General features: G+C 29.9%; 48 protein-coding genes and 3 pseudogenes. 22 read left to right on the top strand and 29 right to left on the bottom strand.

Annotation, left to right across the window (positions count from 1 at the left end):
- Positions 1 to 954: pseudogene (locus tag Q0997_RS18090) on the bottom strand (hypothetical protein); the annotation flags it as partial.
- A gap of 390 nt (positions 955 to 1,344) precedes the next feature.
- Between Q0997_RS18090 and Q0997_RS18095 the strand changes: the two are divergent.
- The 8 genes from Q0997_RS18095 to Q0997_RS18130 all read left to right on the top strand — a co-directional run bounded on the left by Q0997_RS18095 (position 1,345) and on the right by Q0997_RS18130 (position 11,509).
- On the top strand, positions 1,345 to 3,189 hold the full coding sequence (locus Q0997_RS18095) for an OstA-like protein (protein WP_299891535.1): 1,845 nt from the start codon (positions 1,345 to 1,347) through the stop codon (positions 3,187 to 3,189).
- Positions 3,189 to 4,388 (top strand): aspartate aminotransferase family protein, encoded by a 1,200-nt coding sequence (locus Q0997_RS18100; protein ID WP_299891537.1) that lies wholly within the window; start codon positions 3,189 to 3,191, stop codon positions 4,386 to 4,388. The genes Q0997_RS18095 and Q0997_RS18100 overlap by 1 nt, the downstream gene beginning before the upstream one ends.
- Before the next feature lie 143 nt (positions 4,389 to 4,531).
- Positions 4,532 to 5,917, top strand: a complete 1,386-nt coding sequence (locus Q0997_RS18105; protein ID WP_299891540.1) for a tetratricopeptide repeat protein — start codon at positions 4,532 to 4,534, stop codon at positions 5,915 to 5,917.
- Between the two features lie 83 nt (positions 5,918 to 6,000).
- Positions 6,001 to 6,963, top strand: a complete 963-nt coding sequence (locus Q0997_RS18110; RefSeq protein ID WP_299891543.1) for a DUF368 domain-containing protein — start codon at positions 6,001 to 6,003, stop codon at positions 6,961 to 6,963.
- Entirely contained in the window at positions 6,963 to 7,982 is a 1,020-nt protein-coding gene (locus tag Q0997_RS18115) for a DUF368 domain-containing protein (RefSeq protein WP_299891546.1), read from the top strand. Before Q0997_RS18110 ends, Q0997_RS18115 begins: the two co-directional genes overlap by 1 nt.
- Positions 7,975 to 8,709, top strand: a complete 735-nt coding sequence (locus Q0997_RS18120; RefSeq protein ID WP_299891548.1) for a shikimate dehydrogenase — start codon at positions 7,975 to 7,977, stop codon at positions 8,707 to 8,709. The genes Q0997_RS18115 and Q0997_RS18120 overlap by 8 nt, the downstream gene beginning before the upstream one ends.
- 104 nt (positions 8,710 to 8,813) lie before the next feature.
- Positions 8,814 to 10,829 carry a DUF349 domain-containing protein gene (locus Q0997_RS18125; RefSeq protein WP_299891550.1) on the top strand — a complete coding sequence of 672 codons (2,016 nt, stop codon included), beginning with the start codon at positions 8,814 to 8,816 and terminating at the stop codon, positions 10,827 to 10,829.
- Between the two features lie 125 nt (positions 10,830 to 10,954).
- On the top strand, positions 10,955 to 11,509 hold the full coding sequence (locus Q0997_RS18130; protein ID WP_299891553.1) for a hypothetical protein: 555 nt from the start codon (positions 10,955 to 10,957) through the stop codon (positions 11,507 to 11,509).
- A gap of 234 nt (positions 11,510 to 11,743) precedes the next feature.
- Here Q0997_RS18130 and mazG read toward each other — a convergent pair whose 3' ends face one another.
- Entirely contained in the window at positions 11,744 to 12,517 is a 774-nt protein-coding gene (mazG, locus tag Q0997_RS18135) for a nucleoside triphosphate pyrophosphohydrolase (protein ID WP_299891555.1), read from the bottom strand.
- An 82-nt stretch (positions 12,518 to 12,599) separates the two neighbouring features.
- Here mazG and Q0997_RS18140 point away from each other — a divergent pair, with 82 nt between their 5' ends.
- Positions 12,600 to 13,493, top strand: coding sequence for a biopolymer transporter ExbD (locus Q0997_RS18140; RefSeq protein WP_299891557.1), 894 nt, complete (start codon positions 12,600 to 12,602; stop codon positions 13,491 to 13,493).
- 79 nt (positions 13,494 to 13,572) lie between these two features.
- Here Q0997_RS18140 and Q0997_RS18145 read toward each other — a convergent pair whose 3' ends face one another.
- The 20 genes and pseudogenes from Q0997_RS18145 to ruvX all read right to left on the bottom strand — a co-directional run bounded on the left by Q0997_RS18145 (position 13,573) and on the right by ruvX (position 27,407).
- Positions 13,573 to 15,021 (bottom strand): nicotinate phosphoribosyltransferase, encoded by a 1,449-nt coding sequence (locus tag Q0997_RS18145; RefSeq protein ID WP_299891559.1) that lies wholly within the window; start codon positions 15,019 to 15,021, stop codon positions 13,573 to 13,575.
- A gap of 104 nt (positions 15,022 to 15,125) precedes the next feature.
- A complete protein-coding gene (locus Q0997_RS18150; protein ID WP_299891562.1) occupies positions 15,126 to 16,208 on the bottom strand; it encodes a hypothetical protein in 1,083 nt (360 codons plus the stop codon).
- Complete coding sequence (locus tag Q0997_RS18155; RefSeq protein WP_299891564.1) at positions 16,198 to 16,860, bottom strand: hypothetical protein; 663 nt, start codon at positions 16,858 to 16,860, stop codon at positions 16,198 to 16,200. The genes Q0997_RS18150 and Q0997_RS18155 overlap by 11 nt, the downstream gene beginning before the upstream one ends.
- A 116-nt stretch (positions 16,861 to 16,976) precedes the next feature.
- Positions 16,977 to 17,438, bottom strand: coding sequence for a nucleoside 2-deoxyribosyltransferase domain-containing protein (locus Q0997_RS18160; RefSeq protein ID WP_299891568.1), 462 nt, complete (start codon positions 17,436 to 17,438; stop codon positions 16,977 to 16,979).
- A gap of 12 nt (positions 17,439 to 17,450) precedes the next feature.
- On the bottom strand, positions 17,451 to 17,924 hold the full coding sequence (locus tag Q0997_RS18165; RefSeq protein ID WP_299891571.1) for a macro domain-containing protein: 474 nt from the start codon (positions 17,922 to 17,924) through the stop codon (positions 17,451 to 17,453).
- Complete coding sequence (locus Q0997_RS18170) at positions 17,921 to 18,694, bottom strand: metallophosphoesterase family protein (protein WP_299891573.1); 774 nt, start codon at positions 18,692 to 18,694, stop codon at positions 17,921 to 17,923. Before Q0997_RS18170 ends, Q0997_RS18165 begins: the two co-directional genes overlap by 4 nt.
- A 4-nt stretch (positions 18,695 to 18,698) precedes the next feature.
- Entirely contained in the window at positions 18,699 to 19,298 is a 600-nt protein-coding gene (locus Q0997_RS18175; protein WP_299891575.1) for a macro domain-containing protein, read from the bottom strand.
- Positions 19,288 to 19,848 carry a 2OG-Fe(II) oxygenase gene (locus tag Q0997_RS18180; protein WP_299891576.1) on the bottom strand — a complete coding sequence of 187 codons (561 nt, stop codon included), beginning with the start codon at positions 19,846 to 19,848 and terminating at the stop codon, positions 19,288 to 19,290. The genes Q0997_RS18175 and Q0997_RS18180 overlap by 11 nt, the downstream gene beginning before the upstream one ends.
- Before the next feature lie 4 nt (positions 19,849 to 19,852).
- Positions 19,853 to 20,404 carry an RNA 2'-phosphotransferase gene (locus tag Q0997_RS18185; protein WP_299891578.1) on the bottom strand — a complete coding sequence of 184 codons (552 nt, stop codon included), beginning with the start codon at positions 20,402 to 20,404 and terminating at the stop codon, positions 19,853 to 19,855.
- Between the two features lies 1 nt (position 20,405).
- Positions 20,406 to 21,272, bottom strand: a complete 867-nt coding sequence (locus Q0997_RS18190; protein ID WP_299891581.1) for an MBL fold metallo-hydrolase — start codon at positions 21,270 to 21,272, stop codon at positions 20,406 to 20,408.
- A complete protein-coding gene (locus Q0997_RS18195) occupies positions 21,269 to 21,787 on the bottom strand; it encodes an O-acetyl-ADP-ribose deacetylase (protein ID WP_299891584.1) in 519 nt (172 codons plus the stop codon). Before Q0997_RS18195 ends, Q0997_RS18190 begins: the two co-directional genes overlap by 4 nt.
- A 4-nt stretch (positions 21,788 to 21,791) precedes the next feature.
- Positions 21,792 to 22,322 (bottom strand): hypothetical protein, encoded by a 531-nt coding sequence (locus Q0997_RS18200; protein WP_299891586.1) that lies wholly within the window; start codon positions 22,320 to 22,322, stop codon positions 21,792 to 21,794.
- Positions 22,319 to 22,975: pseudogene (locus Q0997_RS18205) on the bottom strand (DUF4291 domain-containing protein). Before Q0997_RS18205 ends, Q0997_RS18200 begins: the two are co-directional and overlap by 4 nt.
- A 3-nt stretch (positions 22,976 to 22,978) precedes the next feature.
- Positions 22,979 to 23,392 carry an ADP-ribosylation/crystallin J1 gene (locus Q0997_RS18210; RefSeq protein WP_299891588.1) on the bottom strand — a complete coding sequence of 138 codons (414 nt, stop codon included), beginning with the start codon at positions 23,390 to 23,392 and terminating at the stop codon, positions 22,979 to 22,981.
- Between the two features lie 4 nt (positions 23,393 to 23,396).
- A complete protein-coding gene (gene prs, locus Q0997_RS18215) occupies positions 23,397 to 24,239 on the bottom strand; it encodes a ribose-phosphate diphosphokinase (RefSeq protein ID WP_299891590.1) in 843 nt (280 codons plus the stop codon).
- Between the two features lie 63 nt (positions 24,240 to 24,302).
- Complete coding sequence (locus Q0997_RS18220) at positions 24,303 to 24,989, bottom strand: NUDIX domain-containing protein (protein ID WP_299891592.1); 687 nt, start codon at positions 24,987 to 24,989, stop codon at positions 24,303 to 24,305.
- Positions 24,990 to 25,103: 114 nt separating this feature from the next.
- Positions 25,104 to 25,520, bottom strand: coding sequence for a DUF5606 domain-containing protein (locus Q0997_RS18225; RefSeq protein WP_299891594.1), 417 nt, complete (start codon positions 25,518 to 25,520; stop codon positions 25,104 to 25,106).
- 59 nt (positions 25,521 to 25,579) lie between these two features.
- Positions 25,580 to 26,170: a peptide deformylase gene (def, locus tag Q0997_RS18230; protein WP_299891596.1), complete on the bottom strand. Its 591-nt coding sequence runs from the start codon at positions 26,168 to 26,170 to the stop codon at positions 25,580 to 25,582.
- Positions 26,171 to 26,261: 91 nt separating this feature from the next.
- Positions 26,262 to 26,861 carry a T9SS type A sorting domain-containing protein gene (locus Q0997_RS18235; protein WP_299891598.1) on the bottom strand — a complete coding sequence of 200 codons (600 nt, stop codon included), beginning with the start codon at positions 26,859 to 26,861 and terminating at the stop codon, positions 26,262 to 26,264.
- A gap of 135 nt (positions 26,862 to 26,996) precedes the next feature.
- A complete protein-coding gene (gene ruvX / locus Q0997_RS18240; protein WP_299891601.1) occupies positions 26,997 to 27,407 on the bottom strand; it encodes a Holliday junction resolvase RuvX in 411 nt (136 codons plus the stop codon).
- 103 nt (positions 27,408 to 27,510) lie between these two features.
- Between ruvX and Q0997_RS18245 the strand changes: the two genes are divergently transcribed.
- Together Q0997_RS18245 and Q0997_RS18250 are read left to right on the top strand one after the other, a co-directional pair.
- Positions 27,511 to 28,326 carry a 2,3,4,5-tetrahydropyridine-2,6-dicarboxylate N-succinyltransferase gene (locus tag Q0997_RS18245; protein WP_299891604.1) on the top strand — a complete coding sequence of 272 codons (816 nt, stop codon included), beginning with the start codon at positions 27,511 to 27,513 and terminating at the stop codon, positions 28,324 to 28,326.
- Between the two features lie 6 nt (positions 28,327 to 28,332).
- On the top strand, positions 28,333 to 29,394 hold the full coding sequence (locus tag Q0997_RS18250; protein ID WP_299891605.1) for a glycosyltransferase family 9 protein: 1,062 nt from the start codon (positions 28,333 to 28,335) through the stop codon (positions 29,392 to 29,394).
- On the opposite strand, the gene Q0997_RS18255 is transcribed toward Q0997_RS18250, so the two are convergent.
- Positions 29,389 to 30,213 (bottom strand): glycosyltransferase family 2 protein, encoded by an 825-nt coding sequence (locus Q0997_RS18255; RefSeq protein WP_299891606.1) that lies wholly within the window; start codon positions 30,211 to 30,213, stop codon positions 29,389 to 29,391. The two genes, Q0997_RS18250 and Q0997_RS18255, sit on opposite strands and share 6 nt — an antisense overlap.
- A gap of 24 nt (positions 30,214 to 30,237) precedes the next feature.
- Between Q0997_RS18255 and Q0997_RS18260 the strand changes: the two genes are divergently transcribed.
- The gene (locus Q0997_RS18260; protein ID WP_299891608.1) at positions 30,238 to 31,029 is read left to right on the top strand and encodes a glycosyltransferase family 2 protein; all 792 of its coding nucleotides are present in this window, start codon (positions 30,238 to 30,240) and stop codon (positions 31,027 to 31,029) included.
- 494 nt (positions 31,030 to 31,523) lie between these two features.
- Here the strand turns inward: Q0997_RS18260 and Q0997_RS18265 are convergent, their stop codons facing one another.
- Genes Q0997_RS18265 through Q0997_RS18275 form a run of 3 tightly spaced genes read right to left on the bottom strand, consistent with a single transcriptional unit; the run spans position 31,524 to position 33,953 of the window.
- The gene (locus Q0997_RS18265) at positions 31,524 to 32,288 is read right to left on the bottom strand and encodes a lipopolysaccharide kinase InaA family protein (protein ID WP_299891611.1); all 765 of its coding nucleotides are present in this window, start codon (positions 32,286 to 32,288) and stop codon (positions 31,524 to 31,526) included.
- Entirely contained in the window at positions 32,281 to 33,075 is a 795-nt protein-coding gene (locus Q0997_RS18270) for a glycosyltransferase family 2 protein (protein ID WP_299891614.1), read from the bottom strand. The genes Q0997_RS18265 and Q0997_RS18270 overlap by 8 nt, the downstream gene beginning before the upstream one ends.
- A 5-nt stretch (positions 33,076 to 33,080) precedes the next feature.
- Entirely contained in the window at positions 33,081 to 33,953 is an 873-nt protein-coding gene (locus tag Q0997_RS18275; RefSeq protein WP_299891616.1) for a hypothetical protein, read from the bottom strand.
- Positions 33,954 to 34,232: 279 nt separating this feature from the next.
- Between Q0997_RS18275 and Q0997_RS18280 the strand changes: the two genes are divergently transcribed.
- Positions 34,233 to 35,183, top strand: a complete 951-nt coding sequence (locus Q0997_RS18280) for a hypothetical protein (RefSeq protein ID WP_299891619.1) — start codon at positions 34,233 to 34,235, stop codon at positions 35,181 to 35,183.
- 1 nt (position 35,184) lies between these two features.
- On the opposite strand, the gene Q0997_RS18285 is transcribed toward Q0997_RS18280, so the two are convergent.
- Both Q0997_RS18285 and Q0997_RS18290 read right to left on the bottom strand, forming a co-directional pair.
- Entirely contained in the window at positions 35,185 to 36,405 is a 1,221-nt protein-coding gene (locus Q0997_RS18285) for a glycosyltransferase (protein ID WP_299891621.1), read from the bottom strand.
- Positions 36,406 to 36,407: 2 nt separating this feature from the next.
- Entirely contained in the window at positions 36,408 to 37,289 is an 882-nt protein-coding gene (locus Q0997_RS18290; RefSeq protein ID WP_299891624.1) for a polysaccharide pyruvyl transferase family protein, read from the bottom strand.
- Between the two features lie 38 nt (positions 37,290 to 37,327).
- Here Q0997_RS18290 and Q0997_RS18295 point away from each other — a divergent pair, with 38 nt between their 5' ends.
- From Q0997_RS18295 to Q0997_RS18315, 5 genes are read left to right on the top strand one after another with little or no spacing between them, the layout of a single operon-like run.
- Positions 37,328 to 37,894: an L-threonylcarbamoyladenylate synthase gene (locus Q0997_RS18295; RefSeq protein ID WP_299891625.1), complete on the top strand. Its 567-nt coding sequence runs from the start codon at positions 37,328 to 37,330 to the stop codon at positions 37,892 to 37,894.
- A 17-nt stretch (positions 37,895 to 37,911) separates the two neighbouring features.
- The gene (locus Q0997_RS18300) at positions 37,912 to 39,327 is read left to right on the top strand and encodes an HD domain-containing protein (protein ID WP_299891628.1); all 1,416 of its coding nucleotides are present in this window, start codon (positions 37,912 to 37,914) and stop codon (positions 39,325 to 39,327) included.
- Position 39,328: 1 nt separating this feature from the next.
- Positions 39,329 to 39,781 carry a GNAT family N-acetyltransferase gene (locus Q0997_RS18305; protein WP_299891630.1) on the top strand — a complete coding sequence of 151 codons (453 nt, stop codon included), beginning with the start codon at positions 39,329 to 39,331 and terminating at the stop codon, positions 39,779 to 39,781.
- Positions 39,782 to 40,816 (top strand): heme A synthase, encoded by a 1,035-nt coding sequence (locus tag Q0997_RS18310; RefSeq protein ID WP_299891633.1) that lies wholly within the window; start codon positions 39,782 to 39,784, stop codon positions 40,814 to 40,816. It abuts the gene before it with no gap.
- Between the two features lie 38 nt (positions 40,817 to 40,854).
- The gene (locus Q0997_RS18315) at positions 40,855 to 41,370 is read left to right on the top strand and encodes a hypothetical protein (protein ID WP_299891636.1); all 516 of its coding nucleotides are present in this window, start codon (positions 40,855 to 40,857) and stop codon (positions 41,368 to 41,370) included.
- 6 nt (positions 41,371 to 41,376) lie between these two features.
- Here the strand turns inward: Q0997_RS18315 and Q0997_RS18320 are convergent, their stop codons facing one another.
- Entirely contained in the window at positions 41,377 to 42,435 is a 1,059-nt protein-coding gene (locus Q0997_RS18320) for a hypothetical protein (RefSeq protein ID WP_299891638.1), read from the bottom strand.
- A 104-nt stretch (positions 42,436 to 42,539) separates the two neighbouring features.
- On the opposite strand from Q0997_RS18320, the gene Q0997_RS18325 reads away from it, so the two are divergent.
- From Q0997_RS18325 to Q0997_RS18340, 4 genes and pseudogenes are all read left to right on the top strand, one after another.
- Positions 42,540 to 43,439, top strand: coding sequence for an ABC transporter ATP-binding protein (locus Q0997_RS18325; RefSeq protein WP_299891641.1), 900 nt, complete (start codon positions 42,540 to 42,542; stop codon positions 43,437 to 43,439).
- A gap of 54 nt (positions 43,440 to 43,493) precedes the next feature.
- Positions 43,494 to 44,330 (top strand): ABC transporter permease, encoded by an 837-nt coding sequence (locus Q0997_RS18330; protein WP_299891643.1) that lies wholly within the window; start codon positions 43,494 to 43,496, stop codon positions 44,328 to 44,330.
- Between the two features lie 81 nt (positions 44,331 to 44,411).
- Positions 44,412 to 47,741, top strand: a complete 3,330-nt coding sequence (locus Q0997_RS18335) for a T9SS type B sorting domain-containing protein (RefSeq protein WP_299891646.1) — start codon at positions 44,412 to 44,414, stop codon at positions 47,739 to 47,741.
- Between the two features lie 55 nt (positions 47,742 to 47,796).
- Positions 47,797 to 49,610: pseudogene (locus Q0997_RS18340) on the top strand (hypothetical protein); the annotation flags it as partial.

Genomic DNA, 49,610 nt, shown 5'->3' on the forward strand with positions numbered 1-49,610 from the left:
TACTGCATCAATGTTTGTTTGTAATGTTGTATCTGCTGCATCACTATCTAATTCATTTTGATCTACATCTGCTTGTAATGCTGCTGTTGCTGCTGTTGCTGCTGCTTCATTAGCATCTACATCTGTTTGTACTGCATCAATGTTTGTTTGTAATGTTGTATCTGCTGCATCACTATCTAATTCATTTTGATCTACATCTGCTTGCACTGCTGCTGTTGCTGCTGTTGCTGCTGCTTCATTAGCATCTACATCTGTTTGTACTGCATCAATGTTTGTTTGTAATGTTGTATCTGCTGCATCACTATCTAATTCATTTTGATCTACATCTGCTTGTACTGCTGCTATTGCCGCTGTTGCTGCTGATTGTGCTGATGCTATATCTGCCGAATTTTGAGCAATTGCTGCTTCAGCAATAGTTAAACGGCCATCTAAATTTTGATTCTCTAAGGTAAGAAGTCTTGCTCCTTGGTTAGCATCACTTAAATTTAATGCTGTAATGTTTCCTGTATTATTAATAACAGTTGTTGCTAATTGAATCACATTAGTATCTCCTACTTGTTCTTCAAACTGTAAAGAAGTCATTGCTACAGGAGTTACTCTTAATTGAGAAGTACCAACAACTGCATAAGTTGTTCCTCCGGTTTCATCAAGTGCAATTTCAAGGAAATAGTTTACATTTCCCCAATTTAGTGTTAATATGTCTCCAGACACATTAGCGCCTTCTCCAATGGCAAGGTCAAAAACCCCATTAAGATTGGTAGTTACATTCCATGTTTCAGCGAAAACTTCAGGACCTGTATCAGACCCAGAAAGTATTCTAACTTGAACGCCTAGATTCCCTCCAATAATTAAATCTCCAGCTGCATCTCTAGCTGCTGCCTGATAGTTAAACGATTGAGCTGTAGCAAAACTTGCGGTAAGTAATAGTGCTACAACAAGTAAAATTTTTTTCATGTTGTATTAGTTAAGGTTAATTAAAAAACGCACTAAAAAACTGAGTAGGTTCTAAAAATCGGGTAGAAGGTATATCTTATAGACACACCTATTTTTATGTTAATTTTTTTTGATTTGAAGATAAATTCAATTAATAGCGGCGCAAATAAGGCCATTTTTTTTGAGAAAAAAAAATTTTTGTAGGACAAATATTATAACTAACCATCCACATACAACTCCCTATTCCTATGTTTATTAGACACAACAAGCGAATACAATTATATTATTGTGTTGCTTATTAATATTATAAAAAAACAAACTTTTGGCAGATTTTTTGGTATTAAATAAATCATAATACATAATGTCAACTCATTATAATCATTATTTTTGCTCAAATTCGATTTTTACAAGATGTTAAAAAACCTATACATATTAATTTTTATAGCTTTTGCTTCTACTCAAAGTTTTGCTCAACAAAAGAAGAATATCGAGATAAAAGACTCTGGTGCTTTTGGATCTATTGATGAGGAAAAATTTCCTGGCGCTAGAATTTTAACTCGTAGCGATGCTGGCCAAGTACATGTATATCATGACGGCATAGATATGTGGTGTGACCAAGCGGTATTATATGGTAAAGAAAACTTTGTTGAAGCTTACGGCAACGTACTTATGAAACAAGGAGATACCATTCAAATGGTTGCTAAGTATGCCGAGTATAGTGGAAAAACACAATTAGCTTTCGCTAAAGGTGAAGTTGTATTAACTGAACCCAGTTCTGTTTTAACTACAGAGAAGTTGTTTTTTGATCGCGCTAAACAACAAGCCTTTTATAATGATAATGGAAAAGTTGTTAGAGACTCTTCTGGAACTATTACAAGTACTATTGGTCGTTATTATATGAACGAACAGAAATACCGCTTTTTAAACACAGTCAAATTAGTAAATCCTGAGTATGTTTTAACAACAAACCAACTTGATTTTTATTCTGAAAGCGGTCATGCTTACATGTATGGACCATCAAAAATTGTAGGAGAAACAAGTACTATTTATTGTGAACGTGGTTTTTACGATACAAATGCAGATACTGGATATTTTATTAAAAATTCAAAAATAGATTATGATAATCGAGAGGTTATTGGTGATAGCATGTATTTTGATCGTAAACGTGATTTTGCCTCAGCAACTAATAACATTAAAATTACAGATACTATTAACAATAGTATTATTAAAGGTCATTACGCCGAAGTATATAAATCTAAAGATTCTGCATTTGTAACCAAACGAGCATTAGCTGTATCATTACAAGAAAAAGATTCTATCTACATTCATGCAGATACTTTAATGATTACAGGCAAAGAAAAAAACCGAATTACTCGTGCTTTTAGAAATGCAAAATTATATAAATCTGATGTTAGCGGAAAAGCAGATTCTATTCATGTAAATCACCAAACTGGTTTAACACAACTTATTAATTTATCTAGATTATCTTCAAAAGATGCTTTTGCTGTTAAAAGACGGCCTATACTTTGGAATATAAAAAACCAAATCACTGGTGACACTATTCATATAAAATCTAATCCCGATACTGAAAAAATAGATTCATTAATCGTTTTTGATAATGCGTTTATGATTAGTAAAGACACATTAAGTGATGATGGTTATAGTCAAATAAAAGGGAAGCGATTAATTGGTTTATTTGATAAAGAAAACCAATTAAAAAATGTGAATATTTATAAAAATGCAGAATCTATTTTCTATTTAAGAGATGAAAAAAATGAACTTATAGGTATAGATAAAGCACGATCTGCTAATATAGAAATGGTATTTAGTAATGGTGATATAGATATGTATAAACGTATTTTAAATCCTGAAGCTAAGACTTATCCTGAAGATGACTATCCTAAAAATTCAAAAAAATTAAAAGATTTTGACTGGAGAGAAGAGGAAAGACCTTTAAGTGTTGAAGATTTATTTAAAGATGATCCGCCATTAGAATTAGTAAAAATAAAAGGTTTAGATCCTTTTGTCCCTGAAGAGGAATTTTTTGATGAAGACTTATTAAAACGTGTAGAACAAGCAGATGAAGATGCAAAACCCAAAGTAAGGTTTAGCGATGTAAAAGACACGGAATCTGTAAAAGCACCTAAAGCTTCTAGGCAAATTCCAAAAAAATCAATAAAAAAACAACAAGGTCTAAAACCTAAATTAACAAAGAAATTGGATGTAAAAAAGCCTGTTATTTATGATAAAGAATAATGCAAGACGATTTTTTTAAATACCAAGCGCAGACTACACCACATCCTTTAGCAATGGAAATTTCTCATGCTAATGGGTCTTATATATACGATACAAAAGGGAATGCATATTTAGATTTTGTTGCAGGTGTTTCTGCTTGTAGTTTGGGGCATAAACACCCACGAGTAGTGTCTGCATTAAAAAATCAGTTAGACCAGTATTTACATGTCATGGTTTATGGTGAGTATATACAGAAACCTGCAGTAGAACTAGCTAAACTATTGGCAAAACACTTACCAAATTCTTTAGAGAAAACATACTTAGTTAATTCTGGAACAGAAGCTATTGAAGGTGCAATAAAATTAGCTAGACGAGCAACAGGGCGTAGTCAAATTATTGCGGCACATAATGCCTATCATGGCAACACAATAGGCGCTTTAAGTTTAATGGATTATGAAGAGCGAAAAGCTCCTTTTAGGCCTTTATTACCTGAAATAAATCATATTACTTTTAACTACGAACCACATTTAAAACAGATTACAACTAAAACAGCTTGCGTTATTTTAGAAACTATTCAAGGTGGCGCTGGATTTATAGTACCAAAAAACAATTATCTAGAAAAAGTTAGAGAACGCTGTAATGAGGTTGGCGCTTTATTAATTCTAGATGAAATCCAACCTGGTATAGGACGTACAGGAAAACTTTTTGGTTTTGAAAATTACAATTGTATTCCAGATATTTTAGTTACAGGTAAAGGACTTGGTGGCGGTATGCCTATAGGTGCATTTACCGCTTCAGGAGAACTAATGGATACATTACATAAGAATCCTAAACTAGGACATATTACTACTTTTGGTGGCAATCCTGTAATCGCCGCCGCCGCCTTAGCAACACTACAAGAAGTAACAGAAAGTGACTTAATGTCACAAACTATAGAAAAAGAACACCTTATAAGGCAGCATTTACAACATCCATTAATTACAGAAATTAGAGGAAAAGGTTTAATGCTTGCTGCAATTACAACATCTTCAGAAATCGCTAATCAACTGGTTTTAAAAGCCCAAGACGCTGGTCTTATCTTATTTTGGTTATTGTTCGAACCAAAAGCCATTCGTATTACGCCACCATTAACGATTTCAAATGAGGAGATTATAAAAGGCTGTGGCATTATTATTGAAGTACTTAATACTATTGAAAGTAATGAACAATCTCGTAACTAATTAATATACAGAGATTAAACTCATCCTTAACCTAATAAAGGGCTACATTGTTGATTACTTTGTTAAAAACATTTGTGTGTAAAGCCTCAAAAAAAAGGAATAGAGCGTTACATTTATTACAGTTGAATGCTAAAAATGTGCCTATGGAATTTAGCCAAGAAGAAGAACATAATAATATATCACTTACAAAGTTTGAGTCGATGTTAAAAACAAATAATGTTTTGTTTTTTGATTCAAATGAATTTGAAAATATTATACATCACTACCTTAATAATGGAAAGGTAGCTCTAGCAAAAAAGGCTATAAAATTAGGTTTAGAGCAACACCCAACTTCTACAAATTTAAAACTCTTTAAAATTGAAGTTTTCGTATTTGAAAATGAATTAGATAAAGCCAATGCGCTTTTAGATCAACTTCATGTTTTAGAACCTTCTAATGAAGAAATATATATCCAGAAAGCAAACATTTTATCTAAAGAAGACAAACACCAAGAAGCAATTCATGTACTACAAAAAGCATTAAGTTTGGCTGAAGAAACCTCTGACTTATATTCTTTAATTGGCATGGAATATTTATTCCTTGATCGTTTTGATTTGGCTAAAGACAGCTTTATAAAATGTCTTAAAGCAGATCCTCAAGACTATGCTTCTTTATATAATATTATTTATTGTTTTGATTTTTTAAATGAAACACAAGAAGCCATAGAGTTCCTAACGATTTACTTAGATAAGAATCCTTATTGTGAAGTCGCATGGCATCAATTAGGACGACAATATTATGAACAAAAAGACTATGACAAAGCATTAAATGCTTTTGATTTTGCTATTATTTCTGATGATACTTTTGTAGGTGCGTATTTAGAAAAAGGAAAAGTTTTAGAAAAGCAAAAACAATATAACGAAGCAATTGAAAACTATACTATTACACTTAGTTTAGATGACCCAACATCGTTTGCATTATTACGAATAGGTAGCTGTCATGAAAAATTAGGCAATACCGATTTAGCTGTACAGTATTATTACCAAACTGTTCATGAAGATCCGTTATTAGATAAAGGTTGGATTGCAATTACAAAATTCTACAGTAAACTTAAAAACTATCCTAAAGCTTTATATTACATAAACAAAGCAATTAATATTGATAGTGAAAATGTATTATACTGGAAATTGTATGCGAAAATCAATCACCGTCTAAATTTTCTTGAAGAGGCAGAACGCGGACATAAAAAAGCTATAGAGTTAGGAAATTACGAATTGGAAACGTGGTTAATTAGAGCAGATTTACTTAAAGAATTAGGAGAACCAGAAGCTGCGACATATAATTTAATTCAAGCTGCAGAATTTTATCCAGAAAATGCTGAAATTGAATTTCGTTTAGCCGGTTTATACTTTTTACTATTTGAAACCGAAAAGGCGACATACCATTTAAAAAATGCTATGTGTTTTGATGCGGATCATATTATAATTCTTGAAGAGCTTTTTCCTGAATTTTATGAGTCTTTATTAGTACGAAGTATGATTAAAAGATAATAAATAAGTGACTTTTATTAGCTTTTAAAAAGCTATAAATTGTTTCAAAAATGCATACCTTTGATTTAGACAATTTATTCTAAATGCAAAGAAAACTTTCTAACTATTTAATTATAGCACTTAAAGGTGTTGCAATGGGAGCGGCAGATGTAGTTCCTGGAGTTTCTGGAGGAACAATCGCTTTTATTTCTGGTATATACGAAGAACTCTTACAAAGTATAGACAATTTAAATCTTAGTTTTTTTAAAACTTGGAAAACCGATGGGTTTAAACATGCTTGGCATAAAATAAATGGTAATTTTTTACTCGCTTTATTTTTAGGAATAGCCATTAGTATTTTTTCTTTAGCTAAAGCAATAAAATGGTTATTGTTTAATGAGCCTATTCTATTATGGTCATTCTTTTTTGGATTAGTGCTCTCTAGTATTTTATTTATAGGAAAACAAATTAAGGCATGGAATATTCCTGTTATAACATTATTAATATTAGCAACTATTGGTTCTTATTTTATAACTATTGCTGAGCCATTTGCCTCTCCAGAAAGTAATATATATTTACTCTTTTGTGGCGCTTTAGCTATTATTGCTATGATATTACCAGGCATATCTGGTGCCTTTATATTATTAATACTAGGCGCGTATCAAACAGCAATAAACACTGTAGACGATTTACTTCAAAGTATACTTACCATGAATTTTGCTTTATTTAAAGCGGCTTTTATAAAATTTTTAATGTTAGCTATTGGAGCCATTATAGGAATTAAATCCTTTTCTAAAATTTTAAATTGGATGTTTAAAAATCATAAAAACTTAACCCTTGCTATTTTAACTGGGTTTATGATTGGTTCATTAAATAAAATATGGCCTTGGAAAAGAGTTTTAGAATTTAGAACAAATTCTCATGGAGAAAAAGTGCCTTTCATTGAAAAAAGTATCTCTCCTTTTAATTTTGATGGAGACAACCAATTAATGATTTCGATTATATTAATTGTAGTCGGTTTTTTAACCATATTTATTCTAGAACGTATAGGGTCTAAAGCTAAATAATGGAAAGTACACGCACCTTTAAAGATAAATTATTTTTAGCCTTAAAAGGACTAGGAATGGGTGCAGCTAATAAAGTCCCTGGAGTTTCTGGAGGTGTTGTAGCTTTTGTTGCAGGATTCTATGAAGAGTTTATTTATTCGCTTCAAAAAGTAAATGGGACAGCCTTTAAGCTCTTCATTAATGGACGGTTTAAATCTTTTTTTAGATATATAAATGGTACATTTTTGAGTCTACTATTTTTTGGAATGCTAATAAGTTATTTTAGTGTATCTAAAATTCTAGATTATTTTATAAAGCATTACGAACTCTATGTATGGAGTATTTTCTTTGGAATGATAATTGGCTCTATTTATTATATTAGTAAAGATTTTAAAGACTGGAAACTCACTACTTTTACTGCATTATTTATTGGAGCTGCTATTGGTATTAGTATTAGTTTTTTAGATCCAGCCATGGAAAATGATAATCTATGGTTTGTTTTTATTTGCGGTATTATTAGTGTCTCTGGAATGACACTACCAGGTTTTTCAGGTTCCTTTATATTAATCTTATTAGGTAATTATGTTCTGCTTTTGGTAGACTCTGTCAATGCATTATATGATACTTTTTACGAAATTTCAGGTGGTAATTTTAGTTTTATAAACAATGTAGAACGTATTAGAATGCTTAAAGTTTTAGGTGTATTTACACTAGGCTCTGTAGTTGGCTTAGTCACTTTTTCTCACGTTCTAAATTACATATTAAAGCATTACAAAAGTGTTACAACTGCTTCTATAATAGGATTTATTGTTGGTTCATTAGGCGTTGTATGGCCTTGGAAAAAAACAATATATAAAACGAATAGCAGTGGAGACTTTTTATTAGATTCTGCAGGAAAAAATATTATTGAAAATTATAAGCGCTTTATACCAGAATTAAATACAGAAACCATTATAGCCGTTATTTATGTGATTTTTGGCATCTTAATAGTCTTAGGTCTTGAGTGGTATGGGAGAAAAACAAAAAAAGCGCATGCGTAAATTTGGTTTAATAGGAAAAAATATTTCGTATTCTTTTTCAAGAAATTATTTTAAAAACAAGTTTGAAATTGAAAATATTTCAAACGCATTCTATGAAAATTTTGATATAGAAGACATTAATGCATTTGAATCTGAATTAAAACATCAAGATATAAAAGGTTTTAATGTTACCATTCCATATAAAGAGAGTATCATTCCTTATTTAGATAAATTAAATAAAAAAGCTAAAGCTATAGGTGCAGTAAACACCATTAGAATTTCTAAAAAAGGAAAATATATTGGCTACAATACAGATTTTTATGGTTTTAAAAAGGCTTTAAAACCCTATTTAGAAACTCATCATAAAAAAGCACTTATTTTAGGTACTGGTGGAGCAAGTAAAGCTGTTGCCTATGCTTTAAAATCTTTGAATATTAAATTCTTATTTGTGTCCAGACATCCAAAAAAGGATAATGAAATTTCATATTTAGAACTTTCTGAAAAACTTGTAAAAAAACATCGTCTTATAATAAATTGTACGCCTTTAGGGACACATCCAAATATTAATAATTGCCCAGATATTCCTTATGATTCTATAACTAAAAAACATATCCTTTTCGATTTAATATATAACCCAGAAGAAACTAAGTTCCTAACTATCGGCAAGTTAAAAGGCGCAACAATTGTTAATGGGCAAGGTATGTTAGAGTTGCAAGCCGAGAAGTCTTGGAAGATTTGGAATCGTTAATAATTATAAAACCTGTCATTAAATTACTACAGCCTTTGTAAATAGTGAACTTTTAGTATCTTTAAAGTCTAAATTTTTTACCAGAACCAAAAACATTTAATAAAATGTCAGAGCAAGATAACCTGCAAAATGCAGATGGAATTGAGGATATTAATCCTACCGAAAATACTTCAAAAGAAGAAAACAAGACTGAATTAACTCCTGAAGACAATACAGCTCAAGCTGTTGAAAATGAATCTAATGAAGATGAATTGATTAAAGAAATTGATGACTCTAATGCTGAAGATGCTGAAGGAGAAGGCAATAGTGAAAGACATACCATAGAAGAAAAAGATTATCATTCTATGTCATTAGACGCCTTAGTTATTGAGCTTGAAAAGCTGGTGAAAAATGAAAAAGTACAAGCTATAAAAAAGCATGTAGATGATATTAAGAATGAATTTTCTACAAAATTCAATGCTTTATTAGATGACAAAAAAGCAGATTTTATAAGTAAAGGTGGCAATGAAATAGATTTTCACTATTCTAGTCCGTTACAACGTAGCTTTAAAGATAGTTATAAAGAATACCGTTCTAAAATAAGTGCACATTATAAAAGTTTAGAAAAGAACTTAAAAGAAAACTTATCAAATAGGTTAAACATTATTGAGCAAATTAAAGCGTTAACCGATAATGAAGGCTCGATGAACAGTAAGTATAAAGAATTTAAAGACTTACAAGAACAATGGAAAAATGCAGGTGCTATACCAAGGGATAAATACAATAATGCTTGGAACAGTTACCACTTTAATGTAGAGCGTTTTTATGATTTATTACATTTAGATCGTGATTTAAGAGACAAAGATTTTGAACACAATCTTGGTAAGAAAATTAAAATTATAGAACGTGCTGAAGAATTAGCAAAAGATGATAATACAAATCGTGCGTTTAGAGAATTACAAGCTTTACATAAACTATGGAAAGAAGATTTAGGTCCAGTTGCTAAAGAGCATAGAGAACTAATATGGGATCGCTTTAAACAAGCTACTAAAGCTATTAATGATAAGCGTCAAGAGTATTTTTCTCATTTAGATGAACTATATGAGAAAAATTTAGAATTAAAGCACGGTATTATTGCTCAAATAGAAGCTAAAACTCAAGATAATGTTGACTCGCATAAAGGTTGGCAAAACAAAATAAAAGAAATTGAAGCTTTACGAGAAGAATTTTTTAAAGCTGGAAAAGTTCCTATTAAAGTAAATGAAGCGACTTGGGCAAAATTTAAAGAAGCTGTTAGAAACTTCAATCACAAGAAGAATGCTTATTATAAAAATTTAAAGAAAGATCAGTACGATAATCTTGAAAAGAAATTAGAACTCGTTAAAATTGCTGAAGCTAATAAAGACAATGAGGATTTTGAAGCCACTACACCTTTAATGAAAAAGATTCAAAGCGACTGGAAACGTATTGGACATGTACCTAGAAAAGATAGTGACAAAATCTGGAAACAATTTAAAGGTGCCTGTAATTATTATTTTGACCGCATTCATACAAAGAGAAATGAAGCTAGCGCTGAAGAAGAGAAAGCTTATAGTGATAAAGAAGCCTTTTTAAAAACAGTTAAAGACACAAAGTTATCTGGTGAACAAAAAACAGATTTAGCAACTATAAAAGAACATATTGCTAAATGGAAAACAATTGGACGTGTACCTGGAAACAAACGTAAAATTGAAAGTGAATTTAATGCTACTTTAGACGGTTTATTCAAAACATTGGATATGAATAAAACTGAAGTAGAAATGATTAAATTTGAAAACAAACTTCAGGATTTATCAAGTGCAAGTGACCCAAGAGTGTTGCAAAATGAACGCTCTTTTATTAAAAAGAAAATTGATGAAAGTAAATCTGAAATCAACCAATTACAAAACAATTTATTGTTCTTTAAACATGCCGATGAAAAGAATCCTTTAGTAAAATCTGTACATGATAACATTAAAAAACATGAAGATTCATTAGCTGTATGGCAAACAAAACTTAATAAAATTAAAGCCATTTATAATGCCGAAGCAAAAGCTGCTGCTGAAGCTAAAGCTGCTACTGAAGCAGAACAAAATTCAGAGCCTAATGAAACAGAAGCTTAACGGTTTTAAATAAGAATATATTACAAAAAAATGCTTGTTTTTATGACAAGCATTTTTTTTTTGCAATACAATTAACAGGCATGGTTCTTGTGCATTGCTGTTTTCTAATTTAAACAAAACAACAAATGAAAAAATTATTTCTAGTTCTAATTGTATTAAACTATACTATTACCTCTAAAGCACAAGATGCTAGTGTAGAAAAATCTATCTATGGGATACAAACTGGCCTTTTAGGCGTTTGGGTTCATAATGAGTATAAACTATCTAACGCCTTTGCTTTACGTTCTGAATTAGGAATAGATGCTGGTGTTTCTATTACTAGAGATAATACAGATTTTTTAGCAGCCCCAGTTATTACTTTAGAGCCACGTTGGTATTATAATTTGAATAAAAGAGTAAAAAAGTCAAGACGAATAGATGGTAATAGTGGAAACTTTATATCTATAAAAACCAGTTATCATCCAGATGCATTACTAACCTCGGTAAGAGACAATGTTAATTTCCTTAGCGATATTACAATAGTACCAACTTGGGGAATACGAAGAAATATTGGGAAACATTTTAATTATGAAACAGGAATAGGTGTTGGCTATATTAAAATTTTTAAAGAGGCAAACACAACTGTTTCTAGTCAAGATGTTGCAGTAAACCTACACTTACGTATTGGTTATAGGTTTTAAGTTTAACAAATAAAACCTTTATAAAAACCAAATCCTGTTCGATTTGCATCAAACAGGATTTTGGCTCCTAACTAAACTAACCAATTATTTCTATTTCGCTTACTAGAAATAATTTTTATATAAAATGACATTTAAAAAGTTTACGCTATTAACCAATTTTTCCTATGAAGAAAGAATGTCATTTGCTATATATACGCAGACATTTTAGATTTGGATTACGAAAGCTAAAAAAAATTATATTTTTTTGGCTTCCTCCCAAAATATGTCCATCTCAGATAGCGTCATATCCTTTAAATCTTTATTTAAATCCTTTGCTTTGCTTTCTAAATACTGGAAACGCTTAGAAAATTTCTTATTCGTTCGTTCTAAAGCATTTTCTGGGTTAATATTTAGAAACCGCGCGTAATTAACCATAGAAAATAATACATCACCAAACTCACTTTCCATTTTATCTATATCATTTTTAGCGACTTCTGTTTTAAACTCCTCTAACTCCTCTTCTACTTTTTCCCATACTTGTTCTGGTTTTTCCCAATCGAAACCTACACCAGCAACCTTATCTTGTATACGATTAGCCTTTACTAAAGCTGGTAAACTTATAGGAACACCTTCTAAAACACTTATTTTCCCTTCTTTAAGTTTTAATTTTTCCCAATTACGTTTTACCTCTTCTTCATCTTCTACTTTAACATCGCCATAAATATGTGGATGTCTATGAATAAGTTTTTCGCAAATACTATTACAAACATCGGCAATATCAAAACTGTTGGTTTCGCTTCCTATTTTAGCATAAAACACCAAGTGTAACATTAAATCACCAACTTCTTTTTTAATTTCTTCCAAATCATTATCTAAAATCGCATCGCCTAACTCGTATGTCTCTTCTATTGTTAAATGACGTAAACTTTCCATTGTTTGTTTTTTATCCCATGGACATTGTTCTCGTAACTCATCCATAATAGTTAATAAACGGTCAAAAGCTTGTAGCTGGTTTGCTCTAGAATTCATATAAAAATGTGTTTTTGTAAAAGTACGATTCTTGTCTTTTTTTTCGTTAGTTTTATCTAAAATTTGAAACTAAAATTCTGAAATGAAAATCATAAAATTTTTATTTATTCTAATAATATTTAATGCTTGTAGTACATCTAAAAATTATACTAGAAATAATATAAATCTACCGAAAGGCATAGAAAAAATCAAAGTAAATTCGGCGACTCCTTTTTATAGTATTTATGTTGATAAAAATGAAAAAGTTTATCTTGAGAAAGAAGAGATAAACATTTATAATATAGCAAAAATATTATCTTATAATAAATCTAAATTACCAGAAGAACTCAGGTTTAGGGTAAGAATACATTTATACATTGATCAACAAGTTAATTATAATATAGTAGATGAAATAAAGACTCAATTAGCTTCAATTTATCTTTATAATATATACTACAAAACTAATTCTATTGATGACAAAGATATTTTATTTGGCATCGGATATAGAAATCACAATTCTTTTTTTCATTTTGCCAATTTAAAACCAATAACAACAAAGAAACAAGAAAAAATAAATAAACGTTATTTAGATAGTTTAAAAGTTAGTAGAAAAGGAAAAGATAATGAATTCTTCATGTCTCCGCCACCGCCACCGCCAAATCATTGGTCTATTGAGTTTATTTATAGAATTTACAGTAATCAACAAGAAGTTATAGACGAAGTTTTAAGTGATAAAAAAAGTACGAATATTGAAATAACAAATGATGGCTTAAGAGTAAATAAAGAATTTATTAAATTTAAAGAATATGATAAACTGAGTAGCTTATTCTATAATAACGATGTTCTTTTTGTTAAGTTTAATAAAAAATTAAAATATTCTAATTATTTTAAAATGGTGAGGTTTTATAATAATCTAAAAAGAACTGAACGTGCTTTATTAATTGAATTGTCTAAAGAAATAATTGAAATACATAAAAAAGCAAAAATAAAAATATAGAGAATAATAAATCCAGCCAAAAGGCTGGATTTATTATTTGTATTTCATTATGGGTTTCTGCTTTTACAGTAATAACAAACTATCTTATACGTTTTCGAATTTCACTTAACGTTTGGTCTACAAGTATTTTTCCATCTCTAAATACTTCTTTTAACTCGCCTTGCTTTTCTTCTTCCCAATTCACTTGGTCATATAATTTGTATTCTCCATTTTCAAATTCAATTTTAAGCAAACCTTTTGCAGATTTCTTGGTGCCATCATCTGTAATTGGGTCTTTGTATATTGCTCGACCTTCTCCATCGACTTCACCATAGGTTGCCTTCATGGCAAAACCAAACGTATCTCTTGTATTGTATTGGTATGTAAAAGAACCAATACCTAAAACTACATTGGTAGACGCAAAACCTTTCTGTTTTAAACGTTCACAAATTTGAGTCGCTCTATCTAATGTAATACTATCTCCATAGATTGCTCCAATATGGCTATCTAACTCTTTATAGCCTTTGGTATTGGTTTGTCCTCCAAAAGTATCCCAAAGTAATTCAATAACACCTTTTTGCTCTTCAATAGTTTTTCCATTAGGATTTCCACAAATAATATCTACTGGATCACCACTATCTGGTCTAATAACCACTTTACCATCACGAGCTAAAACTTCCTCTTTTAAATTAGGCAAATATTCTGTTAGTACTTTCCATAAATCCCAAGTATCTGAAACAATAGATACTATACCTTTTGGGTACACCTCTGTTATTAATCGCTTAAAGGTTTCTTGCTCTCCAGTATTAGTTCCCATACACATGACTGAATGTTCTGTTGCTGCTACAGAACCACCAATTAATTCTTTATCTGAATCTGCATTATAGTAGGTTTCTAAAAAATCTATGGTAGGTATTGTGTCTGTTCCTGTAAAACTTAATAAATGGCCTGCAGAACTTATTATTGCTGCTTCTAATCCTGCCATACCACGCATAGAGAAATCATGACCTTGCCAATCGACAAACTCAAGCATTGATGCTGTCTCATTAGCATATTTATCTAATATAATTCTGTATTGTTTTGCAATTGTTGCAGAATTACATGGTAACCAAACTGTAGTAGATATTAAGGTTTCAAAATAGTTAGTTAACCAAAAGAATTCTGGTAATGTATTATACATTGTAAACATTGGCACTCTAATTGGGACAGAAACACCTTCTGGTAATGCTTTTATTACCATAGGAATATATCCTAAATCATGCAAATCTTCAATATGTTTAATACCTACTGAATTTTCTCCTAAATAATTATTTATTCGTCTACTGTATTTTCTACAAATTTCTGCTTTGGGTTTATTAAAAAAGTTATCTCTAAAATCTTCAATAATGTATTTTTTTATAAAATATTGCAAACCAAAAAATACAACTTCATTAATGCCTTCTATCCTACTCTTTCTTGGTGTCCAATTAGAATAAACTAGTATTGTTTGATTTGGGTATTGTCTTCTATGGTCTACTTTGTAACCGTCTGTATATAATAATGGATTCATAGTTTTAAAATTATATTTGCGTAATTATTACACAAATATAATTATCTAATTTCATACAAACAACTTATTTGTGTATTTTTCACGCAAAATAAATGTTTTAGATTCTAAGAAAAGTCTACACCAGTAATCTTTACTGTTTCAACTTCATTTTTTTCAAAACCAATGTTGATATCAGCACTACCTGAAAGCGTTAAATTATTGTGAGTTAAAGCTACAATTTTAAACTTCCATAAAATTTCGAAATCGTTATTTATAATAGATATTGGTAAAGAGTCCTTGGGTAACTCAATGGCTTCTCTTACTGAGCTAGCAATGCCTTTTATTATATGTGGTTTAGATTCATAAAAGGTATGTTTGGCTGTACTTCGTGAACTTCCGTTATCATAAGTCACTTTTTCTACTCCTAGTAATTGTGCACTAATCTCTTTTATACTTTGGTTTCGTTTTTCAAAATTTAAAACGGCTTCATAAAAATTACCTTCTATATTATTAAGTTTAAATTTAATATCTCCTACTTTTAAGGATGGTCCTAATTTGTAAAAATAAGTAAACACAAAAATGGCCAAAAACAATGCTATTACTCCATAAATAATATCAGTTTTATTATCGAAGTTTTTATACAATAGCAGGCCACCAATAAGGCAAACGACGAAACTTATACCAATAATTGCTAGAGCTATTGATTTGCCTGGTTTTAAAAGACCGCTTGCACTATTTATTTTATAATTTGCATTAGCCTTAATGACCTTTATTAAAACCTCATCATAAAAATCCGGCTTAAAAATTCCTCTAAAAAAGCTACCTATTTTAAGCTTTGACAGCTTATTGTTTCTCAATAGTTTTTCAGTCTCTTTATTAATATCTACTTTAGTTTTTAAGAGTATTGCCTGCGTAACATTGTAACCATTGTATGAGACATTATTTACAGGGCTAAAACTAAAGTCTAATACGATTGTCTGGTTAACATTAATTGACTTATACTCTTTAATTATAGTATTTTCTAAAACAATAGAATCGGTCTCGCCTTTTCCTTTATGTCTTAATAATAATTCGAGTTTTATACCATCAAGTTCTAACCTAACGTCGCTATTATTTTTAATCTCAAGAACACCTATTATTGGTTGGTAAATATTGTATTTTGTATTATCTAGCTTTATATTTATACTAACTAAATCCTTATAATTCATAAAAATCTTTGTTTAGATTTATAAAATCTTGGTAAAGTTCTCTCTCAATAGCTCTAAGATTATTTTTATTCTTCTTCAATAAAGTATGAAGATATTCTTTTTTAATCATTGGAATTGGATTGGTTTTACTTATTTGTACAAGTTTTATTTTATTTGTTACAATACGATTAAGTAATTCTATATTTAAGCTCAGTTGATTAAAATTAAAGCTTCTGTTTAGCTCTCGATTTTTTAAATTCAGGAAGCTATGAGAATAATGAGATGCAATAATTATTCTCTCTTGACTCTTTAATAATTGTAATTTATTTTTTAGTGATAAAAGCTGAAAAGAATCAACAAATAAGACTTTATGAGTTCTCGTTATATATTGCTTTTTATTTTTTTTAAGCTTATAATAATCTGCTTCTGGGAAGTAGTCATAATATAACGATTGCAAATGTGTTGATTTCCCAAAACCTTTATTACCATATAACTGAATAAAACAAGAAGTACAAGATTTAATATATTTTGCTATGGTTTCTAATTCTACTCTTGGTTCAATAGTTTGCAACAATTCCTGATCATTTAAATATGAAAACGGATTAGCCTTTAAATTTAAATTAGAATAATGATCTAAAGACAGTCTTTTAATTTCTTTCTTGTTAATCAACATTGTTAATTCCTTCTATTTTACTTTTTCTTGGTGTCCAATTATAATACACTAATTTGGTTTTATTTGGTATTGTCTTCGATGTTATACTTTGAAGTCGTATAAATATAATAATGAGTTCATAATGTTTTACCTTTAAGTTCTTTTATAGCATCATGAAGTGTATTATATTGAAGAATATCATATTTCTCACACACAATATCAATATTTCCTTTTCTCCAAAAATCTTCTTCACATACGACCATAAGTTTATTGGATTTTGCATAAAGTCCAAACTCTAATAAAGAAATAGGCGATTTAGTATTTGAAGCAAAATATATAATAATTTTGTCTGCTTTTTCTAATGCATTTAATTCCCATAAGACTTGTGCTTTAAAATTTGGGCTATCAATACTTTGTTTCCAAGAACTATCCCATTGTTCTCTTCTGGGGTTGAATACATTGAAATTATTTTCTAGTTCTTGCTCGCAAATTAGTTGCCAATCAATTGCCTTATTCATTTCAATAGATCCTGCTAAAAAAACATTCATCAGTTTTGGGTTAGCATTGTTTATTACTGTAGGTGATTTATAAACTGGCATTTATTCTAGGTGTTATTTAAAATCGTAAACAATTGTTTCAATATTATTCTTTATTAATGTCTTCTCTATCAATGGCTCAATTTCTTTCCATTTCCCTCCAGCAAGACCACATCCAATTCTAGGCATATGTACAGAAGCATTTAAACTTTCGGCTCTTTCTACTATTTTATATAACCCTGTTTCAATAGCTCGATACCGAATTGGAGCATTACCATTTTCATCTTTTCTAATCTTATGTTGATCTATTAAATTAGCTATCCATAAATTATTTTCGACTTTAACAAATTGCACCTCACCTAAATGAAAAAACTCATTTGAAACATACCATTCTCTATATGATATTTCTGGTGTTTTCCATCGTTTAGAAATTGCTAACACGAAACCTTTTCCCCAACCACCAATATCATTACAAACATGAACAATTATTTTGTTACCTTCACCAATAGGCTGAGTCGCATCTCCTTTTATGTAGTTAATAAGATTCATAATCTTCTTTTAAAGTTTATAATTCTTTTATTGTATGGTATATGATTTCTTCCTTTTTCGTCTGGATATAGTGTTCTCACAACATCACTTTGATAGACTTCTTTAGTATCAATATCTATTGCGGATAGTTTTCCATGAAATGCTGCACCCGTATCTATGTTCCATAGATTAACAGCATTAATTGGAGTTTCTGAATCAAATTTTATAGTTGGTGTATGTCCAATATAAATCTCATTATAATGCGATAACCTAGAATCTATTTCTATATGTTTCTTTTTATCAACCATATTTAAAATTCTAGCCATTTCCCAAAGTGTACGATCGAAATAATAGTTTTTAGTAAAGGTTTCTTTTTCTACACCATGCATAGAAGTAAAACCTGCATGAATAAATAAACGGTTTTCATTATCTATATAATAAGGCTTCATTTGCTGAAAGAACTTTAAATGTTGTTTTTTTTCTGCTTCTGAAAATGTCATATAACTTTCAACCGTTTCTTTACCTCCATGCATTAACCAAACTTGCTCTCCTTCTTTTGTTATTAGCCAATCTTCACACCAAATATCATGATTTCCTTTTACGAAAACACAATTATATTCTTTTGAAAACTCCATTAAATACTGAATCACTTGAGCAGATTCACTCCAGCCATCTACATAATCTCCTAAAAAAATTAATGTATCGTCTTTAGTGACTTTTATCTTTTCTAAAAGTTGTTTTAATGCTTTTAATCCACCGTGTATGTCTCCTATTGCTAGTGTTCTTTTCATAATTTTAATGATGCCAAATTAGTCCGTTTTCATTCAATTCATATTGGAATCTTTGAGCATCTCCAAATTCTTTAAATATTCTTTTCTTACCAAGAATTATTTCTTCGTAAGCTAAATACATTTGATGTGCAGCAATATGATAAGGCATTCTCCCACAACCTGTGCATAATCCTGGAATACTTACCGAATTTATCTTTTCATTCTTTTTACATGCTATTAGAATGGCTTTCATAGCTAAATAAGGGTTCACTGAAGTTGCTATATTAAAATTCATTGGCACTCGCATTGTCGGTGCAGATATTAAAAAAGGAACCTCATTGTCTCCTGTTTTTATAGTTATTGTTTGGCCAACTAACAATTCTCCTTCTTCTGATTCTTGTATTTGTTTTTGTAATTGTTCTTGTATATGCCATCCAAATCGCTCTGATAAAACATAATCTAAACTACCATCCATAAATCCAAAAGAATTTGCAGGACTAACTACTGCATCACACTTAATTTTTGTTATGTCTTCTTTAATGATTTCAACATTATCTTGCATTGAAAATTCTTTTTTCCATGCTTTTCCTAAATCATTATCTATATATATTAGTTTAATTTTCATTGTTTTCAATTTTATACATAACATCTGTTCTTAACACATACTTCATTCCAGATTCGATTGCTTTGCCTTCATGACGATGTGGATGATAAAATACTAAAGCTGTTCCTTTTTCTGGAGTTACTGTAAATAATTTTCTAAATTCTGTTTCTCCACCTTCAAAATCATCATTTAAATAGATTATTAGGGAAAAGAAACTACAGTCTTTATCACTACGTCTGTAACTCCCATCTCTATGCATTTTAAATTGTTGCCCTTTTTTATAACGATATATTCTAAACATCTCGTTAAGTCCATAAGCATTAAAAAGCCCCATTTCTTTTGGCATATGTATTTTTATTCTATCCCACAGACTATTTGCCAAGTCATTATTAAAAAACAATATCCTATCATTATTACGAACTCCTTTATTCATTACTTGAACACCTCCCATATTTATTTTAGCTTCTTCAAATTCTTGAGTTTCACTAAACGTTATATAAGCTTCGCATTCTTCTTGAGATAGAAAATCTTTAATAAGAAATATGTCTTTATGTAATTCTATTTTTTTCATAATTTCAATCTTTAAAATCAATAAACTCCGGCGGTACTTTATCTGTTAACCACACGTCATTTTTAGATTTATAAAATGTATAACCTTTATTATGCATGTCTTTTGTTCTTATACTTAAAATTATAGCTTGCCCTCTTCTACTACCTACTTTAGTTGCTGTTTCTAAATCACTACTTAAATGCACATGTTGTCTACTCATTTTTTGTAAACCTTCTGCTCTTATGGATTTCATAAACTTACCAACTGTACCGTGATATAAAAATGTAGGCGGCTTTATAGGTTTTAATTCTAAATCTATTGTTTTTATAGAATGCCCTTGATTGGCTCTTATTTTGGTTTTATCATCATTAAAAGTAAAGCGTTTTTTATCATTGGTTTCAACAACCTCTTCTAAGGTTTCCATTGAGAATCTCGTGTTATTTTTATTCGATTTTTCAAGTAACTCTTCTACATTTGCCCAACCGTTTTCGTCTAATTCTAAATTTATTTTCTGTGGATTATGTCTTAAGATTAAGCTTAAGAACTTACTTACCCTTTTTATATTTTTTTCGTTCATTTTAATTTATAGGTTTTCCGTTTAGTATGTCTTTCTGCATTACACCTATTGGCATTCTATATACCGGAATTTTAATATTATAATGTTTAATAAGCGCTTTTATCTTTTTATCAATAGTATTTATATCATACCGAGATGAAAAATGTCCTAAGACTAGTGTTTCAATGGATATGTTTGCTACCATTTCCATTACTTCTTCTAAAGAACTGTGCTTATTTTTATTGTTTTTATTTACTGTTTCATTTTTAGTTAAAAACGTAGCTTCATGAATAAGTGTTTTACAATTATCATATTTTGAGTAATCGTAAACTGGCGTATCGCCTGAGTATATTAATACATCTTGTTTTGAAGTTTCTTTAATATAATCGTCTCCTTTTTCTTTTTTTAATGCTACTATTTCTTTAGGGTTTAAACTAGAAAATTCTGGCTTTAACTTATGTTTGGTCTCTATAACTTTATAGGATACACTTTTTAACTGATTTGGTACATTTATATGTTTATTCTCAAACGCCTGCACAGAGAAACTATTTTTAATAGCTATTGTTTCTAAATCATTAATTGGTTTCCATCTTGCTTGCTCCATATGTGGATCAAACCGTATTAAAAACTCATTTAAATGCTTAAATGAATTCGCATCTTTAGGATAATGTATATTTAAAGATGTTTTTGCAAACAATTGATTGTATTGAAGCAGTCCCATTAAATGATCTCTATCTGCATGTGAAATAAATACATTTCTAATTTTCCCTGCTTTTCCTAAAAGATTAGACACCACACCATCTCCAGCATCAAAAAGAATCCCTAATTCTTCTACAAAATACCAAGTTGCAAATAATGCTGTTGAATAGCCGTGTATTGTTAGTTTCATTTTGTTTTATCATTTAAAATACTATTATAAATAGTATAGTTTTCATCATCAAAGCATACAAAATATACATCTTCAATTTCTGAATATTGTTTTACTGTTTCTATTGCTATAGTAGCTGCTAACGCTTTTGAAAACTTATAAATACCAGTGCTTATATTTGGAAAAGCAATAGAACTTAATCCATTATCTTTAGCTAGTAACAAACTGTTTTTATAACAATTTGCTAGCAATTCTTTCTCTTTTTCTACTCGCTTCCCTCCATTATAAACTGGACCAACAGTATGAATTACTTGTTTTGATGGTAAATTTCCTGCTGTAGTAATTACCACTTCTCCTGTTTTGCATTTACCATGTTTGTTTCTAATGTCTTGACAAGCTTCTAAAATAGCTTTTCCTCCTGCGCGATGTATAGCTCCATCTACTCCACTACCACCTAACAATGATGAATTAGCTGCATTAACAATGGCATCAACTTTTATTTTAGTTATATCTCCTTGTATTAGTTTAATTTTCATGATTTCAAGTATTTAAAAGATACTCTTTTATTAGAACTGCATGCGAAAAAGGTCTCCTTCCATCATCAATATTTTCATTGGTTTCATAATCTAAAAGAACAATATCTTTTTTGTTATGAATCGCTTTTAATTGTTCGATCTCATCTGAAAGTTTATTATTTAAAACCCAATTATAAGTTGGGACATAGATTAATTTTCTCGCTGAAATATAATCCAGTAATTCTGTTCCATTTCTGTGGCCTAAAGGCTTTCCATATTTACGTACCGTTCTCTTGATTCCTTTCATTTTAGTAATTAAAAACTTACTCTTGTCAATATCACTATTTAAAAATACTTTCAAACCTTGCCATATCCCTTCAACAGATTCTGAATAAAGATTCTTTGATTCTGGTACTGGGATATTTCCAATAGGGTAAAATGGACTAAACTTAACAAAAGGAAATTCACCTTTAGAAGTAACATCTATTACCTCAGAATTTGGAAAATCTTTTTGTATGTTTTCTATCTTTCGTCTTTTACTTTGTATAAAAATCATGTTCTCTTTAGTTTTTTAAATTTTAATCGTAATCGCTTATTTACTTCATCATTATCACTTATATAAGGTTTCTCTTCTGGAACCATTAATTTGTCTAACTCATGATTTAAAACATGCTGATGTTGCTCTCTTACAAAATTTGAAATATCTTCTATTTTAATAATATCTTCAGTTGCGTATTTAACTATTTCTTCGTTTCTAACACCAATTTGTATAGCTCTCCTTTCTAATTTTACGCCATATGGATCATGATCTGGATCCTATTGTAATCTAACTGAAGAGTCTCGTACTTCATTTTTCCAATCATCAAGAGAAGCATATAAATCTTCTTGAAAATTAGAATATACTGCCTTACTTAAATAACGATCAAAAGCTTCACGTTTTAGATGTATAGCTAATACAACTTCTTGACCTTCTTTTGTTGCCCAACCATTTCTATACATCATCCATAAAAAATTGGGTTTTATCCACGTCATTCTTGTGTACTTAAATGGTCCGCCAAAAAATTGTTTTTCTGTCGCAAAATTTCCTATTGCGGGTCTATAAGATTGATATACTACAATCTCATCATTATTATATTGAGCCATAATATGATGTCCTTGAGTTGGCCATTCTTTTATTTGCTCGTTATATGATTTTATATTTAATTTCATTTTTTAATCTTTTAATTTATCAATTTGTACTTGCACCAACGGATGTGATACTTTAACAAACTGCTCTCCAATACATACTTTTATAATTTGTATCTCGCCTATAATACTTTTATTAAACTGCTCTAAATCTTCAGCTGGCACCCATAATTCATTATGGATTTTTCCACCTACGTTTTCTACCTTATATTTTAAATATTCTTCTTCTGTTATTTTAAACTCTGTTACAAAACCAAGATAATTTCCAAAAGCATCAATAGTATTCCATTTAGAAGCTATTTCTGTGGCATACTCTTCATTTAAAACCGGATAAAAAATAGGCTGCCATTTTAATCTTGGAGGAAATGTTTTAAAATTGCTTTCTGCAATTAAAATCAATTCTTTCTCACCTATAGGTCTATATAATGTTACAGTTTTCATTTTTTTAATTCTTTATAATAGTCTCAAGCTGTATTTGCTTTACACCATCTTCATTAATCGTTTTAAAACTATCTGTGGTAAATATTTTTGTAAAATGTTCTCTTAATTCTTTATAACCTTTATTAAAAATTCCATGACTTACTGCTAAGTATAAATCACCTGCATTTTTCTTTTTTAATTCTTGTGCTAAGCCCATAAATGTGCCACCACCATCGCAAATATCATCAACTATTAAACAGCTCTTACCTTTTAAATCGTCTTCATATACTTTAAAGCCTTCTAGTTTTCCATTTTTTACATTTCGCTTTTTAGAGCATTCTATTACTGGCATACCTTCTAAGTATTCTGAAACTTTATAAATTTTCTTTAATGCACCTCCATCTGGAGAAATTAAGACAACGTCTTCTTTTATAGCATCTAGAACTTTTTTAATAAAATTATGATTAGTTATATCCTCACAATTATTTAATACAGCAGCAGTCACTTCTGAATGCGCATCGTAAACCATTACTTTGTTTAATTGTAATTGGTTTAAAAGATTTGCATACACTTTTACAGATAAAGGCTCACCTTTTACCATAACACGATCTTGCCTTGCTGCTGGGAAATAAGGAACAAAGACATTTATTTTTTCTATATAAAAACGACGTAATGCATCTACAGTTAATAGTAATAGACCAAAGTCATTAAACGATTGCACACGAGTAGTAATCGTTACTTCTTTTACATTTGAAATATCTGAAAGAATTTTTATATGCGGTTCTCCTCCAGAAAAGGTGAACGACTCAAACTGAATAGTATTTTCTATACCAAATGGCGTGAACTGAGAATCTAAATTTAAATACATTTGCGTTATTTTTACACAAATGTAAATTATAATTATGTAGTAACAAAATATTTTGTGTATTATTTACACAAACTTGATTTCAAAATGAAAACCATCTTTTGCTAATGCTTTATATTTCTTGGTATTAAATTGAAACAATTTTGCAGGCCTGCCACTACCAGATTGACTCATTTCTCCAGTTTCTTCAATAATACCAAAGCTCATTAATTTTTTTCTAAAGTTTCTTCGGTCTATATCTTTTTCTAAAATGGTAGTGTATAGGTGCTCTAAATCTGAAAAAGGAAAGGATTTACTTAAAAGATCGAACCCAATAGGTTGGTAATGCAATTTAGATTTTAATCGAGCTTTAGCTAAGTCTAAAATACTCTTATGATCAAACGCTAATTCTGGAATATCTGTTATAGGAAACCACTGGGCTTCTGCAGCATCTGTATCTGCTTGAATTTTAAAGTGATTTGGTTTAACCAATCCAAAATAACTTATAGATACTACTCTATTTCTAGGATCTCTTTTAGGTTTTCCAAAAGAGTACAATTGTTCTAAATAATCTATTTGTACTCCTGTTTCCTCTAACAGTTCTCGTTCTACTGCATCTTCTAAGGACTCGTCTTCTAATACCAATCCTCCTGGCAAAGCCCAAGTATTTTTAAAAGGTTCTACTCCTCGTTTAATTAAAAGTACAGATAAGTTTTTTTTAGATTCATAACCGAAAACGACAGCATCTACAGCCACTTTAATATTTTGTAACATCCTTATTTTGCGTTGAATTTACACAAAACTACACAATATCTTTTGTATTAAATACTTTTTAAAACAAAAAAGTCCAGCTTAATGGCTGGACTCTTTATTATTATTTGTAAAGTACTATTCTTCTTCGTCTGAAGTTCTAGTATCTTCTAATTGTAGTAAATCATTTTTTTGTAGCATATTATACCATTGTACTACTTTCTTAATATCACTAGCGTACACACGATCTTCATCATAATCTGGTAATACCTCAAAGAAATATTCTTCTAATTTATCTTTACCATCTTTGTGACTAATACTCGTTGGCGCACCATTTTCTTTGGTTTTAATTTTTTCTAAAACCTCGCGTAATGGCACTTCTTCTGTTAATGTATAAATAGCTATTTCACTTAATATACTAACGTTTTGTTGAATTCCAACCGTAATTTTTCTTTGATCTATTAATGACTCTGCCACAAAACCACCACGTGTTTGAGTCACTAATTTATACAATCCTGGCTTTCCTGAAATTGCTAATATTTTATCTAATGCCATACTTTTCTTTCTTTTTAAGGAGCGCAAATATCTTGTACTCTATTTTGTTTTGCAAATTTTTAACGCTTCTTTTTAATATTAGGAAATTTCATACGGTAATCTACTCTAATCTTTCCTTTACTAATATTAAGTAACTTCCCTTTTATTAAGCGTTTTTTTAATGTAGATAGTTTATCTGTAAACAATACTCCTTCAATATGATCGTACTCATGTTGAAATACACGCGCAGCTAAACCGTCTAATTCCATAGTATGTTTCTTAAAATCCTCATCAAAATATTCAATCTTAATGTTAGGCTTTCTAAAAACATCTTCACGCACGTCTGGAATACTTAAACAGCCTTCATTAAAAGCCCATTCATCTCCAGATTCTTCTAGAATTGTAGGGTTAATAAATGCATGCTTAAATGTTTCAAGAAAAGCGCGCTCTTCATCTTCTAACACATCATCTTCTGCAAAAGGTGATGTGTCTACCAAAAATAAACGTATTGGCAAACCTATTTGCGGTGCAGCTAAACCTACACCATAAGCACCATGCATCGTTTCTTTCATATTGGCAATTAACTCCTTTAAATTAGGATAGTCTTTGTCAATTTCTTTTGCTTTAACTTTTAAAACTGGATCGCCATAAGCGACAATTGGTAATACCATATTTACTATTTATTATAGATTTGCAAAAATACAACAAAAAAGGCCTTAATATAAAATATTAAAGCCTGTATCTAATTTTCTTATTATAATACTAATCCTCTATAACTATCTTTTTAATAATTATATTTTCATTGTCAAATATTTTTAATATGTATATACCATTAACAAGTTCTTTAATATCTAGTTCAGCTTCATTTTTGTCATTAAAACTTTTTCTATAAACCTCCTTACCCAAAATATTAATTAATGATATGTTATAATTTGACTTCTTAGGAAAATTAATATTTAATGTTATTTCGCTTTTTACAGGATTAGGATATATAGTGTATTCCTTTTCTTTTATTTCAAAATCCTGATTAGACAAAGTTACTAACGCTCCATTTATATCATAGGTACAGAGCAAGCCATTACCGTAATCAACAGTAACATCAAATCCTGTAGGAGGAGTTTGTCCTGGATCAATTACATAATCTAAATTACCGCCATTACAGCTAACATAACTGTAAGTTAAACCATCTATTAGAATAGTAAGAGGCCAAGTAACGGTATTACATCCATTTTGCCCATTTGATAAAACAAAAGTGGGTTCAGAAGTTGTACTATTCTGCTTAATAGATTCCGGACATTCTGTTTGTCCATAGGTTTTTGTAAAAAACATAAATACAAAAAATAATAAAGTATTTTTTTTCATAATATTAATCAATTGCTATTGAAAACAAAACTATAATAACAATACCTTTTTTTTTTCTGACACTAGATCAAAATTAGACATAATCGATTAAATGCACTTAAAAACGATAAAGAGTATTTTAATCAACAAAACAAATTATTGGTTATATAGATAAGACTGAAGTATTATTGTGGCACTAATTTCATCAACAAGTGCTTTGTTTTGTCTTTGTTTTTTCTTTAATCCGCTATCTATCATGGTCTGCATAGCCATTTTAGATGTAAAACGCTCATCAACTCGTTTAATAGGAATCTCCGGAAAAAAAGTTCTTAGCTTACTAATAAAAGGTGCTATTATAGCTTCACTCTCACTAGCTTCATTATTCATTTGTTTAGGCTCACCAACTAAGAATAATTCTACTTCCTCTTTCTCTGTATAGCTTTTTATAAAATCTAACAGCTCTTTTGTAGGAACAGTAGTCAAACCAGAAGCAATAATTTGCATATCGTCTGTAACGGCTAATCCCGTTCTTACCTTACCATAATCTATTGCTAGAATTTGAGCCATATTAATTTTTGTGCAAATTTAATGTTTATATACATTATATGAATAAAGATTATGCCATAATTACATTTTTAGGATTTATATTTGTAGAAACTTAAAATAAATAATGACCGATTTACAACAAATTATAGAAAATGCATGGAATGATCGTGCTTTACTAAGTGAAGATAGTACTCAAGCTACAATTAGAAAAGTAGTTAGCTTATTAGATGAAGGCACATTACGTGTTGCTGAACCAACAAATGATGGTTGGCAAGTTAATGAATGGGTAAAAAAAGCTGTCGTTTTATATTTCCCTATCCAAAAAATGGAAACTTTAGAAGTTGGTATTTTTGAGTTTCATGATAAAATTCCATTAAAAACAGGTTATAAAGAAAAAGGCATTCGTGTTGTACCTCATGCAGTTGCAAGACATGGCGCTTATATATCTGCTGGAACCATTTTAATGCCTAGTTATGTAAACATTGGTGCTTATGTAGATGAAGGTACAATGGTAGATACATGGGCAACTGTTGGTAGTTGTGCTCAAATTGGTAAAAACGTTCACTTATCTGGTGGTGTTGGTATTGGTGGTGTTTTAGAACCTTTACAAGCTGCTCCTGTAATTATTGAAGATAATGCATTTATTGGCTCACGTTGTATTGTTGTTGAAGGTGTTCGTGTTGAAACAGAAGCTGTTCTTGGTGCCAATGTTGTATTAACTGCATCTACTAAAATTATTGATGTTACTGGAGACGAACCTGTAGAAATGAAAGGTCGTGTACCTGCAAGATCTGTTGTTATTCCTGGAAGTTATACTAAATCGTTCCCAGCTGGAGATTATAATGTACCATGTGCCTTAATTATTGGAAAACGTAAAGAGAGTACAAACAAAAAAACGTCTCTTAATGATGCTCTAAGAGAACACAATGTTGCGGTTTAATACTAAATGAAGATATTAGTTATACAACAAAAAATGATTGGTGATGTACTTACTACAAGTATTTTGCTAGAAGCTTTGCGTGGTAACTATCCTGATGCAGAATTACATTATTTGATAAATTCGCATACGTTTTCTGTTGTTGAGAATAATCCGTTTGTAGATAAATTCGTTTTTTTTACTAAAGAGATAGAACAGTCGAAAACTGAATTTTATAAGTTTTTAAAAACTATTAAAGTTGAAAAATACGATACAGTTATAGATGTATATGGAAAACTAAGTAGTAACCTTATTTCTTATTTTTCTAAAGCAAAAACCAAAATATCTATTAAGAAGTTTTATTCTTCTTTTATATATACACATACATTTAAAGATTCTAAAATTGCCAAAACCAATGCTGGTTTAGCTATAGAAAATAGAATGCGACTGTTAGATCCTATTATAAAAAGAGAATTAACAGTTATTAAACCAAAAATATATTTAACCGATGTTGAAATTAAAAAAACTGAATCTTTTTTAATTGATAATAATATCGACTTACACAAACCTTTAATTATGGTTGGTGTTTTAGGTAGTGACTTATCTAAAACATATCCTTTTGAATATATGGCTATGGTTCTAGACTATGTGGTAGAAGTAATACCTAATGCTCAACTACTATTCAACTATATACCTAAACAGTTAGAAGATGCAAAAGCTATTTTTAATTTTTGCAAACCCAATACACAACAGGCTATTTTATTAGATGTTTATGGTAAAAGCTTGAGAGATTTTATTTGTATCACCCATTTTTGTAATGCACTTATTGGTAACGAAGGTGGCGCTGTAAACATGGCAAAAGCATTAAATACACCAACATTTACTATTTTTTCTCCATGGATAGATAAAGCAGCTTGGAGTTTATTTGAAAACGGTAAAACAAACGTTTCTACACATTTAAAAGATGTGAAACCGGAGTTGTATGAGACTACAAAACTTAAAAAAATAAAAGAAGCGTATGCTACTTTTTACAAGCAATTTAAACCTGAATTCATTACCAATAAACTAACTGCTTTTTTGAAAGGTTTATGATTCTTGAAGAATACCATAATTGGTCCATTTTAAATTCTCCTTTTTTACAACTGCCCTTATTTTCTGATTTTTATCAATAGCTTCTTGATTGACATAACCTCTTGCATGATCTAAATGTAAACAAATAGCATTATATCTAATTTGTTTCGATTTAATTCCCATATTAAATAATCGTTCTCCCATTTCCCTATCTTCACCGCCATACTGCATACGTTCGTCGAAACCATTTACAGCTAAAATATCTTTTTTCCAGCCTGAAGCATTATGGCCATTCCAACTTGCGTTTGTGGGCGTAACAGCATTTAAAATCTTTGCTTTAATTGGTGAAGCATTTAATTTATTGTTTTTAAAAGATGATTTTAGTCCATTTGCTAACAGCCATTTTAAATTAAAACAGTCTTGATTCAATATATTTTCTTTTGAAATTGTTTCTGAAATAGACATAGGTAATTTAAAGTAACCACCAGATAAGAAATAACCTTTTTCCCTTTTATTAATATGAGTAGACACAAAATCTTGTCTTGCCATACAATCGCCATCACTCATTAAAATATAATCTGCATTACATTTTAAAATGGCTTTATTTAAAATCATTGTTTTTTGAAATCCATTATCTTCATGCCATACATGAATAATAGGAAAAGACACTTCGGTTTGCATACGCTCTAATAAATCGAAAGTTGGTTGTTTAGAACCATCATCTGCAATAACTATTTCGAAATTTTTGAAGCTTTGCGCTTCATAACTCCACAATACTTTTTCTAGCCAAGCTTCTGCATTGTAAGTGCTAATAATTATTGATATTTCTGGTTTTGCCATTGATTTATTATAAAGCTATTGAATATGGCAAAAATAGTTATTTTTACACAAAACTTTAAGGTGACCAAACTAACGGCAATTATTCCTACTAAAAATGAAATTGACAACATTGAAGCTGTCATAGCTTCTGTTGATTTTGCTGATGAAATTATTGTTATAGACAGTTATAGCGAAGATGGTACTGCAGAAAAAGCGAACACTTTAGCGACTAAAGTTATACAACGTGAATTTGATTTTTATGGTGCTCAAAAAAACCATGCTATTTCTCAAGCCCAATACGAATGGATTTTACTAGTAGACGCAGACGAACGTGTTACTCCAGAATTAAAAACTGAAATTCTTTCTGTTTTAAGTCAAGATAAAATACCTCATGATGCCTACAATATAAAACGTATTAATCATTTTATGGGGCAACGTGTTCATTATAGTGGTTGGCGTAATGATAGTGTTATTAGGCTCTTTAAAAGAGATACTTGTAAATATGACGACCGCCATGTACATGAAGCATTAAAAGTGAATGGCACTATTGGGCAATTAAAGCATAAATTCTTGCATTATTCTTATCGCAGTTTTGACCTATACATGCAAAAAATGAATCACTATGCTAATTTACAAGCTAAGGATTACGATAAAAAAACAGGACGTTTAACTCCTTATCATTTTGCAATTAAACCGTTTTGGGGCTTTGTTAAACACTATATTGTGCAAAGTGGTTTTCGTGATGGTCTCGTTGGTTTTACTATAGGTTTTGTACAAGCCTATGTTGTATTTATGAGGTATGTAAAATTGTGGTTGTTACGTAGGAATAGGAATTAAAATACTTGTACTTAGTATGCCTAGCAAACCACCTGATTATCCTATATTATATTATGTTGTAAGATTGATTAACATCTTTTGTGTTTTAACTTACCTTTTTTTTATTCTTATAGGCGTGGCTTACATATCTATGTATTTATTGGTGTCTTTTTATATTTGGATATTAATCATCCTTTCTATTATTGAGATTGGATTTGTTATTAATGGAGATAAAGAACTATTTAATTTATATAAAAAAACGAATATCTTTTTTTTAATTATTTATTTCTTAACCATTATTATTGTTCTCTATCCTTTTATTGCTTCGATTTTTAGATGAAATTGACTTATACAAAATATTAAATTAGCATAAAGATGAGCTAATTATTCATCCTTTTCTATTCAAAATACTGTTTTTATTTCAAGTTGTGGTTATCACGAAAAGGAAGACTATAAAACTTCTCGATACAATTTGTATCGTACCTCACAAATCACTCGAAGTGACGTAAATTAAATTAATCGTACTTTTTCCAAAACTTAATCTTTTGCTTCAATCGTCTACGTCTGTGATATGAATCTTGAAAGGCTTGTGTTTCTTGCCACATTAAATTGAACACTTTATCGTAATCTTCATTAATTAATTTTGCGTATTCATCACTCATAACTTCTATCATACTTTTATGAATAGTAAGTTTAGCAAAGTTTTTAATGCGTTTTTCAAACGTCATAGTTTCAAAATTCATTCGGTTTAAATCAACCAAATAGAACTTATAATCTCCATTATTATATTCTATTAGAGTATTACCTGGTGAATGGTCTAAGAAATTAACACCTTTTTCATGGAGTTTGAATGTAAATCTTGTAAATGCTCTTAATATCGCTTCATGGTTAGGAATATTAAAATCTGTAGTGAGTTCGCGATAGGTAATATCGTCATTTAACTGCTCACTTAGATAATAGCTTTTTCCAAAAAGCAAACCAGAATTCATTTCATAAAACGCTACAGGTTCAGGAGTACCAATAGCTAATGCTTTAAGTTTATTAGCATACTCGAAAGAGCGTTGCGCTTTACTTTTTCTAAAGAATTTATATACGACTTTGTTTATAGCATTTGGCTTTTTAAAAGACTTAGCATTTACTATTTTATCATCTAATTTAAAAAGACGTAAGCTGTTTCTGTCTTGATTACCATAAGCTTCGCCTTCAGTTTCATAATTTAAAATAAAATGATCTAAAGCTTTTGTATGGTTATGATATGATGGATTGATTACTTTACGCATGCTCTAAATATTTATCAACGCCATTATCTGCCCACGCAATCTTATCGTTAATTGTTTTTTGTTCTATAGAATCGTTAGCCTCTACTCTATCTTTAGATTTCTCTTTATGCCAAATATGGAATACAATGCCTCGATAGCGTAATCGTTTTGCTTTTACTCCTTTATTATGCATTCGTAACATAAGCTCACTGTCTTCTCTTCCCCAACCAGTTATATCTTCATTATAGCCATTTACAGCTATAAAATCTGATTTAAAATATGATGTATTGCAACCTCTAAATTTCTTAGAAAAATCGTCTTGTTGTTTATACATGCTACTTAAAATTGGAGAATGGATAGCTCGCGTACGTTTTTTTATACCTTTAGAAAACGGATTAAATTTAATCTGTTTTTTTGCAAATAAGGTTTCTAAATAGGGTTCTTGAATATTAACACGAGAACCAAACAAATACGTATTAGAAGCGGCAAATGCTAGATGATCTTTAACAAAGTTATAATGCATAATACAATCACCATCGACTTGAATAATGTAATCTCCTTTTGCTTTTGCAATGGCTTGATTTAATATATGCGATTTTCTAAAACCATTATCTTCTTGCCAAATATGATGTACTGGTATTGAAAAACTCGTTTTATATTGATTTATTATAGCTTCAGTCTCTTTTGTAGAGCCATCATCTGCTATAATAATTTCATCTGGTAACTGTGTTTGAATCCTAGCGCTTTCTAAAACCAAGTTTAAAGCTTCAGGCCAATTATAAGTTGCTATGATTAATGTTGATTTCAAAGCTATTATTTGAATAAATATTTAAAAAACTGCCCTAGGTTTTTCTTGAAGATAAAAAACTTAGATTTATACAAACCTTGCTCCTTTTCGTTTTTAAAATTCTCAAAAAGTTCTGCAAAATTTGCGCCTTTTACAAAGTCTAAGTATTTCCATTTTTCTGGTTCTAAAAAGAAAAAATCCTCCATTTCACTATAATTAGATTCGTTAACCGAATCCCATTTTTTCATAAATCCATCTACATCTACTTCTTCGTTATGTCCCCAATTAGTCAATTTTGTTATTAAATCTTCTCGATCTCTAGAAATACTTTCGTGTAAGATTAAAGCATTAAAATAAATAACTTTACCGTGGGTTTTTCTACCAATTTTATAATCTGGATAGTTAGTAGCTACTACAGTTTTAGTGGCTTCATTAACATACAAATATCCATTTTCTGTCTTTTTATATAAACTGACATGAAATGGCTGTATTTGAATTTTTTGCTTTTCAGGATTGTCTAAGTATGAATTTTTACTTTTTAGAAAGTTTACAAAACGTTCAAAGTTTATAAAATATTCGTCGGCGTCTAATTGAATAATCCAATTACCAACGCCCATTTTTTCAGCCATCATTTTACGCTCTCTAACCTCACATTCCATCGTGGTAAGTTCTGGCTTACAAAAATTATCTTCGTAGATTTCTATCTTATTATCTGTATCAAAATCTTTTATCCATTGAAAAAAACTATCTTCAATAACTATTGGTGATCCATTCCAGGTTTTACGGTCAATATCAACTGCTAAGAATATAGTATCAGACAACTTATAAACTAAAGGAATAGCATTTTTTAGCAACTCATAATCGTAAGATACTAGAAAGCCAACTTGAATTTTTTTCATATAGATAGGTTCTGTTTTTAAAACAAAAAACAAAGATACAATTCTTTAACATACATTGATACTAATACCATTTTCACTTTGAATTCGCCAAATTAAAATGCGCCTTTTATAATTCTAGTTTAATATAAAAAATAACCGTAATTAATACTATGCTTACTTTTTCTATTTCCTATAATTTCAAAATCCATCATTTTTCTTTTGAGCAAATTCAAAGCAAAATTGGTATAACAAAAAACTGTACCTTTGAAAATATTTTTTTTTAAAGCTTAATTACTCTTTATGAAAATAACCTTAATTAGTTTTGATTACTGGAATTACGACCATCATATCGTTAAAGCTCTTAATAAGAAAGGTATTGAAGCAACACATATTGATATAAGTAAGTTTAAATATGAGTATAAGTCTGTTTTAGAAAAAACAAAAAACTTCATTTTTAAAACATTTTTAAAACAGAATATAAAAAAGATTAAACGTCAAGAATTTATTTTAAATGAATTAAATCGTTTAGGAAAACAAGATGCAATTTTAGTTATACGTCCAGATCTAATTTCATTACATATTCATCATAAAATTAAAACATATACTAATAATTACATCTCTTACATTTATGATAGTTGTGTTCGTTTTCCTGTAGACCATTTACTTGATAATATTTTCAACACTATTTATTCTTTTGATTTAAAAGATGTTAAAAAGTATAACTTTAAGCATATTACAAACTTTATATATTTAGATAAACAACCGATAAAAAAAGACTATAAATATGATGCTTTTATAGTGTTATCTCCAGACGAAAGATTAACACAATTAAATAGTATTGCGCAGCAATTTGACGCGTTAAATATTAGTCATAAATTTGTTACTGTTAGCTCGCGAAAACCTGCTGGACTGTATAAAAACATTGAGCATACAGATAAAGAAATTAAAACTGAAGCTTTAAAGCAGCACCTTGAAGACTCACGAATTGTACTAGACCTTGTGCGCGATGGTCATAATGGTTTAAGTTTTAGAATTTTTGAAGCCTTAGCTTACCAAAAGAAAATTATAACTACTAATACATCGGTTAAAAAATATGCTTTCTATAACCCTAATAACATTCTGGTTTTAGACTCTAAAAATCCCAAAATAGAAGCCGACTTTTTCACTACAGACTATGAAATTTTGCCTGAAGAAATATATCATCAATTTACTGTGGACCATTTTGTAGATACTGTTTTTGAACTTAAATAAGTTATTTAGATAGTACTACATCTATAGTATTGCTAATATGTTGCAGAGAAAATGGTTGAATAATTTTTTTAGAATGCCCGCTAGCTGCTTCCCATAATTCATTATTAGTATACAGGGCAATTATGCTATCTGCAAAGTCTTTTGCATTATTAGCTATCATTGTTTCATTGTATGGAGAAAAATCAAAACCTTCTGCTCCAATATCTGTAGTTACAACTGGTAAACTATATTCAAAACTTTGACCTATTTTCCCTTTTACTCCTGCTCCATATTTTAAAGGTGCTACAAATAATTTTGCAGTTTTGTAGTATGCTGCAACATCTTCAACAAAACCTATAACATTAAATTGTTCTGAATGTAAGGCCAAAACTGTTTCTGTTGGATAACTACCAACAATATTTATTTTAATATCTGGATGCTGCTCCCATACTAAAGGCATAATATCATTATATAAATACAAAACAGCATCCTCATTAGGCATGTGTTTAAAACCACCAACAAACAGTAATTCGTTACGTTTTTCAGGAGTTATAAATGTTTCATTTTTGGGAATATAATCATGAATATTACCAATAACTACCATTTTAGAAATAGTATTATAATGTTTAATAAGTTCTACTTTATCATCTTCAGAAATTACTATAATACTGTCTGCTTTTTTACAGTTGTCTATCTCAATTTGTAAATAACGTTCTGCTTCAGCTTTAGTTTTTGCATCTTGATTATCTTTCCATTCTCTACTTAAGCGCAAATAATGAAAATCGACCATATCGAAAACCAATTTTATGTTAGGATTATGCTTTTTAATTTGTGTATTATACTTTTCAAAAATATTTGGTCTATGTAACCAAGCAATATCTAATTTTGATGCTATCTTTTCAATAAATAACTCTTTAGTTAATAAAGCACCATTTTCATCTATTGCGGGTTCGTATACATTAACACCAAGTGCTTTAAACTTCTCTATATAATCACTGTTGTATTTATATTGTTTTAAATCGGCAACTAAAAAAACCGAAACGTCTTTTTCTAGTAAGAGTTTTATAATTTCTGTTAAACGTCTCGAGCCAGAATCTTTATTAAATTCTGGTATAATTTGATCTATAATCAAAACATTTTTAGACGAAAAAGAAAACGAATCTATATTAAAAAGCACCTTGTTTTTAAGGAGTTTCTTTCTTAGTTTATTATTTCTGAATTTTGTTTTTAGAGCTTTAAACATTATTAAAAATATTTAGATTTAAAGGCTTCTACTTCAGTTTTCATTTTACTTATCATTGTTTTCATCACTTCATCTGTAGATAACATAAAAGGCGTGTTTTCATGATGCTTAAGCTTTTCAATTACATGCTTCTCATTTGCCTTTCTATAAGCAGATTTAGATATTTTAAACCATTTTTTTCGTCTTAAAACAGGAGCTTCAATAAAATCATTTTCAGTAATATCTATAGATAACATCCAATCGTTCCATTTCCATTCGCTTACGCGCTCACCTTCGTACATGTGCGCATTAAAACGCAATCGTTTCCATGGTACTCTTAACGCATCTGCCAGTATACTACCATGCATTGCTTCACTAATAACTTGCTCGCTTTGTACAATATCTTTCATAAATTGCTCAACATCATTATTGGTTGGCAAAATAAGATTCCATCCTAAAGTATCGCATATAGACTTCCAATCTACTTTATCTAAAGATTTAAAGTATGGAATAAAACTAATTTTATGTTTTTTAGGCAGCTTAAGATACTCTTCATATTCTGGTAGAAGTGCAAAAAAATAAGCACCATCTGCAATGTAGTTATTAGCTTCTTTTGTTAACCTTAAAGCACTGTATGGGCCACGAACAAATCTAATATCCCAAGACTCATCAAAATTAAAATTTTCGTTTATTGAGCGTACACCTGTGCTAAAAATCACTTTTTTATCACTCTCATTTGCAAGGTCAATAAACTTAGAATTCCCCATTAAAATGGAGCCAATTCCCATGAAAGCTATATCGTTTCGTTTATTAAAAAAATCTGAACCAAATATTTTTGGCCATAACCATAGATTTAAATCATCTCCAAAATTACCATGATCTGATTTATAATAAACTAATTTCATTTACTTTTGTTTTGAGCAAATATATAATAAAATTGAGTGTGGACATTAAATTACTTCTTAGCGAAACCGTTACTATTTTAAAACAAGGCGGCATTATTTTATACCCAACAGATACCGTTTGGGGTATTGGCTGTGATGCAACAAACTCATTAGCAGTTCAAAAAATTTATAAGTTAAAACAAAGAGAGGATTCTAAAGCTTTAATTTGTTTAGTAAATAATTATAGTATGCTAGAAAAACATGTTGACAATGTTCCTAAATTAGCCTATAACATTCTTGATCTTGCAGTAAATCCTACTACAGTTATTTATGATAATCCTGCTGGAGTATCAGAAAACTTAATAGCAAGCGATAATACATTAGCTATTAGAATTGTAGATCATGATTTTTGTAAAAAACTCATTAAATATCTTGGTAGACCATTAGTTTCTACCTCAGCAAATTTAGCAGGTGAACCAACACCAAAATCCTTTAAAGAAATAGATGAAGCTATTATAAAAGGTGTGGATTATGTCGTAAATTTGCAAAAAGAAAAAGTAGCTAAAAACCCATCTACAATAATTAAGTTAAGTAATAGTGGTGGCGTGAAAATTATTCGCGAATAGCTAGGTTGATATAAACAATGAATCACAAAGAAGCACTTTCACATAATATATTCAAAATCATTTCTAAATCTGCAGCCGAGTTAAAACTAGACTGCTATGTTATTGGTGGTTTTGTACGAGATTTTTTATTACAACGCGGTGATGCTAAAGATATAGATATAGTTGCTATTGGCAGTGGCATAGCTTTAGCAAAAAAAGTTGCAAAAAACTTACCTAATAAACCTAACGTACAAGTTTTTAAAACCTATGGAACTGCTATGTTACGTTATGATGACATAGAGGTTGAATTTGTTGGAGCGCGTAAAGAATCTTATAATGAAGATAGTAGAAATCCTATTGTAGAGAATGGCACACTAAAAGACGACCAGAATCGTCGTGATTTTAGTATTAATGCTTTAGCTTTAGATTTATCTGAAGCCAATTTCGGGAATTTACTAGACCCATTTAATGGTGTTACAGATTTAAAAAATAAAATTATTCGTACGCCATTAAATCCAGACATAACTTATAGTGATGACCCATTACGTATGATGAGAGCTATTCGTTTTGCAACACAATTAGATTTTATAATTGAAAAAGACTCTCTAGACGCAATTACAAGAAATAATGACCGTATTAAAATAATTACTAATGAGCGTATTGTTGTCGAACTCAATAAGATTTTAGGAAGCAAAACACCGTCTATTGGCTTTTTACTTCTAGAAAAAACAGGGTTATTAAAGCATATATTACCAGAACTTACTGCTTTAAAAGGTATTGATGAAATTGAAGGGCAAAAACATAAAGACAACTTCTATCATACACTTGAAGTTGTAGATAATATTTCTAAACATACTGATGATGTTTGGTTACGTTGGGCTGCATTACTTCATGATATTGGAAAAGCACCAACTAAAAAGTTTTCTAAAAAAGTAGGTTGGACATTTCATGCTCACGAATTTGAAGGCTCTAAAATGGTGTATCATTTATTTAAACGCTTAAAAATGCCTTTAAATGAAAAAATGAAGTTTGTTCAAAAACTTGTTTTTATGAGTTCTCGCCCTATTGTATTAGCTCAAGATATAGTAACAGATTCTGCTGTTCGCCGTTTAGTTTTCGATGCAGGTGATTATGTAGACGATTTAATGACGCTTTGTGAGGCAGATATTACAACTAAAAACCCAAAAAAATTTAATAAATATCATAACAATTTTAAAATTGTTAGAGAAAAAATAATTGAAGTCGAAGCTAAAGACCATGTTCGTAATTTTCAACCACCAGTGTCTGGTGAAGAAATTATGAATACCTTCAATTTAAAACCTTCAAAAGAAATTGGCATTATTAAAGAAGCAATAAAAGAAGCTATTTTAGAAGGTGAAATTCCTAATGAACATGAAGCTGCTTTTCAGTTAATGATAGAAAAAGGAAAAGCTTTAGGATTAAAAATGGAGTAATATGTTAAAAATAGTTAGAACTGACTCTAATAACATAGATTTTGTAAATCTTGTAAAAGATTTAGATCGCTATTTAAAAACTACAGATGGTGATGAACATGATTTTTATAATCAGTTTAATAATATTGATGTATTAAAGCATGTTATTATTGCCTATATAGATTCTAATCCTGTTGGATGTGGCGCTTTTAAAACTTTTAATGATAATACAATCGAAATTAAACGCATGTATACCAAACCAGAATTTCGCAGTCAAGGTATAGCAGGAAAGATTTTACAAGCATTAGAACATTGGGCTAACGAAATAGGATATACCTTTTCTATTTTAGAAACTGGTAAACGCCAATTAGAAGCTGTTCAATTTTATAAAAAATGTGATTATAAAATTATTTCTAATTACGGGCAATACACCAATATGAAAAATAGTCTTTGTTTTAAAAAAATATTAAGCTAGATGAAAAAACACTTTAGAACCATTGCCAAAATTTCACTTTTCTTTGTCTATTTAATTGTTATAGCAGGTGCTGTTGTTCGTATGACAGGTTCTGGAATGGGTTGTCCAGATTGGCCAAAGTGTTTTGGTTATTACATACCACCGAGTGATGTTGTAGATATCGAGTTTAAAACTAATCATGACTACAAAGAAGGTATTATTATTGTCCATAATAAAGAGCTTTTAGTTGCAAAAAATGATTTTAAATCTTCAGAGGATTTAGATGTAACAAATTGGACTAAATATACAAAACATGATTATGCAGAATATAATCCAACCCATACCTGGATAGAATATATAAATAGATTAGCAAGTGTTTTAGCTGGTATTCCAATACTTATTATGGTAATACTTTCATTTTGGTTTTTTAAACGTAACAAATGGATTACCATCTCATCTATACTAGTCCTATTAGCAATGGCATTTCAAGCTTGGCTAGGCAAAACCGTTGTAGACTCTAATTTGGCACCTTATAAAATCACTATTCATATGGTAATGGCTTTGGTAATTATCGCCTTTATTTTATATATCATTTTTGCATCAAAAAACAGTTTTAAAAACCAAAAAACAGATAAAAGCTTTAAACTTTTTTTATTGATTGCTATTGGCTTAACACTTATTCAAATTATAATAGGTACTCAAGTAAGACAATATGTAGATGAACAAGTTAAAGCTGTTGGTTATATTGAAGAGCTTTGGTTGGCAAATCCTACACTTCAGTTTTATATTCATAGAACATTCTCTATTCTTGTTTTTCTACTCAATGCTTGGCTATATTTAAAAAACAAAAAAATGAATTTAGGGTTTAATAAAATGAATTTAGTAATGCTATGTATTATTTTAGAAGTTATTACTGGTATTGCCATGTATTATTTTGACTTCCCGTTTTTGTCACAACCATTACATTTAGTGATTGGAACTATATTAATAGGAATTCAATTTTACGTATATTTAGAAAACCAAAAAGATTTTATCCATAATCTTAAAAACAACTAAGAAGACATTGTATCTTTGCAGACCAAAAAAACAGGTTTATGATTTATAGATTTAGAGTCATTCTTGACAATGATACCGAAGAAGACATCTTTCGCGACTTAGAAATAAGAGAGACAGATACTATGGAAGATTTGCATAATATTATTACGCAATCTTTTGGTTTTGATGGTAGTGAAATGGCTTCATTTTATTTAAGTGATGACGAATGGAATCAAGGTGAGGAAATCTCATTATTTGATATGAGTGAAGGCATGAACCAAGTACGCCTAATGAATGAAACATCATTAGATGATACTGTTCACGAAGCGCAGACAAAACTAATTTACGTTTACGATTTTTTAAATATGTGGACTTTTTATGTTGAATTAGCTGAAATTGCTGAAGAAAATGAAGGTGTAGATTACCCAAATTTAATGTTTGTTCAAGGACAAGTACCAGATAGCGCTCCAGAAAAAGTTTTTGAAACTGAAAAAGATGGCGATACTAATGAATTTGATGACGATTATAATATTGACGATTATGATAATCTAGATTTTAATGAAAATTGGAATTAGAATAATTTAAAAATCCTTAGTATTTACATTTTCATAATTACGTTTAACATAAGCTAAAGCATTTTTTAAAATAGCTCCCATATTTTTACTACGCTTAAATTTTAAATCTAAAGTATAATCGTAAATTTTAGATTTTAATAAATTAATATGTGCTTCATTAGAAATAGAATCGTTTATCATACAATTTAATAACTCTTCAATTCTATCATTGTAACTTATCATTCGTTTAGCTACTATAGAGCGTTCTTCAATTTTATATTGATCTATTGATTCTTTCTGAAATTTTTCTGACACTAATTGTACCATCGTAAGATTTTCTTTAAAAAATTGAGGTCTGTAGACATTGAATTTTCCTTCATAAGATTGCTGATCAAAATCTATTGCTCTAATTTTATAAACCACATGATCAAAATCATGTGTGGGCACTATTACATAATTATAAGAGCGCATATCACCAAGAAGTCTAATCATACAACGTTCATTAAACTTCACAAACTCTTTTGCTATTTGAGATTTCTCAGGCTCAGTACATTTTGGCAGCATATTACTAATAAATTCATCTCCAGGAATACCAGCAATATGCTCTTCTATTAACGTGTCTTTACACACCATAAAATTAAGATTATATGGCGATAACATATGTTCTAATTCAAGACCATAAATACGAGAAGCATCAGCTTTTTTAACATAGAAATAAGTATAATTATCATTAAGAACATTTCTAATTTTCACTCTAAAAGGCTTGGAGTTTCCAAAAGTGCAATAATCTACAGCATCAACATTTAAAAAAGATAAGGTTTTCTCATTTCCGTCACTATGTAATTTAGTATAGACGCGTTTTAAGCTTAAATCTATTTCCTCTCTATCAAACTCACTGTAGTATACACGAATCCAAAGCGTATCTTTATCATTTTTATCATACACAGTAACCGAACCTTGAAACCTAAGCAAATCATCATACAAAATAGAGATACGAATATTTCTATTATATTCACTTAAATAATGATTAAGTCTTTTCTTTACTGGATAAGATGGTTTTTTCTTAGAAATTTTTAAATCGTCCATAGCATAATATGATTAATCAAATTTAAAACTTTATTATTATAAGATGTAACAAATATTAGTATACATCGTCTTACTTTTAAACCAATCAAAAAACTTCATTTTCAATGGATACCATTTTAACGATTAATAATCTTACAAAAAAGTATGGCTATTTAACAGCTGTAAAGGACTTATCATTCACTATAGAAAAAGGAAATGTTTATGGCATTTTAGGACCAAACGGAAGTGGTAAATCTACAACCTTAGGTATTGTTTTAAATGTTGTAAATAGGACTCATGGCGATTTTAAATGGTTTGACGGTAATACAACTACACATGATGCTTTAAAAAAAGTAGGTGCAATTATAGAGCGACCTAATTTCTACCCTTACATGACAGCTTACAAAAACTTAAAGTTAGTTTGCAAAATTAAAGGCATAGATGATAGCAAGATTGATGAAAAACTTGAAATTGTAGGTCTAATAGATCGTAAAGACAGTAAGTTTAAAACATTTTCTTTAGGAATGAAGCAACGTTTAGCAATTGCATCTGCACTATTAAACGATCCTGAAATTTTAATTTTAGATGAGCCAACTAACGGGCTAGATCCTCAAGGAATACACCAAATTAGAGCAATTATTAAAGACATTGCAAGCCAAGGCACAACTATACTATTAGCATCTCACCTATTAGATGAAGTAGAAAAAGTATGTTCACATGTTGTTGTACTTAGAAAAGGAGAAAAACTATATTCTGGACGTGTTGATGAAATGATTTCTAGTAATGGTTTTTTTGAATTAAAAAGTGATGATATTGTTGGATTAAAATCATTCTTAGAGTCACATCCTTCAATTGAGCGTGTTACAGAAAATGATGGGCTAACAACAGCATTTTTAAAAGAAACGGTATCAGCAGCAGATTTTAACAAGCAAGCTTTTAATAAAGGGATTTCGTTATCTCATTTAGTAATGCGAAAAGAAAGTTTAGAAGAACAATTTCTTCAACTTACAGATAACAACGAATAATCAATCATCAAAAAAAACTATTTCTGATTTTTTTCAGTATAAAACCAACCAAACATGTTACGACTTTTAAATATAGAATTTATAAAATTATGGAATAATAGAGCTAGTAAAGTACTTATTTTAGCCTATTTTATTCTACTTACCGGTATAGCTCTTTTTGCATCAATTAAATTTAATTTTGGTTTTTTCAAGTTCCATGCTGCAGAAATGGGAATTTTTAACTTTCCATATATCTGGCATTTTAATACTTATATTGCTGCTTCAATAAAATTCTTTTTAGCCATTGTTATAGTTTCTATGATGGCTAATGAATATAGTAATAAAACTATAAAACAGAATTTAATAGATGGCTTAAGCAAGAAAGAATTTATAGCTTCAAAATTTATTACTGTAACAGTATTTGCTCTAATTTCTACTATTTTTATTTTTTTAGTGTCACTAATATTAGGCTACTCTTTTTCAAGTATTACAGAATCATATCATGTCTTTTCAGACCTAGAATATCTATTAGCATTCTTTGTTAAATTAGTGGGGTTTTTCTCAATGTGTTTATTTTTAGGGATTTTAATAAAACGTTCTGCTTTTGCTTTAGGCTTCTTACTCGTTTGGTATATTATAGAAAAAATTGCTTACGGTTTAATTAGATTTCAAATAGATGCTACAAAAGACCATTGGGAATCTATTACACAATGGTTTCCATTAGAGTCAATGTCAAATCTTATTATGGAACCTTTTTCACGTTTGGGAGCAGTAAAAGAGATAGCGAATCAAGTTGGCGAGCAATTTAATTTTGATTACAGTTTACATTGGTACCAAATAGGTATTGTTTTAGTATGGACCACATTATTTATACTTGGCTCTTATCGCTTACTCTTAAAGCGTGATCTATAAGCTCTAAACTATTATTTTAACATATAAATGTTATAAAAAGTATAGTAATTATAATATCTTTGAAAGCTTTTGCTTAAACGAATGAAAAAGATAATTACTATACTTTTATGCTTTCTATGCTCTGCTATTAATGCACAGCAAGAAGCTTCAAATTGGTATTTTGGAGATAACGCAGGTATTTCTTTTGATCTTAATGGTAATATCACGGCCTTAAATGACGGACAACTAGCTACAGATGAGGGCTGTACAAGTATTTCAGACAGTAACGGCAACTTATTGTTCTATACAGATGGCAGAACCGTATGGAATAGCCTACACCAAACCATGTCTAATGCTAACGAATCTCCTTTTAGTAATCGTTTATTTGGAGATGCATCTAGTACTCAATCTGCCATTATTATACCTAAACCAAATGACCCAAACATATATTATATTTTTACTGTAGATACACCATCATTAGACGGTGAAGATTTAGGCTTTCATTTCTCTGAAGTCGACATGACACTCAATGGCGGTTTAGGAGATGTTACAGCTTTAAAAAATCAACAGTTATTATCTAATACGTCTGAGAAATTAAGTGCAGTATTAAAAGATTGCAATTCTCAATCTATTTGGGTTATAACTTTTGCTGATGAAAATTTTGGTGAAAGTAATAATTCTTTTTACGCATACGAAGTCACAGATACTGGTGTAAACACAACACCTGTAGTATCCAATATTGGTTTACAAATTAATGAAACTAGAGGCTATTTAAAGTTCTCTCCAGATGGTACAAAATTAGCTGCGGCTAATATTACTTCCGGATTATATCTCTTCGACTTTGATACTACAACTGGAATAGTAAGTAACCCAAATGCAATAAATATTAATTTTTCTACTAATGAAGGTAGTCAAAACCCTTATGGTATAGAATTCTCTCCAAATAATGAGTTATTATATGTATCGACTTATAGACAAGCCGGTCAAGGAGATTTTAATAATCCAAATGCACAATACGGAGCGTTATTACAATATAATCTTCAAGCTGTAAATATTAGTGCTAGTGAGATAGTTATAGACCAAAGACAAACTTACCGTAGTGGATTACAATTGGGGCCAAATGGCAAAATATATAGAGCCATGAGTAATACATATAATAATGGTTCTCCATTTTTATCAGTAATTAACAACCCAAATATTGCTGGTACTGGATGTAATTATCAAAATAATGCGGTGCAACTTACTTCTAATTCAAGACAAGGTTTACCGCCTTTTATCACCTCTTTCTTTACTGAAAACATTGATATCATACAAAATGGCATAGACACCACATCATTAAACCTATGCATAGGTGATCTATACACGCTTATGTCTGATAATATAGCTAATGCCACTTATTCTTGGACCTTAGATGGCAACCCATTAACAGAAACTGATTTTGATTTAGATATTAGTGGACCTGGTTTTTATGAAGTACTTATAGAACTTAATGATGGTAATTGTGGTTTCTTAAGAGGTGAAGCAAATGTATCTTATTTTGAATATCCTATTGCTAATCAACCTTCAAACATATTAGTTTGCGACGATAATAATGATGGCATTTCTAATTTTAATTTTACAGAACAGACTAATAGCGTTTTAGACACTCAAAACCCATTAAATTTTGAAGTAAAATACTTTAGAAGTATGGATGATGCAACATCTCAAATTAATGAAATTATTGGAGATTTTCAAAACACAACTAATCCACAAACCATATATGCTAGAGCGCAAAGTATAGGAAATAATAACTGTTATGATATTACTTCCTTTGAGGTTTATATTTATAATACGCCGCAAATTACAAGTAATATAAATTTAGAAACTTGTGATGTTGACGCTAATCCAATGGATGGTATTACTTCTATTGATTTATCAAATTTTAATGCTACTGTTATAGGAAATCAAAATGCTGCACAATATACCGTGACATATCATCCAACTCTAGTCGATGCTGAAGCTGGGCAAAACGGTCTTCCTAATAACTATACAAACCAAACAGCTTTTAATGAGAATGTTTTTGTTAGAATTGAAAATAATAACAATACAAATTGCTATAACACAGAAGAAGTTATAATCAATATTAATCCCATTCCCGAAGCTTTTGATGTAGATATATACCAATGCGACAACGAGAATACAGTAGATGGTTTTACAACTTTTAATTTAACAGAAGTTAATGAAGCTATTACAGGAAATGCTGCAGATAGAATAGTACAATTTTACTTGACTCAAAATAATGCACAGAATGATATTGCTCCAATAAATGGAATGTCTTACAACAATACCTTAAATCCACAAACCATTTATGTAAGAGTCACTAACACCATTACTGGTTGTTTTAATACAAGTGCTTTATTATTAGAAGTGAGTGACACCCAAATTAGTGATTACAGTGCTCCTGAAGTTTGCGATGAATTAAACTCTGAAGATGGAATTCATGCTTTTAATCTTAATGATTTTTCTAATGCTATTTTAAATGGATTGCCTGCAGGTTTAAATATAGAATATTATGAAACATATAATGAAGCACTCATAGAGCAAAATCCACTCTCTTCTCCATATGAAAATACTATACCTTACTCGCAAACTATATATGTACGAGTAGAAAATGATAATGCTTGTTACGGAATTAATGAAGTACAACTTACTATCAATCCTTTACCTTCTTTAGAAGACGATGAAACAATATTATATTGTTTAAATGATTTTCCTCAAACCATAACTTTAGAAAGTGGCACCAATGAAAATAATCCAAATATATATGATTATACTTGGTCTAATGGTGAAACCACAGAATCTATAGAAGTAAATACTCCTGGTAATTATACTGTAACAGCTATAAATGCTACAACAGGTTGTAATAAATCTAGGACCATAATTGTAGAGCCTTCAAACATAGCTACAATTGAAGATATAAGTATTATAGATGGAAGTATTAATAATAATCAAATTTCTATTGTTATATCTGGTGAAGGAGAATATCAATATGCTTTAACTAATCAAGATGGTGACTCAACACCTTTTCAATCTAATTCTACTTTTACAGGAATTCCACCAGGAATTTATACTGTTATAGTTAAAGACATAAAAAATAATTGTGGAAGTATTACGAAATTAATATCCGTAATAGGTTTTCCTTTGTATTTCACTCCTAATAATGATACCATTAATGATACCTGGCAAGTTTATGGAGTTTCTGCCCAATTTCAACGCAACTCAATAATTCATATCTTTGACCGCTTTGGTAAACTTATAACAACACTAGATCCAGCAGGAAAAGGTTGGGATGGAACATTTAATGGAAATGTAATGCCAGCAAGCGATTACTGGTTCTCTGTAACTTTAGAAGATGGTCGCATATATAAAAATCACTTTACTTTAAAAAGATAAAATTCAAATGATGATAAAACCTACGCTTAAATTTTTAATAATTTTCTGTGTCTTAATGTTTTCTAACTATAGCTTTGCTCAGTTACCCAATGACTGCGCTAATGCTATAACTGTTTGTGGAGATTCTGACATTGTTTTAGATGTTAATGGAACTGGTATAACTAATGAATTTCCTAACTCTTGCGGTAGTAATGAAAATAATAGTTTATGGCTAGAGGTTACTGTAGTTAACAATGGTACTTTAGCTTTTACTCTTACACCTAGTAGTGCTGCTATTAGTGAAGACTATGATTTTTTTGTTTTTGGTCCTAACCCTACTTGTGGTAGTTTAGGTAGTGCTATTAGATGTAATACAACAAATCCACAAGCTGCAGGCCAAGGCAATAATCTTACTGGAATGAATAATACTATTGCTGCTGCATCTGGTTCTCAACCAACGGGTGGACCTGGAGCTGCAGGAAATAGTTTTGTAACTGAAATAAATGCATTAGCTGGAGAAACATACTTTGTTGTAATCGACAGGCCTATTGGTAATAGTCCTTTTAGTTTAGAATGGACAGGAACTGCTCAATTTTCAGATGCTCCTGTTAGTGCTTTCCCAGATTTTGACCCTAATCAAACCTTAAATTTAACTGAATGTGATGCTGTTGCCCCTTTTACTGATGGCTTTACCGAATTTGATTTAGAAGTAAATACTCCTTTAATAATTGGTACTCAAACTAATGTTAGTCTTGCTTATTACGCTTCTGAAAGTGATGCAAACATTGAAGTTAATAACTTAACAAGCCCTTATACTAATACAGCAAATCCTCAAATAATATATACTAGACTTACTGATACTAGTACTGGATGTTTTACAATAGTTCAGTTTCAATTATTTGTTAATACGCAACCACCCATAACTACACCTAATAATTTAGTAGTTTGTGATGATGTATTAAATGATGGTATTGCTCAATTTGATTTAGAATCTCAAACTGCTGCAATTCTTGGCACTCAAAATCCTGCGGATTTCACAGTAACTTATCACAACTCTTTAGCTGATGCAAATAATGGAATTAACAATTTAACGAGTCCATATACAAATACTACAGATCCTGAAACCATTTTTGTTAGAATGGAAAGCACTACAAATGCTGCCTGTGTTGCAACTACACAGTTTGATTTAATTGTAGATCCTATTCCTATCATTAATGCACCATCAAACATAGAAGTTTGCGATGATGATTTAAATGATCAAATAGAACTTTTTGATTTAGAATCTCAAACAACTACTATTCTTGGTACGCAAAATCCTGCAGATTTTACAGTAACATATCATACATCTTCAACAGATGCAGATTCTGGCAATAACGCTTTAACTAGCCCATATCAAAACATTTCAAACCCAGAACAAATCTTTATTCGAATTACTCCTAATACAGGCAATACATCTTGTCATAATTTTTCTACAATACCTTTTGACTTAATTGTTAATACATTACCAACTATAACAACTATTCCTGATTATGGAGAATGCGATGTGGATAGTGATGGTTTTACTCAGTTCGATTTAACGACTCAAGACAATAATTTAATCAATGGACAAGCAAATATTATTGTAAATTATTTTGAAAATATAACTGATGCCAATGCAAACATAAATGCTATTCCAAATCCAACAACATATACTAATACCGTTACAAATACACAAACTATTTTTGTAAACTTATTAAATACATTAACCAATTGTTCTAGCACAACCTCTTTTAATATTATTGCAAATGCACAACCTTTAATAACAACCATTTCCGATTACGGTGTTTGTGATAATGCAACAGATGGAGATGACACCAACGGTTTTACAGAGTTTGATTTAACAACTCAAGA

It is taken from the genome of uncultured Lacinutrix sp., from assembly GCF_947500325.1.
Taxonomy (GTDB): Bacteria; Bacteroidota; Bacteroidia; order Flavobacteriales; family Flavobacteriaceae; genus Lacinutrix.

Coding starts and splice junctions, on each gene's coding strand:
- Q0997_RS18095 (WP_299891535.1), top strand. CDS start 1,345: ATGTTAAAAAACCTATACATATTAATTTTTATAGCTTTTGCTTCTACT.
- Q0997_RS18100 (WP_299891537.1), top strand. CDS start 3,189: ATGCAAGACGATTTTTTTAAATACCAAGCGCAGACTACACCACATCCT.
- Q0997_RS18105 (WP_299891540.1), top strand. CDS start 4,532: ATGGAATTTAGCCAAGAAGAAGAACATAATAATATATCACTTACAAAG.
- Q0997_RS18110 (WP_299891543.1), top strand. CDS start 6,001: ATGCAAAGAAAACTTTCTAACTATTTAATTATAGCACTTAAAGGTGTT.
- Q0997_RS18115 (WP_299891546.1), top strand. CDS start 6,963: ATGGAAAGTACACGCACCTTTAAAGATAAATTATTTTTAGCCTTAAAA.
- Q0997_RS18120 (WP_299891548.1), top strand. CDS start 7,975: ATGCGTAAATTTGGTTTAATAGGAAAAAATATTTCGTATTCTTTTTCA.
- Q0997_RS18125 (WP_299891550.1), top strand. CDS start 8,814: ATGTCAGAGCAAGATAACCTGCAAAATGCAGATGGAATTGAGGATATT.
- Q0997_RS18130 (WP_299891553.1), top strand. CDS start 10,955: ATGAAAAAATTATTTCTAGTTCTAATTGTATTAAACTATACTATTACC.
- mazG (WP_299891555.1), bottom strand. CDS start 12,517: ATGAATTCTAGAGCAAACCAGCTACAAGCTTTTGACCGTTTATTAACT.
- Q0997_RS18140 (WP_299891557.1), top strand. CDS start 12,600: ATGAAAATCATAAAATTTTTATTTATTCTAATAATATTTAATGCTTGT.
- Q0997_RS18145 (WP_299891559.1), bottom strand. CDS start 15,021: ATGAATCCATTATTATATACAGACGGTTACAAAGTAGACCATAGAAGA.
- Q0997_RS18150 (WP_299891562.1), bottom strand. CDS start 16,208: ATGAATTATAAGGATTTAGTTAGTATAAATATAAAGCTAGATAATACA.
- Q0997_RS18155 (WP_299891564.1), bottom strand. CDS start 16,860: ATGTTGATTAACAAGAAAGAAATTAAAAGACTGTCTTTAGATCATTAT.
- Q0997_RS18160 (WP_299891568.1), bottom strand. CDS start 17,438: ATGCCAGTTTATAAATCACCTACAGTAATAAACAATGCTAACCCAAAA.
- Q0997_RS18165 (WP_299891571.1), bottom strand. CDS start 17,924: ATGAATCTTATTAACTACATAAAAGGAGATGCGACTCAGCCTATTGGT.
- Q0997_RS18170 (WP_299891573.1), bottom strand. CDS start 18,694: ATGAAAAGAACACTAGCAATAGGAGACATACACGGTGGATTAAAAGCA.
- Q0997_RS18175 (WP_299891575.1), bottom strand. CDS start 19,298: ATGAAAATTAAACTAATATATATAGATAATGATTTAGGAAAAGCATGG.
- Q0997_RS18180 (WP_299891576.1), bottom strand. CDS start 19,848: ATGAAAAAAATAGAATTACATAAAGACATATTTCTTATTAAAGATTTT.
- Q0997_RS18185 (WP_299891578.1), bottom strand. CDS start 20,404: ATGAACGAAAAAAATATAAAAAGGGTAAGTAAGTTCTTAAGCTTAATC.
- Q0997_RS18190 (WP_299891581.1), bottom strand. CDS start 21,272: ATGAAACTAACAATACACGGCTATTCAACAGCATTATTTGCAACTTGG.
- Q0997_RS18195 (WP_299891584.1), bottom strand. CDS start 21,787: ATGAAAATTAAACTAATACAAGGAGATATAACTAAAATAAAAGTTGAT.
- Q0997_RS18200 (WP_299891586.1), bottom strand. CDS start 22,322: ATGATTTTTATACAAAGTAAAAGACGAAAGATAGAAAACATACAAAAA.
- Q0997_RS18210 (WP_299891588.1), bottom strand. CDS start 23,392: ATGAAAACTGTAACATTATATAGACCTATAGGTGAGAAAGAATTGATT.
- prs (WP_299891590.1), bottom strand. CDS start 24,239: ATGTATTTAAATTTAGATTCTCAGTTCACGCCATTTGGTATAGAAAAT.
- Q0997_RS18220 (WP_299891592.1), bottom strand. CDS start 24,989: ATGTTACAAAATATTAAAGTGGCTGTAGATGCTGTCGTTTTCGGTTAT.
- Q0997_RS18225 (WP_299891594.1), bottom strand. CDS start 25,520: ATGGCATTAGATAAAATATTAGCAATTTCAGGAAAGCCAGGATTGTAT.
- def (WP_299891596.1), bottom strand. CDS start 26,170: ATGGTATTACCAATTGTCGCTTATGGCGATCCAGTTTTAAAAGTTAAA.
- Q0997_RS18235 (WP_299891598.1), bottom strand. CDS start 26,861: ATGAAAAAAAATACTTTATTATTTTTTGTATTTATGTTTTTTACAAAA.
- ruvX (WP_299891601.1), bottom strand. CDS start 27,407: ATGGCTCAAATTCTAGCAATAGATTATGGTAAGGTAAGAACGGGATTA.
- Q0997_RS18245 (WP_299891604.1), top strand. CDS start 27,511: ATGACCGATTTACAACAAATTATAGAAAATGCATGGAATGATCGTGCT.
- Q0997_RS18250 (WP_299891605.1), top strand. CDS start 28,333: ATGAAGATATTAGTTATACAACAAAAAATGATTGGTGATGTACTTACT.
- Q0997_RS18255 (WP_299891606.1), bottom strand. CDS start 30,213: ATGGCAAAACCAGAAATATCAATAATTATTAGCACTTACAATGCAGAA.
- Q0997_RS18260 (WP_299891608.1), top strand. CDS start 30,238: ATGGCAAAAATAGTTATTTTTACACAAAACTTTAAGGTGACCAAACTA.
- Q0997_RS18265 (WP_299891611.1), bottom strand. CDS start 32,288: ATGCGTAAAGTAATCAATCCATCATATCATAACCATACAAAAGCTTTA.
- Q0997_RS18275 (WP_299891616.1), bottom strand. CDS start 33,953: ATGAAAAAAATTCAAGTTGGCTTTCTAGTATCTTACGATTATGAGTTG.
- Q0997_RS18280 (WP_299891619.1), top strand. CDS start 34,233: ATGAAAATAACCTTAATTAGTTTTGATTACTGGAATTACGACCATCAT.
- Q0997_RS18285 (WP_299891621.1), bottom strand. CDS start 36,405: ATGTTTAAAGCTCTAAAAACAAAATTCAGAAATAATAAACTAAGAAAG.
- Q0997_RS18290 (WP_299891624.1), bottom strand. CDS start 37,289: ATGAAATTAGTTTATTATAAATCAGATCATGGTAATTTTGGAGATGAT.
- Q0997_RS18300 (WP_299891628.1), top strand. CDS start 37,912: ATGAATCACAAAGAAGCACTTTCACATAATATATTCAAAATCATTTCT.
- Q0997_RS18305 (WP_299891630.1), top strand. CDS start 39,329: ATGTTAAAAATAGTTAGAACTGACTCTAATAACATAGATTTTGTAAAT.
- Q0997_RS18310 (WP_299891633.1), top strand. CDS start 39,782: ATGAAAAAACACTTTAGAACCATTGCCAAAATTTCACTTTTCTTTGTC.
- Q0997_RS18315 (WP_299891636.1), top strand. CDS start 40,855: ATGATTTATAGATTTAGAGTCATTCTTGACAATGATACCGAAGAAGAC.
- Q0997_RS18320 (WP_299891638.1), bottom strand. CDS start 42,435: ATGGACGATTTAAAAATTTCTAAGAAAAAACCATCTTATCCAGTAAAG.
- Q0997_RS18325 (WP_299891641.1), top strand. CDS start 42,540: ATGGATACCATTTTAACGATTAATAATCTTACAAAAAAGTATGGCTAT.
- Q0997_RS18330 (WP_299891643.1), top strand. CDS start 43,494: ATGTTACGACTTTTAAATATAGAATTTATAAAATTATGGAATAATAGA.
- Q0997_RS18335 (WP_299891646.1), top strand. CDS start 44,412: ATGAAAAAGATAATTACTATACTTTTATGCTTTCTATGCTCTGCTATT.